Origin of the sequence: Streptomyces paromomycinus, assembly GCF_003865155.1 — a bacterium.
GTDB classification, from domain to species: domain Bacteria; phylum Actinomycetota; class Actinomycetes; order Streptomycetales; family Streptomycetaceae; genus Streptomyces; species Streptomyces chrestomyceticus.
In genome coordinates this window covers 6,762,838-6,819,221 of the sequence record NZ_BHZD01000001.1, presented here as the reverse complement: position 1 = coordinate 6,819,221, position 56,384 = coordinate 6,762,838, and the positions used below count along the sequence as shown (strand labels likewise).

51 protein-coding genes, 1 tRNA gene and 1 pseudogene (1 of these 53 running past the window's edge) are annotated in these 56,384 nt (G+C 71.6%); 31 read left to right on the top strand and 22 right to left on the bottom strand.

The genetic code is table 11. From position 1 onward, the window contains the following. The 4 genes from OEIGOIKO_RS29250 to OEIGOIKO_RS29235 all read left to right on the top strand — a co-directional run. Positions 1-726 carry the 3' portion of a DUF6879 family protein gene (locus OEIGOIKO_RS29250; RefSeq protein WP_125056544.1) on the top strand. The gene continues 12 nt to the left of window position 1, outside the view, so 726 of the gene's 738 nt are visible here — the last part of the coding sequence; its start codon lies beyond the left edge, outside the window; it ends in the stop codon at positions 724-726. After that, a complete protein-coding gene (locus tag OEIGOIKO_RS29245) occupies positions 723-1,565 on the top strand; it encodes a helix-turn-helix domain-containing protein (RefSeq protein WP_125056543.1) in 843 nt (280 codons plus the stop codon). Before OEIGOIKO_RS29250 ends, OEIGOIKO_RS29245 begins: the two co-directional genes overlap by 4 nt. Before the next feature lie 87 nt (positions 1,566-1,652). Then, the gene (locus OEIGOIKO_RS29240) at positions 1,653-2,105 is read left to right on the top strand and encodes a hypothetical protein (RefSeq protein WP_125056542.1); all 453 of its coding nucleotides are present in this window, start codon (positions 1,653-1,655) and stop codon (positions 2,103-2,105) included. Then, positions 2,102-2,491 carry a recombinase family protein gene (locus tag OEIGOIKO_RS29235; RefSeq protein WP_125056541.1) on the top strand — a complete coding sequence of 130 codons (390 nt, stop codon included), beginning with the start codon at positions 2,102-2,104 and terminating at the stop codon, positions 2,489-2,491. Before OEIGOIKO_RS29240 ends, OEIGOIKO_RS29235 begins: the two co-directional genes overlap by 4 nt. Positions 2,492-3,273: 782 nt before the next feature. On the opposite strand, the gene OEIGOIKO_RS29230 is transcribed toward OEIGOIKO_RS29235, so the two are convergent. Next, positions 3,274-3,345 (bottom strand) — tRNA-Val (locus tag OEIGOIKO_RS29230). Between the two features lie 177 nt (positions 3,346-3,522). Here OEIGOIKO_RS29230 and OEIGOIKO_RS29225 point away from each other — a divergent pair. From OEIGOIKO_RS29225 to OEIGOIKO_RS29200, 6 genes are all read left to right on the top strand, one after another. Continuing rightward, positions 3,523-4,917 carry a hypothetical protein gene (locus OEIGOIKO_RS29225; RefSeq protein WP_125056540.1) on the top strand — a complete coding sequence of 465 codons (1,395 nt, stop codon included), beginning with the start codon at positions 3,523-3,525 and terminating at the stop codon, positions 4,915-4,917. A 284-nt stretch (positions 4,918-5,201) separates the two neighbouring features. After that, positions 5,202-5,849 carry a DUF4383 domain-containing protein gene (locus tag OEIGOIKO_RS29220; protein ID WP_125056539.1) on the top strand — a complete coding sequence of 216 codons (648 nt, stop codon included), beginning with the start codon at positions 5,202-5,204 and terminating at the stop codon, positions 5,847-5,849. Positions 5,850-5,978: 129 nt separating this feature from the next. Next, entirely contained in the window at positions 5,979-7,124 is a 1,146-nt protein-coding gene (dgoD, locus tag OEIGOIKO_RS29215; RefSeq protein WP_125056538.1) for a galactonate dehydratase, read from the top strand. A gap of 121 nt (positions 7,125-7,245) precedes the next feature. Continuing rightward, positions 7,246-7,866 (top strand): bifunctional 4-hydroxy-2-oxoglutarate aldolase/2-dehydro-3-deoxy-phosphogluconate aldolase, encoded by a 621-nt coding sequence (locus OEIGOIKO_RS29210; protein WP_125056537.1) that lies wholly within the window; start codon positions 7,246-7,248, stop codon positions 7,864-7,866. Positions 7,867-7,967: 101 nt separating this feature from the next. After that, a complete protein-coding gene (locus OEIGOIKO_RS43120; protein ID WP_281288398.1) occupies positions 7,968-9,059 on the top strand; it encodes a sugar kinase in 1,092 nt (363 codons plus the stop codon). A gap of 62 nt (positions 9,060-9,121) precedes the next feature. Beyond that, positions 9,122-9,340, top strand: coding sequence for an FmdB family zinc ribbon protein (locus OEIGOIKO_RS29200; protein WP_031003538.1), 219 nt, complete (start codon positions 9,122-9,124; stop codon positions 9,338-9,340). Positions 9,341-9,438: 98 nt separating this feature from the next. Here OEIGOIKO_RS29200 and OEIGOIKO_RS29195 read toward each other — a convergent pair whose 3' ends face one another. From OEIGOIKO_RS29195 to OEIGOIKO_RS29185, 3 genes are read right to left on the bottom strand one after another with little or no spacing between them, the layout of a single operon-like run. Further along, positions 9,439-10,098, bottom strand: a complete 660-nt coding sequence (locus OEIGOIKO_RS29195; RefSeq protein ID WP_125056535.1) for an O-methyltransferase — start codon at positions 10,096-10,098, stop codon at positions 9,439-9,441. 9 nt (positions 10,099-10,107) lie between these two features. Further along, positions 10,108-10,764, bottom strand: coding sequence for a response regulator transcription factor (locus OEIGOIKO_RS29190; protein ID WP_030023151.1), 657 nt, complete (start codon positions 10,762-10,764; stop codon positions 10,108-10,110). Beyond that, entirely contained in the window at positions 10,755-11,891 is a 1,137-nt protein-coding gene (locus tag OEIGOIKO_RS29185; protein ID WP_246177581.1) for a sensor histidine kinase, read from the bottom strand. The genes OEIGOIKO_RS29190 and OEIGOIKO_RS29185 overlap by 10 nt, the downstream gene beginning before the upstream one ends. 108 nt (positions 11,892-11,999) lie before the next feature. On the opposite strand from OEIGOIKO_RS29185, the gene OEIGOIKO_RS29180 reads away from it, so the two are divergent. Beyond that, positions 12,000-12,629 (top strand): DedA family protein, encoded by a 630-nt coding sequence (locus OEIGOIKO_RS29180; protein ID WP_125056534.1) that lies wholly within the window; start codon positions 12,000-12,002, stop codon positions 12,627-12,629. Here the strand turns inward: OEIGOIKO_RS29180 and OEIGOIKO_RS29175 are convergent. From OEIGOIKO_RS29175 to OEIGOIKO_RS29165, 3 genes and pseudogenes are all read right to left on the bottom strand, one after another. Then, positions 12,592-13,413: an HAD family hydrolase gene (locus OEIGOIKO_RS29175; RefSeq protein ID WP_125056533.1), complete on the bottom strand. Its 822-nt coding sequence runs from the start codon at positions 13,411-13,413 to the stop codon at positions 12,592-12,594. The two genes, OEIGOIKO_RS29180 and OEIGOIKO_RS29175, sit on opposite strands and share 38 nt — an antisense overlap. Then, a pseudogene (locus OEIGOIKO_RS29170) lies at positions 13,410-16,043 on the bottom strand (phosphoribosyltransferase). The gene OEIGOIKO_RS29175 and the pseudogene OEIGOIKO_RS29170 overlap by 4 nt, the downstream one beginning before the upstream one ends. Before the next feature lie 69 nt (positions 16,044-16,112). After that, the gene (locus tag OEIGOIKO_RS29165; RefSeq protein ID WP_125056532.1) at positions 16,113-17,285 is read right to left on the bottom strand and encodes an HpcH/HpaI aldolase/citrate lyase family protein; all 1,173 of its coding nucleotides are present in this window, start codon (positions 17,283-17,285) and stop codon (positions 16,113-16,115) included. Between the two features lie 219 nt (positions 17,286-17,504). Between OEIGOIKO_RS29165 and OEIGOIKO_RS29160 the strand changes: the two genes are divergently transcribed. Beyond that, positions 17,505-18,788 (top strand): TerD family protein, encoded by a 1,284-nt coding sequence (locus OEIGOIKO_RS29160; protein WP_125056531.1) that lies wholly within the window; start codon positions 17,505-17,507, stop codon positions 18,786-18,788. A 668-nt stretch (positions 18,789-19,456) separates the two neighbouring features. On the opposite strand, the gene OEIGOIKO_RS29155 is transcribed toward OEIGOIKO_RS29160, so the two are convergent. The 6 genes from OEIGOIKO_RS29155 to OEIGOIKO_RS29130 all read right to left on the bottom strand — a co-directional run bounded on the left by OEIGOIKO_RS29155 (position 19,457) and on the right by OEIGOIKO_RS29130 (position 24,301). Further along, entirely contained in the window at positions 19,457-20,194 is a 738-nt protein-coding gene (locus tag OEIGOIKO_RS29155) for a TerD family protein (RefSeq protein WP_125056530.1), read from the bottom strand. Positions 20,195-20,388: 194 nt separating this feature from the next. Further along, positions 20,389-21,573 carry a DUF475 domain-containing protein gene (locus OEIGOIKO_RS29150; protein WP_125056529.1) on the bottom strand — a complete coding sequence of 395 codons (1,185 nt, stop codon included), beginning with the start codon at positions 21,571-21,573 and terminating at the stop codon, positions 20,389-20,391. 54 nt (positions 21,574-21,627) lie between these two features. After that, a complete protein-coding gene (locus tag OEIGOIKO_RS29145) occupies positions 21,628-22,203 on the bottom strand; it encodes a TerD family protein (protein WP_030023140.1) in 576 nt (191 codons plus the stop codon). Positions 22,204-22,463: 260 nt separating this feature from the next. Beyond that, the gene (locus OEIGOIKO_RS29140) at positions 22,464-23,039 is read right to left on the bottom strand and encodes a TerD family protein (RefSeq protein WP_125056528.1); all 576 of its coding nucleotides are present in this window, start codon (positions 23,037-23,039) and stop codon (positions 22,464-22,466) included. Positions 23,040-23,195: 156 nt separating this feature from the next. Further along, complete coding sequence (locus OEIGOIKO_RS29135; RefSeq protein ID WP_031003511.1) at positions 23,196-23,654, bottom strand: peroxiredoxin; 459 nt, start codon at positions 23,652-23,654, stop codon at positions 23,196-23,198. A gap of 206 nt (positions 23,655-23,860) precedes the next feature. Next, positions 23,861-24,301, bottom strand: coding sequence for a DUF3052 domain-containing protein (locus tag OEIGOIKO_RS29130; RefSeq protein WP_125056527.1), 441 nt, complete (start codon positions 24,299-24,301; stop codon positions 23,861-23,863). 470 nt (positions 24,302-24,771) lie between these two features. Here OEIGOIKO_RS29130 and aceE point away from each other — a divergent pair, with 470 nt between their 5' ends. Beyond that, positions 24,772-27,504: a pyruvate dehydrogenase (acetyl-transferring), homodimeric type gene (gene aceE / locus OEIGOIKO_RS29125; RefSeq protein ID WP_125056526.1), complete on the top strand. Its 2,733-nt coding sequence runs from the start codon at positions 24,772-24,774 to the stop codon at positions 27,502-27,504. A 146-nt stretch (positions 27,505-27,650) separates the two neighbouring features. On the opposite strand, the gene OEIGOIKO_RS29120 is transcribed toward aceE, so the two are convergent. From OEIGOIKO_RS29120 to OEIGOIKO_RS29110, 3 genes are all read right to left on the bottom strand, one after another. Then, positions 27,651-27,980 carry a small hydrophobic protein gene (locus tag OEIGOIKO_RS29120; RefSeq protein WP_125056525.1) on the bottom strand — a complete coding sequence of 110 codons (330 nt, stop codon included), beginning with the start codon at positions 27,978-27,980 and terminating at the stop codon, positions 27,651-27,653. Positions 27,981-28,049: 69 nt separating this feature from the next. Next, the gene (locus OEIGOIKO_RS29115) at positions 28,050-28,454 is read right to left on the bottom strand and encodes a peptidase inhibitor family I36 protein (protein WP_125056524.1); all 405 of its coding nucleotides are present in this window, start codon (positions 28,452-28,454) and stop codon (positions 28,050-28,052) included. Between the two features lie 361 nt (positions 28,455-28,815). Beyond that, positions 28,816-30,420, bottom strand: a complete 1,605-nt coding sequence (locus tag OEIGOIKO_RS29110) for an MFS transporter (RefSeq protein ID WP_125056523.1) — start codon at positions 30,418-30,420, stop codon at positions 28,816-28,818. Positions 30,421-30,534: 114 nt separating this feature from the next. Between OEIGOIKO_RS29110 and OEIGOIKO_RS29105 the strand changes: the two genes are divergently transcribed. The 7 genes from OEIGOIKO_RS29105 (at position 30,535) to OEIGOIKO_RS29075 (ending at position 38,618) form a co-directional block, all read left to right on the top strand. Further along, positions 30,535-31,236, top strand: a complete 702-nt coding sequence (locus OEIGOIKO_RS29105) for a TetR family transcriptional regulator (protein WP_125056522.1) — start codon at positions 30,535-30,537, stop codon at positions 31,234-31,236. A 220-nt stretch (positions 31,237-31,456) separates the two neighbouring features. Next, positions 31,457-32,680, top strand: coding sequence for an alpha/beta hydrolase (locus OEIGOIKO_RS29100; protein WP_246177580.1), 1,224 nt, complete (start codon positions 31,457-31,459; stop codon positions 32,678-32,680). A 176-nt stretch (positions 32,681-32,856) separates the two neighbouring features. Continuing rightward, positions 32,857-33,753 (top strand): DUF4429 domain-containing protein, encoded by an 897-nt coding sequence (locus OEIGOIKO_RS29095; RefSeq protein ID WP_125056521.1) that lies wholly within the window; start codon positions 32,857-32,859, stop codon positions 33,751-33,753. A 159-nt stretch (positions 33,754-33,912) separates the two neighbouring features. Continuing rightward, positions 33,913-35,253 (top strand): sensor histidine kinase, encoded by a 1,341-nt coding sequence (locus tag OEIGOIKO_RS29090; RefSeq protein ID WP_170251903.1) that lies wholly within the window; start codon positions 33,913-33,915, stop codon positions 35,251-35,253. Then, a complete protein-coding gene (locus tag OEIGOIKO_RS29085; protein WP_125056519.1) occupies positions 35,250-35,930 on the top strand; it encodes a response regulator in 681 nt (226 codons plus the stop codon). Before OEIGOIKO_RS29090 ends, OEIGOIKO_RS29085 begins: the two co-directional genes overlap by 4 nt. A gap of 233 nt (positions 35,931-36,163) precedes the next feature. Next, entirely contained in the window at positions 36,164-37,330 is a 1,167-nt protein-coding gene (locus OEIGOIKO_RS29080; RefSeq protein ID WP_125056518.1) for an alpha/beta hydrolase, read from the top strand. A gap of 61 nt (positions 37,331-37,391) precedes the next feature. Next, positions 37,392-38,618: an acyltransferase family protein gene (locus tag OEIGOIKO_RS29075; RefSeq protein WP_125056517.1), complete on the top strand. Its 1,227-nt coding sequence runs from the start codon at positions 37,392-37,394 to the stop codon at positions 38,616-38,618. Between the two features lie 75 nt (positions 38,619-38,693). Here OEIGOIKO_RS29075 and OEIGOIKO_RS29070 read toward each other — a convergent pair whose 3' ends face one another. Further along, entirely contained in the window at positions 38,694-39,722 is a 1,029-nt protein-coding gene (locus tag OEIGOIKO_RS29070; protein WP_125056516.1) for an aldo/keto reductase, read from the bottom strand. 7 nt (positions 39,723-39,729) lie between these two features. Then, entirely contained in the window at positions 39,730-40,197 is a 468-nt protein-coding gene (locus OEIGOIKO_RS29065; RefSeq protein ID WP_246177578.1) for a MerR family transcriptional regulator, read from the bottom strand. Positions 40,198-40,415: 218 nt separating this feature from the next. On the opposite strand from OEIGOIKO_RS29065, the gene OEIGOIKO_RS29060 reads away from it, so the two are divergent. After that, the gene (locus OEIGOIKO_RS29060; RefSeq protein WP_125047221.1) at positions 40,416-41,234 is read left to right on the top strand and encodes a serine hydrolase domain-containing protein; all 819 of its coding nucleotides are present in this window, start codon (positions 40,416-40,418) and stop codon (positions 41,232-41,234) included. A 53-nt stretch (positions 41,235-41,287) separates the two neighbouring features. Here OEIGOIKO_RS29060 and OEIGOIKO_RS29055 read toward each other — a convergent pair whose 3' ends face one another. Next, complete coding sequence (locus tag OEIGOIKO_RS29055; protein WP_461791927.1) at positions 41,288-41,962, bottom strand: pirin family protein; 675 nt, start codon at positions 41,960-41,962, stop codon at positions 41,288-41,290. Positions 41,963-42,035: 73 nt separating this feature from the next. On the opposite strand from OEIGOIKO_RS29055, the gene OEIGOIKO_RS29050 reads away from it, so the two are divergent. The 5 genes from OEIGOIKO_RS29050 to OEIGOIKO_RS29030 all read left to right on the top strand — a co-directional run bounded on the left by OEIGOIKO_RS29050 (position 42,036) and on the right by OEIGOIKO_RS29030 (position 47,033). Next, complete coding sequence (locus tag OEIGOIKO_RS29050) at positions 42,036-43,226, top strand: PucR family transcriptional regulator (RefSeq protein WP_125056515.1); 1,191 nt, start codon at positions 42,036-42,038, stop codon at positions 43,224-43,226. Between the two features lie 89 nt (positions 43,227-43,315). After that, a complete protein-coding gene (locus OEIGOIKO_RS29045) occupies positions 43,316-44,257 on the top strand; it encodes an ACP S-malonyltransferase (protein ID WP_174857232.1) in 942 nt (313 codons plus the stop codon). A 13-nt stretch (positions 44,258-44,270) separates the two neighbouring features. Then, positions 44,271-45,317 carry a ketoacyl-ACP synthase III gene (locus tag OEIGOIKO_RS29040; protein WP_125056513.1) on the top strand — a complete coding sequence of 349 codons (1,047 nt, stop codon included), beginning with the start codon at positions 44,271-44,273 and terminating at the stop codon, positions 45,315-45,317. A 120-nt stretch (positions 45,318-45,437) separates the two neighbouring features. Further along, a complete protein-coding gene (locus OEIGOIKO_RS29035) occupies positions 45,438-45,686 on the top strand; it encodes an acyl carrier protein (RefSeq protein WP_125056512.1) in 249 nt (82 codons plus the stop codon). 78 nt (positions 45,687-45,764) lie between these two features. Beyond that, the gene (locus tag OEIGOIKO_RS29030; protein ID WP_125056511.1) at positions 45,765-47,033 is read left to right on the top strand and encodes a beta-ketoacyl-[acyl-carrier-protein] synthase family protein; all 1,269 of its coding nucleotides are present in this window, start codon (positions 45,765-45,767) and stop codon (positions 47,031-47,033) included. A 124-nt stretch (positions 47,034-47,157) separates the two neighbouring features. Here OEIGOIKO_RS29030 and OEIGOIKO_RS29025 read toward each other — a convergent pair whose 3' ends face one another. Both OEIGOIKO_RS29025 and OEIGOIKO_RS29020 read right to left on the bottom strand, forming a co-directional pair. Next, complete coding sequence (locus OEIGOIKO_RS29025; protein WP_125056510.1) at positions 47,158-48,027, bottom strand: NAD(P)-dependent oxidoreductase; 870 nt, start codon at positions 48,025-48,027, stop codon at positions 47,158-47,160. 86 nt (positions 48,028-48,113) lie between these two features. Beyond that, on the bottom strand, positions 48,114-48,608 hold the full coding sequence (locus OEIGOIKO_RS29020) for a DUF3145 domain-containing protein (RefSeq protein ID WP_003979739.1): 495 nt from the start codon (positions 48,606-48,608) through the stop codon (positions 48,114-48,116). A gap of 326 nt (positions 48,609-48,934) precedes the next feature. Here OEIGOIKO_RS29020 and OEIGOIKO_RS29015 point away from each other — a divergent pair, with 326 nt between their 5' ends. Together OEIGOIKO_RS29015 and OEIGOIKO_RS29010 are read left to right on the top strand one after the other, a co-directional pair. Beyond that, the gene (locus tag OEIGOIKO_RS29015; protein WP_125056509.1) at positions 48,935-49,831 is read left to right on the top strand and encodes an SGNH/GDSL hydrolase family protein; all 897 of its coding nucleotides are present in this window, start codon (positions 48,935-48,937) and stop codon (positions 49,829-49,831) included. 182 nt (positions 49,832-50,013) lie between these two features. Further along, a complete protein-coding gene (locus OEIGOIKO_RS29010) occupies positions 50,014-50,745 on the top strand; it encodes a DUF4097 family beta strand repeat-containing protein (RefSeq protein ID WP_170251899.1) in 732 nt (243 codons plus the stop codon). Between the two features lie 43 nt (positions 50,746-50,788). Here the strand turns inward: OEIGOIKO_RS29010 and OEIGOIKO_RS29005 are convergent, their stop codons facing one another. Continuing rightward, entirely contained in the window at positions 50,789-53,395 is a 2,607-nt protein-coding gene (locus OEIGOIKO_RS29005; protein WP_125056507.1) for a beta-glucosidase family protein, read from the bottom strand. Between the two features lie 231 nt (positions 53,396-53,626). Here OEIGOIKO_RS29005 and OEIGOIKO_RS29000 point away from each other — a divergent pair, with 231 nt between their 5' ends. The 3 genes from OEIGOIKO_RS29000 (at position 53,627) to OEIGOIKO_RS28990 (ending at position 56,366) form a co-directional block, all read left to right on the top strand. Next, positions 53,627-54,187 carry a TetR/AcrR family transcriptional regulator gene (locus OEIGOIKO_RS29000; protein WP_246178147.1) on the top strand — a complete coding sequence of 187 codons (561 nt, stop codon included), beginning with the start codon at positions 53,627-53,629 and terminating at the stop codon, positions 54,185-54,187. Between the two features lie 74 nt (positions 54,188-54,261). Next, positions 54,262-55,590 carry a C15 family peptidase gene (locus OEIGOIKO_RS28995; RefSeq protein WP_125056506.1) on the top strand — a complete coding sequence of 443 codons (1,329 nt, stop codon included), beginning with the start codon at positions 54,262-54,264 and terminating at the stop codon, positions 55,588-55,590. Continuing rightward, the gene (locus OEIGOIKO_RS28990; protein WP_125056505.1) at positions 55,587-56,366 is read left to right on the top strand and encodes a carbon-nitrogen hydrolase family protein; all 780 of its coding nucleotides are present in this window, start codon (positions 55,587-55,589) and stop codon (positions 56,364-56,366) included. The genes OEIGOIKO_RS28995 and OEIGOIKO_RS28990 overlap by 4 nt, the downstream gene beginning before the upstream one ends. Positions 56,367-56,384 lie beyond the last annotated feature (18 nt).

Below are 56,384 nucleotides of genomic sequence, written 5' to 3'. Positions count from 1 at the left end.
TTCATCGGCACCACCAGCGACGACGGCGACTGCCCCACCCTGTACGAAATTGAGGGCACGGACGACATCCTCGTCCAGGGCGACCGCGTCACCGACCCCAGCCACCTCGCCGAGCTGCGGGACGTGAAGGAGTCGGAGACCTTCGTGACCGTCCCCCGCGACCTGCTCGTCCGCTTCGCCCCGCGGTCCGCGCCGCGCGACATGGTTCCCTTCGCTGAGGTGGCGCCCCTCTTCCGCACCTTCAAGCACACCGCGTGGCGATTGGAGACGCGCCGCGGCTACGCGTCCGACCGCGGCACCCCGAAGTGGGAGCGCTGGCAGCGCGGCGAGGACATCGCTGCGGAAGAGAATGAGTGGCGGGTGAACGTGCGCGAGCAGACGAAGCGCGGGAAGCGCTTCGAGCGCGTACGGCTGGTCGACGACCCGCCCACCGAGGGGCAGCGCTTCCTGCTGGCCAGCGGCCTCGGCAACGTCGCGGCCGGCGAGGACATCCGCAACCTGCCCCGGGCCGAGGCCGAACAGCTCGGCCTGCCCGACTGGGACTTCTGGCTCTTCGACTCCCGCGTCCTCGTCCGCTTCGTCTTCGACGAGCAGGACACCACCCTCGGCGTCATCGTTTCCGAAGACCCGGCCGAGGTGCTGGCCGCCTGCCAGGCACGCGATGCGGCATGGCACCACGCTGTCCCGACGGCTGAGTTCCATAAGCGGGTACGTTCCACCATGTGAGTTCCGACTACCTGACATCCCGTGCCACCCTCGGCGCCCGGCTCCGTGAGCTGCGCACTGAGGGCGGCATGAACGGTAAGGACTTCGCGGCCCGGCTCGGCTGGCAGGCGTCGAAGGTCTCGCGCCTGGAACTCGGGAAACAGACGCCGACCTCCGCGGATCTCCGTGCCTGGGCGGACGCCGTCGGACGGCCTGATGCGGTGGCGGAGCTGATCGGTCGCCTGAACGGGCTGGAGACGCACTACCGCTCGTGGCGCCGCCAACTCGCCGGCGGCCACCGGGCCCGGCAGGAACTGGCGATCGCCGAGACTGCAAAGACCCGCTCGATCCGGGGGCTGGAGGTGGCCCGCATCCCGGGTCTCTTCCAGACTGCCGAGTATGCGCGGCACCTCTTCACTGCACTTGCGGAGTTCCGGCAGTCGCCGCGGGACACCGAGGACGCGGTCCGCAAGCGGATGCAGCGGCAGGATGCGCTGTACGAGCCCGGCCGGCGGTTCCGGTTCCTCGTCTGGGAGGGCGTCCTCCACACCCTTGTGTGTCCGCGCGTGGTCATGGCCGCTCAGCTCGATCGGCTCATCTCCCTCATCGGGTTGGACACCGTGGATCTCGGGATCATCCCCTTCGCGGCGCAGTTGCGGCGCACGCCGGCCCACGGGTTCTGGATCTACGACACGCGGCTGGTGATCGTCGAGACGATCCACGCCGAGTTGTGGCTCGACGACACGGACAGCCTCGCCCTGTACGCGCGGGCGTGGGACTGGCTCGACGAGGCGGCGGTGTACGGCCACCAGGCACACCGCCTCATCGCCCGCGCGCGGGCGGCTCTCGACCTGTCCTGAGCAGCAATTCCCGCAACCCGACCCTCGGATTCGCAATCCCGCGCAATCGCCGAGCAGACGCGCAATCGGCCGCTCTACGGTCCTCCTATGACGACCAAGCCGACTGCGGCTGAGGCCGGTACGGCCTGGCTCGCACAGTGCAGTGACCAGCCTGCGGCCCTACGTAGGGTGTGGGCGGCCGACGGGCTGGCGGCCGTGCGGTCGGACGTATGGCGTGTCGTCGAAGCCGACCTCCTGCGCTCTGTCGACGCCATGCGCCCGCTCGGTCGCGCCGGTGTTCTGGGCCCTGTCCTCGTCTCCACTGAGGCCCGGCGCGCGTGGTGGCTCACTGAGGTGAGCGCCGAGGACCATCTCGACGACATACCCGCGCTCACCGTCCGCCCGGCCCGGTGGCCGCTGCTCTGCCCCGAGGTGGGGCACAGCCTGTACGGCCGTGGGTGGCTGGAGGCGCCGGACGGTACCGGCAAGCTCACCGACCCGATCGCGCTCGGCGTCGTGTTCGGCCCGACCAGCTCTCTCTCCGCGGAGGCATTCCGATGACCACCCCGCCGCCCCTCGCGTTCATCTATGACCGCAACCTCGCGACGAGCAGCCCCTACCTCGCCATGCGCTTGAACGGCTGCGACCACTACGCCCACCTGCGGCATGGCTGGCAGGTCGCAGGCGTGTGGATCGATCGCGGGCAGAACGCGCTGGACCCGGACCACCGCCCGGAGTTCTCCGCCCTGCTGCAGATCATGAAAACGCAGGCCGACCGGCGGACGGTGATCTGTCTGGTGCACACCTGGGATCGGCTTGCCCGTGACCCGGACCAGCGCATCGCTCTCCAGCAGCGTGTCGCGCAGGTCGGCGGGTACTGCGCGACGACGTTCGACGAGTCCGACGAGCGAGCACATGCCGTGCTCGTCGGCCGCGGCGATGCGTGATCGTCGGCTCGTGGTGGCGTACATCGTCGTGCTGACTGCTCTGACGGCGGCCCTCGCGGTCGGCATCAGCCTCGGGTGCGGTCGCACATAGGTCGACCCCCGCGCCGTGCGCACCACCACGTAGCGGCGCGGGAAGGCGGGCCGACTGGTCTGGGACCGTCCGCCCGCAGCGCCGCTGCGGTGCGGCGCAGGGCGGCTGCTCGGTCTCGTCCGCCGGGCAGCCGTTCTCCTGGCTCCCGCGCCGAGTGTGTCCACCCATGGAGCGGCGCGGGAAGGCGGGTCGGTCGCTGGTCGCGCGGCCGGCCCGCCGCACAAAAGATGGTTGCCGTTTGAAGTATTCCCGGTACACATATTCCGACCGCAGGCGCACGCCGCGGTTCACGAAACGGTGCGGCTGGCGTATGCGTGTCCGCCAGATCGCGCCGTTAGACGCACCGATGTAGTCGAGTGCGTCCCGGCCCGTCCCGCTCAGGGGCGGGCCGGTCTACGTTGGGATGCAGACGGCCCCGCCGATAGGTTCGGCGGGGCCGCGCCTGTGGGTCCGGCCTCCCCGCCAGAGCACCACAGGTGGTGAGAGGTGCGTGTCAGGCGCGGTGTGGGGAGGCACGCCCGCCCCTCTCGTACGTCGCACTGTACGCGGATCTTCCGCCCGAGCCACCCCCTGCTGAGGAAGATGCTCATGGGAATGTGGACTCTTAGTGGACTCCCAAGATCGAAAAGGCCCCCAACCGATCATGGTTGGGGGCCTCGATCTAGCCGCTCACCTGCGGACTAGCACCCTGTGGGCACAACAGGATTTGAACCTGTGACATCTGCTTTGTAAGAGCAGCGCTCTACCGCTGAGCTATGCGCCCTGGCTGAGCCGACAGACTACCTTGCTTCCCGGGCTGCTTCACAAACCAGGGGTGCCGGCTCCGGCGGCGGCCTGGGGAACCAGCCCCCGAGATCGCGAACCAACCGGGCCCTGTATTCGTTCCCACTGGGTGGGAGAATGGCAGCCGGGCCTGGGGCGATGCGATCGGGAGAGGGATGTGACGGCGACACACACGCAGCCGCACGAGCAGCGAGCACGCCGTGCAGTACGCCGTCGCCCCCGCGGGGGCGCGTTCCGGGACACGATGACTCTGCTCCTGCTGCCGCTGCCCTTGCTGGCGGCCGCGGCGCCGGCCGCGTTCGCGGGTGGCGGTACGCGGCGCTGGTTCGGGCGCGGAGAGAGCCAGCGGGCGGACGCGCAGGCCGCGAAGGACGCCGCGGCTGCGGCGTTCTACGAGTTGGACACAGCACAGCGCGATCTGCGGATCTCCATAGAGACGATCACGGCGGTCGACAGTTCGCCGGCCGCCGCACGCGCCGCGAAGGATTACGAGAACTTCGGGCGGCGCATCGACGAAGTCAGCCAGGGTTACATCAGCGCTGTCGACGCCCATGATCTCGACCGGGACGACCTCGACGCCGGTGCCGCCTCGCGGGCCCGCGCCGACCTGACCCGGGCCAAGGAGGAACTGGAGCGGGTCAAGGCCGACCTCGACCGGTTCGCGCAGGGGCTCGGCCCGCTCCTGCAGACCGCGGAAACGCAGCTGGCGCGGCTCGCACCAGCGGTGGAACGGGCACGGCAGGCCCTGCTCGCGGCGAGCAACGCGCTGGACGCCGTCCGGGCGCAGGACTTCAAGGCCGACGATCTGGCGGCCCGGCTGGCCGCCCTGTCGCCCGAGCTGACCAAGTTGAACCAGGGCGCCGGTCAGCACGGCGTGCAGGAGACGATCCGGCGCGCCGACGACGTACTGCGCCAGGCCGAGTCCGTACGGACCGAGGCCGAGCGGCTGCCCGAGAAGGCCGCGGAGATCGACAAGCGGCTGGTGTCGCTGCGTACCCGGGCGCAGGCCATCACGACGCGGGCGAGCAAGGTCGATCCCGTACTGAGCGAATTGCGGCGGCGGTACAGCGCTGCCTGCTGGCAGGACCTCCAGCACGTACCGGACCAGGCCGCCGACGCCGTCGCCCAGGCCGAGAGCAAGGTGCGGGAAGCCCAGCGGGCACGGGACGAGCAGCGCTGGGCCGACGCCACGAGCCTGCTGGCGACCGTGCGGGCCCTGCTGAACACCACCGACGAGGCGGTCTCGGCGGCCGGCGACCGGCTGCGGCGGCTGGACGAGGTGTCCTTCGATCGTGAGAAGGAGGTCGAGCGTACGCGCTTCGCCGTGCGGGACGCGCAGCGTCTGGCGATGGCCGGACGCAGTACGCCCGATCCGCGGCACGCACGGCCGCTGGACGATGCGGTGGCGCGCCTGGAGCGCGCGATCGCCGGTCTGGAGGGGCGGCATCCGGACTGGTGGCACTTCCTGACCGAGACGGAGGCGGTACGGCAGACCGCGACCCGCGTCGTCCAGGAGATCCGCGACGAACGGGGCGGCGGCGCAGCGGGCTGAGTCGGTTCCGGTCCCAGCCCTTCGTCCCCGGCACGCCATCACATCGGCACGCCACCTCGTTGGCACGTCGGCACGCCACCACGTCGGCACGTCGGCATGTCGGCACGCCAGTAAGCGATACGCCGATACACCGGCTCGCCAGCACCCCGCCCCGTCGCTCCGGCGGCTCCTCCTCCCCTCCCCGCCCAACCCCGTGACCAGGCGCTATGGCGTTACGCCCGGTACGGGCGGATGCTGGTGTCAGGCACGGCCCAGGCGGTTCATCGCGCTAAGGAGGCCGGAACATGGACGCTGGCCAGGCCCTGCACGGGCCCACCCGGACGCTGCGCGGCAAGGTGCGGCACACACGGCTCGACGAACATCTGCCCGTCGATCACCGGCTCAGCACGGTGTACCGGTTCGGCGCCGGGCTGATGGGGTTGGTGCTCGTCGCCTTCGGCATTCTCGGACTGATCAACAAGATCGGATTCTTCGACACGGGCGGCGACACGGTCGCGGGCCTGAACACCAACGGTGCGCTGAGCGTGCTGTCGATCATCGTGGGCCTGGTCCTCTTCGGCGGCATGGTGATCGGCGGAAACCTCGCCTCCACGCTCAACATCGTGCTCGGAGTGGCTTTCCTGCTGAGCGGCTTCATCAATCTCGCCATCCTGGAGACCGGCTTCAACTATTTGGCCTTCCGCATCCAGAATGTACTGTTCAGCTTCTTCGTCGGCCTGATGCTGCTGGTCTTCGGCATGTACGGACGGGTCTCCGGCGGCCTGCCGCACGACAACCCGTACTGGCGCGCCCGGCACCCGGAAGTGGCGCAGCGTCAGCCCCGGCGCCCTGTCCCGCCCCCGCCCCGTACCGGCGCTCATGTGTCACCACGGCACGAGACCGCCACCGGCGGCCGCCACCGCCGCCCGAAACACCGCAGGCATGCGGTGTGACACGGTCAGCACGGGTGACGTGATCGGCTCTTCCGCGCCCTCTCTCCTTCGCATCCACCCACCGATTGATAACCTCCGCCCCACGTGCCAGCCTCTGACCAGCCACGATCAGAGGAAGGGCGGCGGCCTGTGAAGATCAGCCGTGTCGAGACGTTCCTGGCTCCGCCACGCTGGATGTTCGTCCGCGTGGAGACCGACGACGGCCTCGTCGGCTGGGGCGAGCCGGTGGTCGAGGGCCGTGCGGAGCCGGTACGCGCCGCTGTCGAGGTCCTGTCCGAGTACCTCCTCGGCCAAGATCCGTCGCGCATCGAGGATCACTGGCAGGTCATGACGAAGGGCGGCTTCTATCGCGGCGGACCGGTGCTCTCCTCCGCGGTCGCCGGGCTGGACCAGGCCCTGTGGGACATCAAGGGCAAGCGGTACGGCGTACCCGTCCACCAACTCCTCGGCGGCCCCGTACGGGAACGGGTCCGCGCGTACGCCTGGGTCGGAGGCGACGAACCGGACGAGATCCGGGACGCGCTGACCGCCCAGGTCGAGGCGGGCTTCACCGCCGTCAAGATGAACGGCTGCGGGCGGATGTCGCCCGTCGCCACCCGCGCGGAGGTACGCGACTGCCTGCGCCGGGCCGAGACCGCCCGAGACGTACTGGGTGATGCGCGGGACTTCGGCCTGGACTTCCACGGCCGGGTCTCGCCCGCCAACGCGCGCCGCCTCCTCCCTCTCCTGGCCGAGCACGCACCGATGTTCGTCGAGGAGCCCGTGCTCTGCGACTACCCGCACGCACTTCCCGACCTGGTCAACGCCTCCAACATCCCGCTCGCCCTGGGCGAGCGTCTCTTCACCCGCCAGGAGTTCCTCGCTCCTCTCCAAGCAGGTGTCGCCATCGTCCAACCGGACATCTCGCACGCGGGCGGCATCTCCGAACTGCGCCGGATCGCCGCCCTCGCGGAGACGTACGGAGCCCAGCTCGCGCCGCACTGCCCCCTCGGCCCGGTCGCCCTCGCCGCCAGTCTTCAGGTCGCTTTCACCACCCCCAACTTCCTCATCCAGGAACAGTCCGTCGGCATCCACTACAACCAGGACGCCGAACTGCTCGACTATGTGGCCGACCCGGAACCCTTCCGTTTCCACGACGGTTTTCTCCTGCGCACCGACCGCCCAGGACTGGGCGTGACGGTCGATGAGCCGGCCGTACGGGCCGCCGACAGGCAGGGGCACGCCTGGCGCAACCCGGTCTGGCGTCACGCGGACGGTTCGTTCGCCGAGTGGTGACCGGCAACCGCGCCCCGACCAGCAGGCCGCACAAGGACACAGCGGCGATACCTCGGCGCACGCCACAGAACGCGCACCGAAACACGCATCCCCGCGCATCAGAGAGGCACGGATCCATCGCATGAACTTCGCCGACGCGCTACGGACCTCCCGTCTGGTCGCCATCATCCGTGGCACGGACGCCGACGCATCGTTCCGTACGGTCATGACACTCGCCGAAGCAGGCGTTTCCCTGATCGAGGTCTCCCTCACCGGGCGCGACGCACTTCACGTCATCCACCGGGCCCGCGCCGAGCTGGGCACTGACGCCTGGCTCGGCGCCGGAACCGTACTCACCGCCGACGACGCCCAACGCGCCGCCGAGGCCGGAGCGAACCTGACCGTCACGCCCGGTCTGGGCGCGGGCCTGGACACTTCCGTACGTCTCGGCCTGGCGGTTCTCGCCGGGGTACTCACCCCCTCCGAAGTGATCGCTGCCAATGTCGCGGGAGCGACAGCTCTGAAGCTCTTCCCGGCCTCGGTCGGCGGTCCCGACTACCTCAAGGCGCTCCGCGCGCCGTTCCCGGACGCGTCGTTCGTGCCGGTCGGCGGGGTGGACGCGGCAGCGGCCCGTGCTTACCTGGCCGCCGGAGCGGTGGCTGTGGGAGTCGGCTCGCCCTTGGTCGGAGACGCCGCGGACGGCGGCGATCTGGCCGCCCTCCGCACCCGCGCAGCCGACTTCCTCTCGGTGTGCGGCGGATGAGCGCGGGCACGGAACGCGCAGCACCCGAAACGTCCGACGGCGCCGGTCCCGGCCCGAGTGCTGGAGTCGACCCGAGTGGCGGCGTGGGCCCGCGTGGTGGCGTGGGCGCGTGCGATGGCGGCAGCGTCCTCACCTTCGGCGAAACCATGGTCGCGCTGCGCGGCAGCGGACCGCTGAAGCTGGGCGGCACGATGGACGTCTCCATCGCGGGGGCCGAGAGCAATGTCGCCATCGGTCTCGCCCGGCTCGGCCACACCGTGCGCTGGGTGGGTGCGGTCGGGGACGACGAGGCCGGGGAGCTCGTGCTCCGTACCCTGCGGGCGGAAGCGGTGGACGTCTCCGGAGCCTGGAAGGACGCCGGCGCTCCGACCGGCCTGATTCTCTTCGAGCCCCGACTGCCGGACCTGACACGGGTGCACTACTACCGCGCGGCCTCGGCCGGCTCTCGCCTGTCTCCGGACGTTCTCGACCGGGCCTTTGCCACCGCCGTACCTCGGATTCTCCATCTGACCGGCATCACCCCGGCGTTGAGCCCCACTGCCCGCGCGGCCTCGACGCATGCCCTTCGACTGGCCCGCGACCACGGCGCCATGGTGTGCCTCGATGTGAACCACCGCGCCCGGTTGTGGTCGGCCGACCAGGCATCGGCGGAGTTGCAGAACTGGATGCCGTACGTGGACCTCCTGATCGCCTCGGCCGACGAGCTGCCGCTGTGCCTCCCGCCCGGCTCCCCGACCGACACCGGTGCGCAAGCCCGAGCCTTGCTTTCTGCCGGCGTTCAGGAGGTCGCCGTCAAACTCGGCGCGGCCGGCGCCACCTCTTACGCACGCCCGTCCCGCCCTGGCGCTCCGGCCGGAAGCACAAGCAGCGCACGCTGCGCGGAGGCTCCGAGCGACGCGCAGGACGCCGGTGGCGACGCGCAGGACGCCGGTGGCGACGCGCAGGACGCCGGTGGCGGCTCGCTGCACCAGCCGGCCGTAGCCGTGCGGGCCGTGGACGCGGTCGGCGCCGGTGATGCCTTCGTGGCGGGGTACCTCTCCGCTCTGCTGGACGGCGAAGGGATCGCCGGACGCCTCGAACGGGGCGTGACGACCGGCGCCTTCGCGGTCGCCTCGCCCGGTGACTGGGAGGGCGCTCCCACCCGAGCCGAACTGGACCTTCTCGGCGCGCCTCCCGGCACGGTCGTACGTTGACCCGGACCGCTTCCTCTCCACGCCCCGCCCCCTCTCCCCCGCTCGCGGGCTAATCTGTCGCCATGCCTCGTTACGAATACCGCTGCCGTTCCTGCGGCTCGACCTTCGAGCTGAACCGCCCGATGGCCGAGTCCTCCGCCCCGGCCACCTGCCCGGACGGGCACGAGGACACGGTCAAGCTGCTCTCCACGGTCGCCGTCGGCGGCTCGGCCACCGCTCCTGCTCCGGCCCCCGGCGGCGGCTCAGGCGGTGGCTGCTGCGGAGGCGGATGCTGCGGGTAGCACCGGTCACCGGTAGTTCCGGTGGCACCGGGGCGCCGGTGGCACCGATGGTTTCGGCTTGCCAACGGTCGCTCCGGGGCCGCATCCGCACCCAGCCGTCACAGCTTGCGTGCCACCGTCAGTCCGTCTGCCACGGTGAGTATCACCGCCTCTACCCGCTGGTCCGCCATGACGTGGTCGTTGAACTCCCTGATCGCCGCGGCTGCGCCTGTCGCCTGCGGGTCGGTGACGGTGCCGCCGAAGAGGACGTTGTCCGCGACGATCAACCCACCCGGCCGCAGGCGCGGCACCAACTCGTCCCAGTAGGGGATGTAGTTGCCCTTGTCCGCGTCCAGGTAGGCGAAGTCGATGTGCGGCTCGGCGGGCAGCGTCCGCAGGGTGTCCAGTGCCGGTGCGATGCGCAGGTCGATCCGGTCAGCGACGCCGGCTGTCTCCCACGCTTCACGTCCGTATGCCGTCCATTCCTCGGACACGTCGCAGGCGATCAGCTTGCCGTCCGGGGGCAGGGTCTGGGCCATCGCCAGGGTGGAGAAGCCGGTGAAGGTGCCGACCTCCACGATGCGGCGCGCAGTGCACAGACGGGCCAGGAAGGCCAGCAGCGGGCCCTGCTCCTGGGCCGACTGCATCTGCGCCTCGTCGGGAAAACGCTGGTAGGTGGTCTCCACCAGCTTCCGCTGGACGGCGTCCAGCGGCGGGTTGTGCGCGAGGACGTAGTCGTACAGCTCCTCCGTGATCGCGGTGGATTTGCTCTTGGTCACCGGTGCTCCTCAGGTCCCCAGATAGCGCAGAACAGCCAGAACGCGGCGAGAGTAGCCCGAAGTGCCCGCCAGGCCGAGCTTGTCGAAGATCGCGTTGGTGTGCTTCTCCACCGCGCTCTGCGAAATGTGCAGCCTCCCGGCGATGGCGGCGTTGGTGTGGCCTTCGGCCATCTGGGCGAGCACTTCACGCTCACGTGCCGTGAGCGAGTTCAGCGGATCGGTGCGGCTGCTGCGGGAGAACAGGACGCGTACGACCTCCGAGTCGAAGGCCGCCTTGCCGGAGCCGACCCGTTCCAGTGCGTCCAAGAACTCGTCCACCTGTACGACTCTGTCCTTGAGCAGATAGCCGACCCCTTCACTGTCCTCCGTCAGCAGTTCGGTGGCGTACCGCCGCTCGACGTACTGCGAGAGGACGAGTACGCCGACATCCGGCCAGCGCTCACGGATCTGCACCGCCGCTCGCAGTCCCTCGTCCGTGTGGGTGGGAGGCATCCGTACGTCCACGACCACCACGTCGGGCCGCTGCTCCGCCGGTGCGCGCTCCAGCACGGTCATCAGTTCGGCGGCGTCCGCGACCGCGGCTGTCACCTCGTGGTCCTCTTCCGTCAGCAGGCGCACCAGGCCCTCCCTCAGCAGGGTCGAATCGTCGGCAAGCACTACGCGCACGGCAACTCCGCGGTGATCGTGGTGGGTCCGCCGACCGGGCTGTCCACCCGTAACCGGCCGTCCAGGGCGGCGACCCGGCGGGCCAGCCCGAACAGCCCGCTTCCCGAGGCATTCGCACCGCCCCAGCCGTCGTCCTGGATCCGGACGGACAGGATGTTCCCGTTCCGGTCGACGGTGACGGTTATCCCTTCAGCACAGGAGTGTTTCACCGCGTTGGTCACCGCCTCGGAGACGACGAAGTAGGCGACGGTCGCCACGGCGGCCTCGGGCTCCCGGGTGAGGCGCCAGGTCAGCCGGACCGGGACCGCTGAGCGCTCCGCGACGGTTTCCAGAGCGGCCTGCAAGCCTGCTTCGTCCAACACCGTCGGGTAGATACGCCAGGCGACCTCGCGCAGCTCGGTCAGGGCCTGGCGGCTTTCGGCGTGGGCCTGTCGGAGCAGTTCCACCGCATGGGCCTCGTCCTTGCTGCGCACCGCGCGACCGAGCAGCATGCCGAGGGCCACCAGCCTCTGTTGGACACCGTCGTGCAGGTCGCGCTCGATGCGGCGGCGTTCGTCATTGACCGCTGCGACGACTCCGGCTCGGCTGGAGGCCAGTTCCGCGACCCGGCGTTTCAGTTCTCTCTCGTGTGTGGGGCCGAGGAAGTGTCGCGCCAGCCGGGCTTCCAGGGCCGCCACCCCGAACACCGCTTGCAGACTGAGGAAGAGCAGGAACAGGGCGCCCACGCCGGTCTCCGCGACGTCGACCGGATGCTCGACATGCGTGAACGTCCATACCGTCGACGCCCAGAGGACTATGGTCGCCCCCGTGAGCGCGGCGAAGACCACACCCGCGCCGAGAAGCCCCAGGAGCCAGCGGACCGCGAGGTACTTGAGCGCACGCTCGTCGTCGTATCCGTAGGCGAAGTCGGCGCCGCCGAACTGCAGGCGGCGGCGCGCCGACTCGATGAGCCACCGGGCCACGGCCATCACCGGCTCCAGCACCTTGCGTCTCCCGCGCGGCCAGACGAAGACGCAGAGCAGCGCGATTCCCGAGAGCACGATGAACGGCAGCTCGACCGCCACCGTGCCCGCGCCGACCAACAATCCGACCGTGAGGCGCATCCCGCGCCGTGCCATCCCCCGCATGATCGAGACGCTAGTGGCTGCGCCGGCACCGTCGCACTGCGGAAAACCGCAGTGTTCCGTGCGGTTTTCCGCAATGTGCCGGCGTCCGCGAATTTCTAGCGTCGAAGCATGAACGAACAAGCTGAAACCAGCTGGATCACCGGACTCATGGACACGCTCGGCGCGCCGGGCGCCGGCTTGGCCATCGCCGCCGAGAACCTCTTCCCGCCCCTGCCCAGCGAGCTGATCCTGCCCCTGGCGGGCTTCGCGGCGGGCCAAGGCCGGATGACTCTGTTCTCCGCTCTGCTGTGGACGACGCTCGGGTCGGTCCTCGGGGCCCTTGCTCTTTACGGCGTGGGCGCGCTGCTCGGCCGGGACCGGATGCTCGCGATCGCGGCCAAGCTGCCGCTGGTCAAGGTCTCCGACGTCGAGAAGACGGAGCGCTGGTTCCAGCGGCACGGCAACAAGGCGGTCTTCTTCGGCCGGATGGTGCCGATCTTCCGCAGCCTGATATCCGTGCCGGCCGGTATCGAGCGGATGTCGATACCGGCCTTCCTCGTCCTGACCACTCTCGGCAGCCTGATCTGGAATGCGATCTTCGTTCTCGCCGGCTACGCGCTCGGCGAGAACTGGGAAGAGGTGACCGGCTATGTGGACGCGTACTCGAAGGTGGTGCTGGTGGCCGCCGTGCTGGCGGTCCTGGCCTTCCTCGTCGTACGGCTCAGCAAGAGCGGACGGGGGCAGCGACGCCGCGGGTGAATGCCCGCAGAATCTCCTCGCCCGCCACGGCCCCGCGCGCGTCCAGCGCGGTGACGTGGGGAGCGCTCCACCCGGAGTCCGCCAGCTCACCGTGGCCGGGACGCCATCCGCGGTCCGCTGCCAGCAGCAGGTCGGCGTCCAGCAGCGAGTCGCCGGCGGCGAGGATCTGCGAGGCGCCGGTCCGGCGGACGACTTCGGCGACGGCGGCGCTCTTGGTGAGCGGCTTCGGCACGGCGTAGACCTTCCGTCCCTGGAGCGAGACGGTCCAGCCCAGGGCATCCGCCCACTCGGCGAGTTCCTTGACCCAGGTCTGCGGCAGCAGCGAGCGCTCGACGACGAGGTAGGCGAAGAGGTCCTCGGCCACGCGTTCCTTGAGCAGCCAGGCCGGGTCGGCGGTCCGCAGCAGGTGCGCACGGACCTCGTCGAGCGTTGCGCACTCCGCGCTCAGCCGGGCGGCGACGGTGCGCTGCCAGTCCTGGTCGGACTCGCCGTCGACGAGCAGGTGCCCGCCGTTCGCGCAGATGGCGAACTGCGGTGCGGGGCCCGGGAGGTGGACGCGTCCGTACTGCTCGCGGGTGCGCGTGGTCGTGGGGACGAACGTGGTGGCGTCGGCGAGAGCGGCAAGCAGCTCCGCCGCCGTCTCCGTCATGTAGGAGAGCGGTCTGTGCTCGTAGACCTCGACGCAGAGGAGGCGGGGCGCCTCGGCGTCGGATACGGCCAGGTCCAGTGCGGCGGCCGAATAGATCAGGGTGCGGTCCAGGTCGCTGGCGACGATCGTGCTCACGGCGCGGTCACCGCCTTGCCGTCCGCACCCGTCGCGCCCCGCGTGAAGCGGGGGTGAATCAGACCGACACAGGTGTAGGGGAGCTCGTCGACCTCTTCGACAGGGACGCCCCGCTGTTCAGCCAGGAGACGCACATGATCCAGATCCGTTCCGGCGCCGCGCCGGGCAAGAATCTTCCAGGGGACGCGCCGGAGCAGTACCCGCGTGGTCTCGCCGACACCCGGCTTGACGAGGTTGACGTCGTGGATGCCGTACGCCTCGCTGATCCGCTCGACCGCGGCCCAGCCCGCCCAGGTGGGTGTCCGGTCGGCCGCGGCCAGTTCCTTCACGTCGATCTCGACCTGCTCGGCGACTTCGTCGAACCGCGCCGCGACGGTGTCGATGAGCACGCGCGACAGGTCGGACGGCGCGAGGTCCCGGTAGAACTTGGCGCCGTGGAAGTCGTCGGGTCCGACCAGATCGTCGCGGAGTACGGTACGCGAAATGAGGCCGGACACGGTCGAGTTGAGGCACGCCGAGGGGATGAGGAAGTCGTCGCGGGTGCCGTAGGTGTCCACACAACCGCCGGGGTCGGCGAGGACGGCGATCCGCGGGTCGAAGCCGGGGAAGTCGCGCAGCGCCTGGGCCAGTTCCCGGGTGATGGCGCCCTTGCCCGTCCATCCGTCGACGAAGACGACATCCGCCGGGTCGTGGTGGGCGGCGAGCCAGCGCAGTGCGGTGGTGTCGATACCGCGGCCGCGCACGATCGAGACCGCGTAGTGCGGCAGGTCGAGTCCGTGGGCGTGCAGGGCCCAGCGGCGCATCAGAACGCCCACCGGGGTGCCGGCGCGGGCCAGCGAGACCAGTACCGGACGGGCGGAGCGCTCGGCGATCACCATTTCGGTGACGGCACCGACTGCCCGCGCGATACGGTCGGCCGAAGTCTCCAGAGCGCTGTGGAACAGCGCCTGGTATCGCTCGCTCGGCTGGTATTCGACGGGCAGCGACTCGGCGTAGTGGGCGCCACCTGCCTGTATCGCTTCCTCGCGCTCCTCCGTCGGCGCTTCGAGGGTGATCGAGGACAGGTCCTGGAGCAGCCAGCCGACCTCGTCGGGGGCGTAGGAGGAGAAGGCGGGGCCGCGCAGCGGCTCGGGGAGGGGCATCGGTCAGACCTGTCGTCGCGTGGCGTGGAGCGTGGGCTTCGGGGCGGATTCCGGCGTCTGCGGCAGTGGGTCTGCCGGTGTGTAGGAAGGGATGACGGCGAGCAGCAGCCGGTCGGTGTGGGCGGCGAGCCGGCTCAGGAGGCCGTCGGCAGAGTGGAGTTCCGGGGTGTCGCCGTGCGAGTCGGTGACGGCGACGACCGCGTCGAAGCGCCGCTGCGGGTCCGCGCCGGCCGCGACGTTGTACGCGTACCGCTCCCCCGGACCGTCAGTCGGCCGGTCGTGGGCGGGGAAGGCCAGTCGGGTCCGTATGGCGTAGCCCGGGTCGTCCACGGCGAGGACCGGGGAGCGGGTGGTGGTCGAGAAGTACACCTCGGCCGATGTGCGGGCGTCGAGGGCTCCGGCGAGACGCAGCGGCGCGTACATCAGCTCTTCGTTGCCGAGGACCAGCACCCGGCGGGCGCCGGTGAGCCCGTCGGCGATCCGGGCCGCCATGCCGGGAAGCGCCGTCTCCAGCCGGGACCGGTGGGCCGCGGTGAAGCCGTGGCGACCGCCGTCCGGCACGCCCTCCGGCCAGCCGAGGTCGATCCGTACGGCCTGCACCGGGCCGCTCGGAGCCACGGGCGCGTCCGGGGTTGTGCCCCCGGTCCTGCGGCTGCTGCCGCTCCCGCCGCTGGCGCTGCCGCCCTCCCAGGCGTCGGCCGCCGCGGCCCCCGAAGCCCGGCTCACGGGCGTCGGCGCGGGCTCGGGCGCCGTGTCCTGATGGGCGGCCACGAGGGCTTGGCCACGTTCGAGGGCGTCGGGCGGGAGATGTACGCCGCCGGTGGCCAGGGCGATGAGGTCGACCCGTGCGCCGAGGTCCGCGGCGAACTTCCGCAGGTGACCGCGGTCCGCTTCCGAGCGCATGTCGACCAGGGCGACGACGACGTACCGCTCGCGGGGGAAGCGGGAGTGCAGCGCCTTGATGGTGTTCAAAACCGTGCGGCCGGTGGAGAACTCGTCGTCGACGAGGACCAGGGGGCCGTCGCCGGCCAGCAGCGCCGGGTCCTCCGGGAGCAGCAGGTGCGAGGTCGCGTGGCTGTGCTCCTCCTCGAAGCCGCCCGCCTGCTCGACCCCCGCGACCGGCCGTCGTGTGGAGTGCAGATAGGGCGCGAGGGCCAGCCCGTCGGCCACGCTGTGCCCGAGTCCGGTGGCGGTCTCGGCGTAACCCAGGACGACGGCGCGCGCCGCCTCGGTGTCGCCGAGCAGTTCACGGACCTGGCGTCCGAGCCCGAGGCCCGCGCCGTGGACCGTGTCCGGCCGCTGCGGTACGTGCTTGCCGAGCACGTTCGACACGAGCAGGTGAGCCCGCTTTGGATTGCGCCGCAGCGCCAGCCCGAGCAGCCTGGGCAGCTCCGCCCCGCCGCTCAGCGAGACACCGAGCCGCTGGGCGACCCACTCTCCCGTCCACACCACTGTGCCCGTCTCCTTCGTCTCTTCCGCCGTCGTCATCGTCCGTTGCTTCCCGGACGTCGTCGGCCCGGTGGGGCGGTGACCGCCAGGCTCGAACCGTTCGCCGTCTCAGGTGTGCGGAAGGCTGGCCGTCAGCAGTTCCACGAAGCCGACGCCCTCGCGGGCGACGCCGAACGCCTCGGCACGCAGCAGGGTCCGTTCGGCCCAGGCACGGTGCGGCTTGATCTCGTTCATCTTGTTCGTGTACGCCGAGCGCAGCACGCCGCCGGCGCCGCGCTCGGGCCGCAGGATGTCGACGGCGTCGCTGAACTCCTCATGGCTGACGACCGAGAGGGCGTGCACCGGTGCCACGTGCGAGGGGTGGATGCAGGTCTTGCCCTGCAGGCCGTTCGCACGGTCGAGTTCGATCTCGCGCAGCAGGCCGTCCATGTCGTGTTCGATCAGAGCCGTCCGGAGTTCCTCCGCCCGGCCGAGGAAGGGGCTCTGCCGCAGCTGGGGCTTGAACATCCGCTCGTGCAGCCGGAAGTACTCCCACACCGGGCCGGTGACCGTGAAACCGGTGCCGTCCGCCCGGCCGAGGACGTTCACCACGTCGGCGATCACGGAGGCGACGATCTGCACGTCGTACGCGGTCATGTCGGGGGCCCGGCGCAGGCCGTAGGCCGAGCAGAAGTCGGTGACGCCGAGACGCAGGGCCAGGATGCGGTCACGGTACTTGTCCACCGTGCGCGCGATGCCCCGCAGTGTCTCGCCGCGGCTCTCCAAGTGGAGCAGGTCGGGCGATTCGAGCACCGGCATGGCGAACAGCCGCCGTCCGCAATCTCCCTCCGCGCCGGTCAGCGCCTCCAAGAACGGGACGCCTCGCTCCTCGGTGAACTTGGGCAGTACGAATCCGGACAACAGACGCACGTCACGGCCCAGTCGGCGCACCAGGTCGGGTATCTGCGCGGCCGTACGCACCCGGATGAACAGCAGCGGGAGGGCCGTACCGTTTTCGGCCTCCGCGCCGAGGGCCGCGAACTGCCGTACGAGATTCTCCTCACCAGCGGTCACGTCCGCGTCGCTGATGGAGTCCTCCAGGCACAGCACCATGGAGACCACCCCACGTCCGGCCTGTTTGACGATGTCCTCGGCGAGCCGTGGACGGGTGGCCGGGCTGTAGAGCGTCGCGCCGAGGGCGACCGAAAGCATGCCGGGCGGAGAGTCGGCGGTGAACTCGGCCGGCTCCTGGTGGAACAAAGCGTTCCGGATATCGGGCGCAAGGTGCCCAAAGTGATGCATAGAACTCCCCGTGAGCAGGCGGGGCCGGGGCCACCCCGCGGCGACTCGCTGTCTGGATCCGGCCGGTAATCGTACGTGCGGCCGTGAGGGGAAAGTTCCCGCCCATGTGAAAAGCACGTAACCCGCACACGACGGCCAGGTGTCGCGGGCACCGGGCGGGCCACGCCGGAACGGCCCCCGCGTTGTCCCCCCGACCTCCGGGAAGGCAGGATTACGGACATGACGCACGCGATGCTGAAAGGGTCCAACGTACCCCTCGACACCACGGCGGTCCGGGCCGTACTGCGCTGGGCCCCCGGCGCGGGGGTGCCCGATGTCGATGCCTCGGCCCTGCTCCTCGGTGCCGACGGACGCGTGCGTTCCGATGCGGACTTCGTCTTCTACAACCAGCCACGGCACCCCAGCGGCCTGGTGCGGCACCTGCCGAAGATGCAGCTGGCCGACGCAGTGGCGGACACCATCGAGGCGGACCTGTCCGGACTCGATGCGTCGGTGGACCGTGTCATGCTCACCGCGTCGGCGGACGGCGGAACCTTCGCGCACGTACGGGATCTGCGCGTACTGCTGCATGACGCCTCCGCGTCGGACGACGAGCCGGTCGCGGTCTTCGACGTAGTGCCGGAGACGGGCAAGGAGACGGCCCTGATCTGCGGTGAGTTGTACCGGCGCGGAGACGGGTGGAAGTTCCGTGCGCTCGGGCAGGGCTACGAGAACGGGCTGATCGGCCTGGCCACCGAGTTCGGGATCTCGGTGGAGGAAGAGGACGAGTCCGCGGCGCAGGAAGCCGGTGCGTCAGCCGGCTCGGCGGCCGCCGCGTCGTCGGCCGCCACCGCACCGGCTGACGGATCTGGGTCCGGCACCGGGGCCGGGTCCGGCGAGGCGGAGGGACTGGCGGCGGCCGCCGCCGACCCTGAGGCCGCGACACAGCACCTTCCCGATCCGAGCCCGAGCCCTAGCCCTAGCCCGAGTCCGAGTCCGGGCCCTGGCCCGAACCAGGCGCCGGCACCGGCCCCACCCCCCGCCGCAGGCCAGGTCCCGGCCCCCGCACCTGCTCCAGGCTCCGGAGCCCAGTCAGAACCGGACTCGTTTCCGCTGTTGCCGCCCACCGCTCCGCCCGCGACCGCCCCGCACGCGGCTGCGGCCGCGCCGGCTGCGGAGTTCCCGCCTCCGCCGCAGCCCACCGGCGGGGGGTACGGCTATCCGCAGCACGCTCCGAACATCCCGCCGCCTCCGACGCAGCCCCCGGCCCAGCCCGCGTACGGGTACCCCGGTCCGATGCCGCAGCAGCCGCAGCCCTCGTACGGCTATCCGCAGCCTCCGCAGCAACACCAGCATCAGCCTCAGCACCAGCCGTATCCGACGGGCCCCCTGGCTCCGGCCGTCCCGGCGCCTCCGGCCTACGGTTACCCGCAGCAGTCGCCTGGCCCCGGCCCGGCGCCCGGACCCGGGCTGGACCCGAACTTCGTCCTCCCGCCGCAGGGGCCGCAGTTCCAGCACCGCTGACGGGCGGGCGGCGGCAGCGGGTCACCGCTCGCCATCATCCGCTCACCCGTCACCGCGCAAGGGGGTGTGGCGCCCGGCGATGGCTTTGTTCGGGCCAGCCGGGGCGGCGGTGTGCCCTCCCGGGCTCGCTCGGCGGGGTGTGGAGAGTGGAGCGGCCGCTCAGGCGCCGGCCCGCAAGCAAGCGCCTGCCCCACACGGTCGGCCCACGGCCGGTCAACAGCCGGTGCACGGCCGGTGCACGGCCGGTGCACGGCCGATCGGCTAGCGGGCTGGGTCGTCGAGCCGCTGGACTGCCGAGCCGCCGAGCCACCGAGCCGCCGACCCGCCGAACCATCGAGGCAACACAGGGCCAGCCGGGCACAATCACAATCGCGAGCCCTGGCCCCCGCCAGCCCCCCGCACCAGCCGTAACGTTTCCGCTCACCCGGCCCACCCGCCCCCGTACTCCCCAGCACGCCCTCAGCGCCGACTCACGCCTCCGCTCACGGCCCTCAGCCCTCGGACTCTTGACCCGCAGCCCACGGACTCTCAGCCCACAGCCTCTCAGCCCTCAGCCCACGAACTCTCGCCCCACAGTCTCACGCCCCTCAGCCCAAGGCCCACGGACTCTCGACCCGCAGCCCGCAGACCACGGCCCGCAGACCTCAGCCCACACCCCAACCCCCACCTCACACCTTCGTCTTGTACCCCCGCCCCCACTGCAGCCCCCAGCCGTACAGGCGGTCCAGTTCGGACTGGAAGCCGTAGACGTACTTCACCTCGCGGCGGACGGTGAGTTCGCCCTTGTTGTTCTCCAGCATGAAGATGGCGCAGGAGCGGGCCTGTGGCGCGCGTTCGTCGAGGCCGATCTCCACGCGGGGGCCGCTGCTCGGGTAGAGCGTCACGACGGCGTGAGTGCGGTCGAAGGCCGGTGTGCCGTCATAGATGTAGACGAAGATCAGCAGGCGCTTGATCTCGTCGCGGTGGTCGAGGTTGATGTAGAGCGTTTCGCCGGAGGGCGAGCCGAACCGGTCGTCGCCGCTGAGCTTCACGTACGGCGCGGCGTTGATGTCGCCCAGGAAGTTGCCGAGCGGCTGCACCACGCCCTTGGTGCCGTCCTTGAGCTCGTACAGGCAGGCCAGGTCCAGGTCGATCTTGACGACCGCCGGCCCCTGCGCCTGCACCACCTCCGGTTTGAACATCTTGCCCGGATTGCGCAGCAGGCTGCCACCGCGCTGCGAGCTGCGCATCCCGATGTCGGTCGTGCGCATCTGCCAGGACAGGTTGACCCGCAGGTGCCCGGAGGCCGCGCCCTGCTTCGTCAGCGAGACGACCGGATTGCGTTTGGTCAGCTCGACCACGTACGACGCGCCACCGGCTTCGAACTTCGGCGCCCCGCCCCGACGCCAGTTGTCCAAGAACGACACCTTGCCCCACCCCATCGATCCGACCCGGAGGCCGCCCGCCCGGATGGCTCGGCGACCCGACTGCTGCGTGCCGCGGCTGTACCGGTTCTCCCGGGATGTCCCGGCCGCCCCGCGGCCCGGTACGGCCGCGGGGCGGCCATGGAGTGAGCACTCCATGGCCGCCCCGCTGAGAGCGTTCCTCAATCAGACCCGCGTCACACTCCGGAGGCGACTTCCGGCTTTGCCGCGGAATCTTCCCCTGACTTGCCGTCCTGCCGGTTCTTGCGCACGGACGACCAGAAGGACAGCGCGATCAGGACGATTCCGACCAGACCGGTGATGACCTCGTTGATCTCGTACTTGATCGTGGCGAGCAGGATGACGGCCAGCGCGCCGATGGCGTAGTGCGCGCCGTGCTCCAGGTAGACGTAGTCGTCCAGGGTTCCCTTGCGGACCAGGAAGACCGTCAGCGAACGGATGTACATCGCGCCGATGCCCAGACCCAGCGCCATCTCGAAGATGTCGTTGGTGATCGCGAAGGCGCCGATGACGCCGTCGAAGGAGAACGACGCGTCGATGACCTCCAGGTAGAGGAACAGGAAGAACGCGGCCTTGCCCGCGAGTCCCACGCCCGAGACGGAGCCGCGCTTGGACGCGGCGCCGTTCTGGCCGGCTTCCTGGGCCGCCGCCGCAGGCTTCGCCGCGGAGCCGTTCCCGGCGTCCTCGGCCTCCTGTGCTTCCTCGGCCTCCTCCAGTTTGTCCTCGAAGTAGCCGGAGACACCGCCCACGACCAGGTACGTGAGCAGGCCGGCGACTCCGGACAGGAGGACCGTCGCGCTCTTGTCACCCCCGCCGTGCGCGACGTCGGTGGCCACCGTCATGGCGACGACGAGCAGCACGACCAGCGCGACGATGACGGACAGCATGTCCAGCTTGCCCATTTTGGCCAGCGGGCGTTCGAGCCAGCCCAGCCACTTGTGCTCGCGCTCCTCGAAGATGAAGTCGAGGAAGATCATGAGGAGGAACATGCCACCGAAGGCCGCGATGGCCGGGTGGGCCCCCGTGACCAGGTGCTCGTACTGCGCCTTGTCGTTGATCGCCAGATTGACGGCCTCGATCGGTCCGATCTTCGCGGTGACCGCGACGATGACGACCGGGAAGACCAGACGCATGCCGAAGACGGCGATGAGAATGCCGACGGTCAGAAAGATTTTCTGCCAGAAGGCGTTCATCTTGCGCAGGATTCCGGCGTTGATGACCGCATTGTCGAACGAGACCGAAATCTCCAGGATCGACAGGATGCCGACGATCGCTAGCCCCTGCCACCCCCAGAGGACGCCGGCCAAGGCCAGGCCGGCCGCCGTGACGGCGAACGACCAGCCAAAGGTTCTCAGGAGCACTGCCTAACCCAATCCCTCGCTGTATGGGGTCCCCCGCGCGCAGTGCGCGGCGCTTTACGAAACGTTGACCCCGAAGTCTAGAGCGATGCCTCGCAGCCCCGACGCGTACCCCTGGCCCACCGCGCGGAACTTCCATTCACCGCTGTACCGGTAGACCTCACCGAAGATCATCGCGGTTTCGCTGGAGGCGTCCTCGCTGAGGTCGTAGCGCGCCAGCTCGCTGCCGTCCGCCTGGTTGACCACCCGGATGAATGCATTGCTGACCTGGCCGAAGCTCTGGCCGCGGACATCCGCCTCATGGATCGAGACGGGAAAAACGATCTTGTCGACCTCTTCGGGGACCGTGCTGAGGTCCACGAGGATCGACTCGTCGTCCCCTTCACCCTCACCGGTGAGATTGTCGCCCGTGTGCTCGACCGAGCCGTCCGGACTCTTGAGGTTGTTGTAAAAGACGAAGTACTCGTCGCCGAGCACCCGCCCCGACCTGCACAGCAGTGCGCTGGCATCCAGGTCGAACGGCGCTCCCGTGGTCGAGCGCGCGTCCCAGCCGAGGCCGACCATGACCTGCGTGAGATTCGGAGCGGCCTTGGAGAGGGAGACGTTGCCTCCCTTTGCGAGCGTGACGCCCATGGTGTTCGCATCCTCCCCGGTGACGGTAGTGCCGCGGTTGCCCACGGCTTTCATACGGGTTCGTACAGGGCCCGTACGGCACGGACACGGCCCCGGATACGCCATCTTTACGGCGCTCACCTGGACTCCGGCGGTGCGCGTCCGCCGCGCGCCCGGGAGCCGGGTACCGCACGGTCTGCGTACGGGCGTCAAGCGCGCCCGGCGCCGTACTCCCCGGGCAAGGGGGTACGACGCCGGGTGCGCAAGGGTGATGGCTCGGGTCAGACGTTGACGCCGAAGTCCTGCGCGATGCCGCGCAGACCCGAGGCGTAGCCCTGGCCGATGGCCCGGAACTTCCACTCCGCGCCGTTGCGGTACAGCTCGCCGAAGACCATGGCGGTCTCGGTCGAGGCGTCCTCGCTCAGGTCGTAGCGCGCGAGCTCGTTGCCGTCGGCCTGGTTCACGACGCGGATGTAGGCGTTGCGGACCTGGCCGAAGCTCTGCTGGCGGTTCTCGGCGTCGTAGATGGACACCGGGAACACGATCTTGGCGACGTCGGCGGGCACGCCGGCGAGGTTCACCTTGATGGCCTCGTCGTCGCCCTCGCCCTCACCGGTGGTGTTGTCACCGGTGTGCTCGACCGAGCCGTCCGGGCTCTTCAGGTTGTTGAAGAACACGAAGTTCTGGTCGCTCGCGACCTTGCCCTGGTCGTTGGTCAGCAGCGCGCTGGCGTCCAGGTCGAAGTCCGTACCGGTGGTGGTACGGGCGTCCCAGCCGAGACCGACGAGCACGGCGGTCAGATTGGGGGCTTCCTTCGTCAGCGAGACGTTTCCGCCCTTGCTGAGGCTGACTCCCACGAGTCCTCCCTGGGTTCGAGGGGTACGAATTGCTTTGCGCCCCCATCGTGCATGGCATCAGATCAACGATTTGATCCTAGTGACCGGTTCCCACCGATTACAGGTAGCGGTACGGACACCGCGCCGATGTCGCGGCGGGAGCCGGTCACGGCGGGATCAGAGAGTGCCGAGCGCCTTGAGGTAGTCGTTGAGGTCACGGGCGTCGGGCAGGCCGTTGACGACCGTCCAGCGCACCACGCCCTCCTTGTCGATGATGAAGGTCCCGCGCACCGCGCAGCCCTTCTCCTCGTCGAAGACGCCGTACGCCCGCGAGGCCTCGCCGTGCGGCCAGAAGTCCGACAGCAGCGGGTACTCCAGGCCCTCCTGCTCGGCGAAGACGCGCAGCGCGAAGGGCGAGTCGTTGGAGACGGCCAGCAGCTGCACGTCGTCGTTGACGAACTTCGGCAGCTCGTCGCGCAGGGCGCACAGCTCGCCGGTGCACACGCCGGTGAAGGCGAAGGGGTAGAAGAGGAGGACGACGGCCTTCTCGCCGCGGAAGTCGGAGAGCTTGATCAGCTCTCCGTGCTGGTTCTTCAGCTCGAACTCCGGAGCCTTCGAGCCGACCTCGATCGCCATGGGGACCGTTCCCTTCGCAGACACCGTGCGCGGACGCCTTTGCCGTGCCCGCGCCGTCACCGGCGTGCGGCGCGGGGCACCGCCGGCAGCGGCCGCTCCGGCGGATTCCAACAGGTTGCGGCCAACCCTACGCGCCGGGGCGCACACGCCGAGCCCCCCACCGGATCATCCGGCAGAGGGCTCGGTACGGAACGTGGGGGCGCAGCTCAGCGCTTGCCCGACTTGGCACTCTTGGGGGTGACCAGGCGGCTGCCGCTCCAGTCCTTGCCCGCGTTGATGCTCCTGGTCTGGGACAGGCCCGCGGTCTGCGCGGCTTCGTTGATGTCGCTCGGCTCGACGTACCCGTCGCGGCCGGTCTTGGGCGTCATCAGCCAGATCTCGCCGCCCTCGTCGATCAGACCGATGGCGTCCACCAGCGCGTCCGTGAGGTCGCCGTCGTCATCGCGGAACCACAGCACGACGACGTCGGCGACGTCGTCGTAGTCCTCGTCAACGATCTCCTGGCCGATCACGGCCTCAATGGCTTCGCGGAGCTCCTGCTCGACGTCGTCGTCGTAGCCGATCTCCTGGACCACCTGTCCGGGCTCGAACCCCAGCTTGATGGCCGGGTTGGTCCGCTCCTCCGCGTGGTCCGCGGTCGCGCTCACGGATTGCCTCCTGTCATGTTTCGGTAAATGGCTTGCACCCACGCGTGCGCGGGGCATTGGGCGTAGTCCACACGGGCCGGGCGGATCGCGCAAGTACCCGGCGTCCGAGACCGTCGAAACGGTGACGTTTACCGCCGTCTCGCCGCAACTGCGACCCCGCACACCGGGCGGGAAGTGATTCACCCCACACCTCTTTATCACCTTTATTACGTTTTGGTAGGGGACTGGGCTCTTTGGGGGTCGCCACTCGGCGTCCGCACCTCTTCTCGGGGTTCGCACGACCGTACGGCGACCGGTTCCGGCGTGGGCGTATGGTTGCGATTTGGCCGACCTCAAAAACCGGCCTGCGAGCGCCCGTCTCTTAGGGGGTGGTTACCCACCGGTAGAGATGACGTATCCCGGTGAGCCGGTACACGATGGAAGACGGCGCGACACCAAAGCAGAGCAAGACCGAACAGCGAAGGAACAGCGTGGCTTCCGGATCCGATCGCAACCCGATCATCATTGGCGGCCTTCCCAGCCAGGTCCCGGACTTCGATCCCGAAGAGACCCAGGAATGGCTCGACTCGCTCGACGCAGCCGTCGATGAGCGAGGCCGGGAACGTGCCCGCTACCTCATGCTCCGCCTGATCGAGCGGGCCCGCGAGAAGCGCGTGGCCGTGCCCGAGATGCGCAGCACGGATTACGTCAACACCATCGCGACCAAGGACGAGCCGTTCTTCCCCGGAAACGAGGAGATCGAGCGCAAGATCCTGAACGCGACCCGGTGGAACGCCGCGGTCATGGTGTCGCGGGCCCAGCGCCCCGGTATCGGCGTCGGCGGCCACATCGCCACCTTCGCGTCCTCCGCCTCCCTGTACGACGTGGGCTTCAACCACTTCTTCCGGGGCAAGGACGACGGCAAGGGCGGCGACCAGATCTTCTTCCAGGGCCACGCCTCGCCCGGCGTGTACGCCCGTGCGTACCTCCTGGACCGGCTCACCGAGAAGCAGCTCGACGCCTTCCGCCAGGAGAAGTCGAAGTTCCCCGACGGCCTGTCCAGCTACCCGCACCCGCGGCTGATGCCGGACTTCTGGGAGTTCCCGACCGTCTCGATGGGCCTCGGCCCGCTCGGCGCGATCTACCAGGCCCGGATGAACCGCTACATGGAGGCGCGCGGCATCGCCGACACCTCCGACTCGCACGTGTGGGCCTACCTCGGCGACGGCGAGATGGACGAGCCGGAGTCGCTCGGCCAGCTGTCCCTCGCGGCGCGTGAGGGCCTGGACAACCTGACCTTCGTGGTCAACTGCAACCTGCAGCGCCTGGACGGCCCGGTCCGCGGCAACGGCAAGATCATGCAGGAGCTGGAGTCGCAGTTCCGCGGCGCCGGCTGGAACGTGATCAAGCTGGTGTGGGACCGGAGCTGGGACCCGCTGCTGGCCCAGGACCGCGACGGCATCCTGGTCAACAAGCTGAACACGACCCCGGACGGCCAGTTCCAGACGTACGCGACCGAGACCGGTGCGTACATCCGCGAGCACTTCTTCGGTGACGACCACCGCCTGCGCGCGATGGTCGAGAACATGACCGACCAGCAGATCCAGCACCTGGGCCGCGGCGGTCACGACCACAAGAAGATCTACGCGGCGTACGCGGCGGCCAAGGCCCACAAGGGCCAGCCGACGGTGATCCTCGCGCAGACCGTCAAGGGCTGGACCCTCGGTCCGAACTTCGAGGGCCGCAACGCGACCCACCAGATGAAGAAGCTGACGGCCGAGGACCTCAAGCGCTTCCGTGACCGGCTGCACCTGCCGATCTCGGACAAGGAGCTGGAGGACGGCAACCCGCCGTACTACCACCCGGGCCGCGACTCCGAAGAGATCCAGTACATGCACGACCGCCGCAAGGCGAACGGCGGGTACGTCCCGACGCGTATCGTGCGCGCGAAGCCGCTGCCGCTGCCGGACGAGAAGGCCTACGCGGGGGCGAAGAAGGGCTCCGGCCAGCAGAAGATCGCCACGACCATGGCGTTCGTGCGGGTCCTGAAGGACCTCATGCGGGACAAGGAGATCGGCAAGCGTTTCGTGCCGATCGCGCCGGACGAGTACCGCACCTTCGGTATGGACGCGTTCTTCCCGTCCGCGAAGATCTACAACCCGCTGGGCCAGATCTACGAGTCGGTCGACCGCGAACTGCTGCTCGCCTACAAGGAGTCGCCGACCGGCCAGATGCTGCACGACGGCATCTCCGAGGCCGGCTGCACCGCCTCGCTGATCGCGGCGGGCTCCGCCTACGCCACGCACGGCGAGCCGCTGATCCCGATCTACGTCTTCTACTCGATGTTCGGGTTCCAGCGCACCGGTGACCAGTTCTGGCAGATGGCCGACCAGCTCGCGCGCGGCTTCGTGCTAGGTGCGACCGCCGGCCGTACGACCCTGACCGGTGAGGGCCTGCAGCACGCGGACGGCCACTCCCAGCTGCTCGCCTCGACCAACCCGGCGTGTGTCGCCTACGACCCGGCGTACGGGTACGAGATCGCGCACATCGTCAAGGACGGTCTGCGCCGGATGTACGGCGAGAACAGTGAGGACATCTTCTACTACCTCACCGTCTACAACGAGCCGATCCAGCACCCGGCCGAGCCGGCGGACGTGGACGTGGAGGGCATCCTCAAGGGCCTGTACCGCGTCAACCAGGGCGACAAGGGCGAGCACGCGGCCCAGATCCTCGCCTCCGGCGTGGCCGTGCCGTGGGCCATCGAGGCCCAGCGGATCCTGGCCGACGAGTGGAACGTCAAGGCGGACGTCTGGTCGGCGACCTCCTGGAACGAGCTGCGCCGCGACGCGGTGGAGGCCGAGGAGCACAACCTGCTCCACCCGGAGGAGGAGCAGCGCGTCCCGTTCGTGACGCGGAAGCTCGCCGACGCCGAGGGTCCGAAGGTGGCCGTCTCCGACTGGATGCGTGCCGTTCCCGACCAGATCGCGCGCTGGGTGCCCGGCACCTACCAGTCGCTGGGCGCCGACGGCTTCGGCTTCGCGGACACGCGTGGCGCGGCCCGCCGCTTCTTCCACATCGACGCGCAGTCGATCGTCCTCGGCGTGCTCACCGAGCTGGCCAAGGAGGGCAAGGTCGACCGTTCGCTGCTGAAGCAGGCGATCGACCGTTACCAGCTGCTGGACGTCGCGGCCGCGGAGGCCGGCGAGGCGGGCGGCGACGCGTAGTCGCCCGCTGGACAGCTGACACAGCGAGGCGCCCCCGGCCGGATCTCTCCGGCCGGGGGCGCCTCGTGCCGCTGTCACCGGTGGCCCGGCCCGTCGGTGGCTCCGGGGGCGGGCACATGATCACGTACGGCTGCCGCCAGGTCCGCTCAGAACGGCGCTCCGACGGCCGTGGTGGTGATCCTGATGATCGCGAATATCGTGTCGATCACACCGAGGACGACAGCCACCAGCGCCGGGAGCGCAGGGCTCCCGCTGTTCCACCGGCGGCCCATCGCGAGCCAGCCGAGGAGCACGGACACCGGCCCGAGCACGATGCTCAGGATGAAGAATCCGGCGACCGCGCAGATCAGTCCGATCACGCCCAGCGTCGCGCGGTCCGGCCCGGTCCGAGGCCCCGTCCGGCCTCGTGAGCGGGGGTTGCTCCGCAGGTGGGTCCGCCATCGGGTGCGGCTGTGCTGTCCGAGGCCCGCCATCATCCCTCCCGAGGGTCGCGTGGTTCGGGCTCGGGCTCCGGGTACCCCGCGTCGCGCTGCCCACTCCCCCGGTCAGCTCTCCCAGATTTTGAACGCCCTGACCTGGTAAGGGGATTCGGGCACCCAGCTGCCGCCGCCCGGGTAGGTGTCGTACTCCCCGGTCTCCGCGCACTCGGCGCTCTGGTACGTGGTGACGGGCCGGCCGGTGCGGTTGGCGAACGAGACGCCGCGGGTTCCGGCGGGCAGCGTGACACAGCTTTCGATGTCGGTGCCGGACAGTTCGTAGGTCTGCCGCTCGCCGCCGAAGCCGCGGCCCGGCCAGACGCAGAACTGGCCGGTGGCGCAGTCGCCCGCGGCCGGTCCCGGGTGTGCCCGGGACCGTTGCTGCGGCACTCCGTGCGCGGTCGGGACGCCGAGGTGGGCGGCGGCCAGCGCGGCTGCTCCGGTCAGCAGGGCGACAGCGTGGATCGTACGCATGTGCATCACTCCCCCGTGGAGTACGAAGTGGTCTGCCGCGGCGGGCGGTGGTCCGCCGCGGGCCGGTGATCCGAGCTTGGCCGGGTGTGGGTGCCGGAGCCAAGCCCGCGCCGGGCGTCCCACCCTGATAGGCGATGCGCCGCTGCCGGGGCCTTCAACGGGCGCCCGGCGGCGCGCCGTTGACGCTGCTTCACCGCCGTACGGCCGGACGGCGTACACCGGAGTGCGGTAAGCCGCAGGCCCGTACGGGGGACGGCACGCCTGTGGAGAAACGAAACGCGCGGCCGGCCGGAGCGGGAAGCTCCGGCCGGCCGCGCGTCAACGCGATCCGGCATTCCGGCGGACGGCCGGACGCCGGACGTCAGATGTGTCCGACGCCCGCGCCCGCCTCCGCGTTGGCGCCGCGCTTGGTGAACAGCGCGACGACGGCCGCGACGACCGCCACGGCACAGGCGACGGTGAAGGCCAGGCCCATGCCCGACACGAAGGTGTCGTGCACGGCGGTGCTGATCCGGTCGACGATCTGCGGCGTCATGCCCGGGGCCTGGGCCACCTGCGGCGGCACCGCGCCGACCTCGGCGGCGGCCTTGAGCGCCGGGTCCGGGGCGCCCGGCAGGCCCGCCTCGGTCCAGTTGCCCGCGAAGTCCGAGCTGACCTTGCTGGACATCACCGCGCCGAGCACCGCCGTACCGAGGCTGCCGCCGACCTGCATGGCGGCCTGCTGGAGGCCGCCCGCCACACCGGACAGCTCCAGCGGCGCGTTGCCGACGATGACCTCGGTGGCGCCGACCATGACCGGCGCGAGGCCCAGGCCCAGCAGCGCGAACCACAGGGACATCGTCAGCGTGCCCGTGCTGGTGGACAGGGTGGTCATGCCGAACATGGCGACGGCGGTGAAGACCATGCCGCCGACGAGCGGGACGCGGGGGCCGAACTTGGTGATCAGCGCGCCCGCGGCCGGCGAGCCGACGATCATCATCGCGGTCAGCGGCAGCAGGTGCAGACCGCTGTCGACGGGGCTCAGGCCGTGCACGTTCTGCAGGTAGAAGGTGACGAAGAAGAGGCCGCCCATGAAGGCGAAGGCCATCAGCACCATCAGGATCGTGCCGGCCGTCAGCGGTACGGAACGGAACATCCGCAGCGGGATCAGCGGCTCGCGGACCTTGGTCTCCAGGACCGCGAAGGCGGCGAAGACGACGACCGCGGCGGCCAGGAAGCCCAGCGTCTTCGCGTCGCCCCAGCCCCACTCACCGGCCTTGATCAGGGCCCAGATGAGGCAGAACATGGCACCGGAGAGCAGCACGATGCCGGGGATGTCGAAGGAGCGCGGGGCGTTCACGGCGCGGTGGTCCTTGAGGATCACCAGGCCCAGCACCAGGGCGAGGACGCCGACCGGCACATTGATGAAGAACACCGACTGCCAGTTCACGTGCTCGACGAGCAGACCGCCGACGATCGGGCCGCCGGCGGTGGAGGCGCCGATGACCATGCCCCAGATGCCGATGGCCATGTTGAGCTTCTCGGCCGGGAAGGACGCGCGCAGCAGTCCGAGGGCGGCGGGCATCAGCAGCGCGCCGAAGATGCCCTGCAGCACGCGGAAGGTGATGACCAGCGAGACCTCGCCGGACAGACCGATGGCTCCGGAGGCGAGCGCGAAGCCCACCACGCCTATGAGGAACGTCTGCCGGTGGCCGAAGCGGTCACCGAGCTTGCCGGCCGTGATCAGCGAGACCGCGAGGGCCAGCAGATAGCCGTTGGTGATCCACTGGACGTCGGCGAGCGACGCCTTCAGGTCCGCCTGGATGGCCGGGTTGGCGATGGCGACGATGGTGCCGTCGAGGGCCACCATCATCACGCCGATCGCGACGGAGAACAGGGTCAGCCACGGATGGCCCCGGAGTCCCTTGCGAGGCTCCGGTACGGAAAGGTCCGGCGCGGCTTGGGCAACCGGGGTCTTAGAGCTCATTCCCCGAGGCTAATGTCAGCCACTGACAGTTGACAAAGTAATTCATCAGTCGGTAACTGTCATTTAGCTCACAGGTATTCTGAGCAGCGGCAACAACGAGAAAGGCGGCGCAGGATGACCGGCTCCACGCCGCAGGTGACCCGACCTGAAACCGCCCGTCCCCCCGGAGGCGAACCCTCCGGCAGCACCGGGACCGGCGGCCTGCGCGAGCGCAAGAAGCAGCGCACCCGTGACGCGCTGATCCGCTCCGCCCTGGAACTGTTCACGGCGCACGGCTACGACGCGACGACGATCGACGAGATCGCCGAGGCCGTGGACGTCTCGCAGCGCACGTTCTTCCGCTATTTCGCGAGCAAGGAGGAGGTCGTCTTCGCCGTCCACGAGATGGTGGAGGCGCGCTTCGCCGAGGAGCTGGCACGGCGGCCGGCGGCCGAGGCCCCTCTGGAGGCGCTGCGCAGCGCCGTGATGACCTCGTGGGACGACATCGGCGGCGCGATCCAGTCGGTGATTCCGCTCGAACTGCACATGCGGACGTACCAGATGATCGAGTCCACGCCCGCCCTCATGGCCGCCCACTGGCGCCGCTACTCGGAGCTGGAGGAGCAGATAGCGCGGCTCATCGCGCGGCGCGAGGGCGTGGACGTGACGGCCGACCCGCGGCCGCGGGTGGTGGTCGCGGCGTTCAGCGGGGTGATGCGGGTCGCCGGGAAGGTGTGGGGCGAGGGCGAGGACGTCAGCGTGGAGTCGATCCGCGAGATCACCGAGGAGTACCTGGCGCAGATCGGCCCGGCCGTGTGCGGCCACTGGCGCGACTGAGCGGAGGCCGGTGGCGGCCCCGTAGGCAGCATCCCGGAGGCAACGCCCCCGGGACCGGCCCCCGTCGGCCGCCCGAGTGCCTCCGTGAGTACGTTCCCGCACGTCTGAGCGACGACCGTTACCGCACCGTGTCCGAAGTGGCCCCATATGACCAGCGTGAAACGTGATATCGCTCACCCCCTCGGCGGGCACCCCGTCATGTCTCCTAGGGTGGCCCGCGGTGACTTCTTCCTTTCCGGGCCTCGGTGCCCCCTCCTTCGGCTTCCTGCAGTCCACCGCCTGGCGTGCCGCGCTCGCCCTGCTGGTGGTGTTCGTGATGCTCGCGATGACCGGCTGGACGGCCGTCAGAGGCAGCAAGGACGACGCGAACCCGCTGGCCACCGCGCGGTCCGCCTGGGAGCACGCCTCCTTCCGCGGCCACCGGCTGCCGGCCACCGACTCCGCGCCCGGCACGCTCGCCGCCTTCTTCCGGAAGCTGAGCCGTGCCGACCGGGCCACGCTCGCCGACCGCTACCCGCTGGTGGTCGGCAACATGGGCGGCGCCCCCGTCGACCTGCGCTACCAGGCCAACGAGCGGGCGCTGCGGCAGGCCGGCGAGCTGGAGCGGAAGCGGATGCACGACCGGCGGCTGACGCCGGTGGGCCGCCAGGAGGCGAGCCGGCTGATGCACCGCTTCGCGTCGATGCGCGGTCCCGGCCGGCAGATCCTCGCGTTCGACCCGGCCGGCGGCGGCCGGGCCGCGGAGGTCTTCGGCGACCTGCGGCAGGCCCGGCACGTCTCGGTGGTGGTGCCCGGTGTGGACACCAACCTCGCGACCTTCGAGCGCACCGCACGGGCGACGAGCGCGCCCGCCGGGATGGCCAAGTCGCTCTACGACGCCGAGCGGTCGGTGCGCGACAGCGACTCCCGTACGGCCGTGATCGCCTGGGCCGACTACACCGCGCCCGCCGGGCTCGGTGTCGGCGCGGCCACCGGGCGGCTCGCCGAGGCGGGCGCGGTACGGCTGAACGCGCTGGTGCGGGCGCTGCCGAAGGCGGCTTCCGTGGCGCTGATGTGCCACAGCTACGGCTCCGTGGTGTGCGGCGTCGCGGCCCACCGGCTGCCGTCCAGCGTCACCGACATCGCGGTGGCGGGCAGCCCCGGGATGCGGGCGGAGACCGCCGCGGGGCTGCGTGCCGGCGCCCGGGTGTGGGCGATGCGCAACCCCGACGACTGGATCCAGGACGTGCCGTACATGGAGGTCGGCGGGCTCGGCCACGGTGCCGACCCGGTCACCGCGGCCTTCGGTTCCCGGGTGCTGTCGGCCGCCGGCGCCGAGGGCCACGCCGGGTACTTCGTGCCCGGCACGGAGAGCCTGCGCAACTTCGCGAAGATCGGGGTGGGCGCGGTCTCCTCGGTCCACTGCGCCGCGCAGGACCGGGAGTGCTCGGCCGACCTGGCCTGAGCCGACGGCGAGCGACGCCGCGCCCGGGTCCGCACCTGTGCCCGGCTCCGGGTCCGCAAGGCGTGAACCGGACGGGCCGGGCGCAGGGGTGACATGGGGCAAAAGCGGCTTGACGCGCGTAGCGCATGATGTCCGGAAGGGGGACGGGCGGGCGACCGCCGCTTACGATGAGCCGCATGGGTGATGTGCTGGCCGGTTCTCACGCCGTCTGGGAGTTCGACACGGACTCCGTGCTCATCCGCTTCGAACGGGGGATCCGCAGGCCGAAGCTGTTCCAGGCGCTCGGCGAACGGCGCGTCCCCTACGAGGCGCTGAGGTCCGTCGAGCTGTCGCCGGGCAGACGCGGCACCGTGGTGCTGCGCGCGGTGCCCCGGCCGGGCGCCGACCCGCTGATGGAAGCCGCCGACGGCCAGCTCAAGGACGATCTCGACCCGTACCGCCTGGCGCTGCCCGCCGACCGGGAGACCCTCGCCGAGTACTACCGCGACGAGCTGCGCGGCGTGCTCGGGCCCGCCGCCGCGCTCCCCGCCGAGGAGCATCTGGTGGCCGCGCCGGAGCCGCCGCTGACCTTCAAGGCGTACGACGGCAAGGCGTCCTTCGACGGCAGTTCGGTGGCGTTCCGCTGGTTCTGGACGGGCGCGTCGTCGGCCAAGTGGAAGTGCGGCGACCAGCACTTCCCGGTCGGCGGGCTGACCGGGGTGGAGTGGCGCTCGCCGGAAGGCGGCGCCGGGGTGCTGTCGGGCAACGGGTACCTGCGGCTGGTGGAGCGCGGCGCGGAGGACCGGCGGCCCGGCGAGGCGGACCAGGACCCGGCCTCGGTGGTCTTCGGGCTGGGGTACGGGCCGGTGCACGAGTCGCTGCCGTTCGCCGCCTCGGTGCTCCAGGCGGTACGGGCGGCCACGCCCGGCGCCGACGCGGGCCCCCGTCAGCCGGTGCGGACCCGTACCGACGACCGCCGCGACCCGGCCGACATCGCCGACCGCATCCGGCAGCTGGGCGAGCTGCACACGGCGGGCCTGCTGACGGACGCCGAGTTCACGACGAAGAAGGCCGAGCTGCTGGCGGAGCTGTAGCGGGCGCGGGGACGACGGGCCGGCCGGAGCACCCGCCCGCCCGGCCCGGGCACACCACCCGGGCTCCCGGCCGGCCCGTCCCCGTACCGGGGTATGACGGCAGAGGCCACCCTTGGTATGACGTCCCGGCCCCCGGCCGCCGCTTACGCTGATCAGGCCATGCAGACCACATCCCGCCCCACCGGCGACCACCCTTCCACCCGCACCCGCGTCCTGCGGGCCGGGCAGCACGCGCTGCGCACCCTCGCCGAGGACCTCGGGAGGCCGACCGGTCCCGGCGCCGCGCTCTTCGGCCAGGTGCAGAACCGCTGGCTGCGCCTGCTGCCGTACGTGGTCGCCTTCGCCTTCATGGCCTCCCTGCTGCCCTCGACGGTGCACGTGCTCACGCACGACTACGGGCTCAGCGGCGGCCCGGCGGGCGCGCTGGCCACCGCCCAGACCGTGCCGCTGCTGCTCGCGGTGACCCGGCCGCTCCAGGCGTGGTGGGTGATCTTCGCGGCGGACGTCCTCGGCGGCATAGCGCTGGCCTTCGTGCCGGTGGGAGAGGGCCGCGCCTGGCCCTGGCCGGCCACGGTCATGATCGGCTATCTCGTGCTGATGCTGGCGCTCTCGCTGCGCGAGCGGCGCCGCACGCTGATCGCCGTCTGGGGCGCGACCGGCGCCGTGAGCGTCCTGTTCGAGCTGGTCCGGCCGGACCGCAGCGACGGCACCTGGGTGCTGATGTTCGTCCTGTCCGGGCTCTTCCTGCTGGTCGGCGGCGCGCTCCGGGAGCGCGGGGCGGCCCAGCGCAAGCTGATCGAGCAGGAGAACATCAGTGAGGCGGAGCGGGCCATGCGCACCCTGCTGGAGGAGCGCACCCGGATCGCCCGTGAGCTGCACGACGTCGTCGCCCACCACATGTCGGTGATCACGGTCCAGGCCGACAGCGCGCCGTACCGGATCAGCGGCATACCGGAAGCCGCCCAGGAGGAGTTCAGCACGATCGCCGCCACGGCGCGCGAGTCGCTGGCCGAGATGCGGCGGCTGCTGGGCGTGCTGCGCAGCGAGGAGACGGAGCGGCACGGTGGCCCGGAGAAGGCACCGCAGCCCGGACTGGAGCAGGTGCCGAAACTGGTCGAGGGAACGGTGCGGGCGGGGGTGCCGGTCGAGTTGGCGCTGCCCGACGGACCGGTGGCCCTGGCGCCCGCGGTGGGCCTGTCGGCGTACCGCATCGTGCAGGAGGCGCTGGCCAACGTCGTACGGCACGCGCCGGGCGCGCACACCCGCGTCTCGGTCACGGCCGACGAGGCCCGCGGCCGGCTGACCGTCCTGGTCGTCAACAACGCCCCGCCGCGCGTCGCCGCGCCGCTGGAGACCTCCGGTACGGGACACGGTCTGGTCGGCATGCGCGAGCGCGTACGGCTGCTGGACGGCACCCTGGACACCGGGCCCCTGCCCGACGGCGGCTTCCGGGTCGCCGCCCAACTCCCCATAACAGCAAAGGACCACCACCCCGCATGACCACTCGGGTGATCATCGTCGACGACCAGGCCATGGTGCGCGCCGGCTTCGCCGCGCTGCTCGCCGCGCAGAGCGACATCGACGTCGTCGGTGACGCGCCGGACGGCGTGCAGGGCGTCGAACTGAGCCGCCGTACGCACCCGGACGTGGTGCTGATGGACGTGCGGATGCCGGAGATGGACGGACTGGAGGCGGCCCGGCGGCTGCTGGACCCGCCGCCCGGTGTCGTGCACCGGCCGAAGGTGCTGATGCTCACCACGTTCGACGTGGACGACTACGTGTACGAGGCGCTGCGGGCGGGGGCGTCGGGGTTCCTGCTGAAGGACGCGCCGCCGGCCGACCTGATCTCGGCGGTACGGGTGGTCGCGGCGGGCGAGGCGCTGCTCGCGCCGTCCGTGACGCGGCGGCTGATCGCCGACTTCGCCCGGCAGCGGCCCGCACCGCGCAAGGACCGGACCGCGCTGCGCCTCAACGGGCTGACCCCGCGCGAGACCGAGGTACTGGAACTGATCGCCCGCGGGCTGTCGAACCAGGAGATCGCGGAGGCGCTGGTGCTCGCCGAGCAGACCGTGAAGACCCACATCGGCCGGGTGCTGGCCAAGCTGGAGCTGCGCGACCGCGCGCAGGCCGTGATCTTCGCGTACGAGTCGGGCCTGGTGTCCCCCGGCGTGAACTGAGCGGGCTCCCCCACGCCCCCAGGCCGCGCCCGCCGCAGCACCGGCCGATGGGGGCGGGGTGGGGGTAACCCCCCAGGGTGCCCGGGGGATGGCCGGTCGTGCTGAAGGACGAGCAGGTCAGGCACCCCCTACCCCGGTATCAGCGGACAGTTGGCTCCGCGGTGTGACGCCGTGTCACCCACCCGCTTCCTACGTTTCCCTCCGTCACGCCAACGGAAGAGGGAGACCCCACCATGTCCTTGCTGCGCCGGTTCACCCCACGCGGTAGGCGCACGCTCGTCGCGCTCACGCTGGCGGCGGTGGTCGTCGGCGGCACCGGCGGCTGGGCGGCGGGGTCCACCCAGGAGGCCGTCACCGGCCCCGCGCCGGGCGCGGCCGCCTGGCGCGCCGACCACTCGCTGGGCAAGCGGCTGCCGGACCCGGCGACCGCCTCCCCGGCGCAGATCGCCCGCTTCTTCGCCGCGCTGAGCGAGGCGCAGCGGCAGGATCTGGCGGCCCGTCACCCGTTGACCGTGGGCAACCTGGACGGCGCGCCGGTAGCCCTGCGCTACCGCGCCAACGCCCTCGCGCTGGCGGCGGAACGCGACCGTCAGACAGCCCGTGCCACCGATCCGGCCGGCACCCTCCAGGACCACCGGAAAGCCCGCCGGCTGGCCGCCCGGTACGCCGAACTCCTGCGCCCCGGCCGCCAGATACTCGCCTTCGACCCGCGCGGCCGCGGCCAGGTGGCCGAGGTGTTCGGAGACCTGGTGGCGGCGCAGCGCACGTCCGTGTTCGTGCCGGGCTCGGACATCGACCTGTCCTCGTCCGACCGCGCACGCGACCCGTACGGCACGCCGTCCGGCATGGCGAAGTCGCTGCGGGCCCGGATGGCCGCCGAAGCGCCAGGTGTCCGTACGGCCGCGATCGCCTGGACCGGCTACACCACGCCGGTCGGCCTCGGCCCGGACGCCGTGACCGGCCGGCTGGCGGAGGCCGGCGCCCCGCGCCTGGCCCGCTTCCTGGACGGGCTGGCCGCCGCCGGCGTCCGGGCTCCCGCCCTGCTGTGCCACAGCTACGGCACGGTCGTGTGCGCTCAGGCCGTACCGCTGCTGGAGCCGGGGCGGATCGCGGACCTCATCGTCTTCGGCTCCCCCGGGATGCGCACGGACAGTGTGGCGGCGCTGCACACCACCGCCCGGGTGTGGGCCGCCCGGGACGCCTCCGACTGGATCGGCAACGTGCCGAACGTCGAGTTCCTGGGCCTGGGGCACGGTACGGACCCGACGGACCCGGAGTTCGGCGCGCGCCGGGTGCCCGCCAGGACGGCCGAGGGGCACACCGGCTACCTCGCGCCCGGTACCGACTCGCTGCGCAACTTCGCCGACATCGCGCTCGGCCGCTACGACCGGGTGCGCTGACGACTGCGCCGCAGCCCGCTCTTCCTCCTCCCCGCCCGAACCTCCTCCGAAGGAGGCCCTCATGGCCGCCCCACTCCTGGCTCCCGTCCGCAAGACCATCCGCACCATCGAGGGCCGCACCCCCGCCCACCGCGACCGTGCCGTCGACGGCCTGCGCGCGCTCGCGCTGCTCGCCGTGCCGACCGGGCACTGGCTGCTCGGCGGTTTCACCCTCGACCCCGGCGGCGCGCTGCACAACGCGAGCCCGCTGTCCTCCTTCGCCGCCCTGGCGCCCGCGAGCTGGGTGCTCCAGATGCTCGGCATCTTCTTCCTGGTCGGCGGGTACGCCTCGGTGCTGTCCTTCCACCGGGCCGCCGCGCGCGGGGAGTCGACCGGCCACTGGCTGCGGGCCCGGCTGGCGCGGCTGGGCCGTCCCGTCCTCGGGGTGACCGCTGTCTGGGCGGCGCTGATTCCCGTACTGTCCACGCTCGGCGTGCCCGAGGCGACGCTCCGTACGGGCGCGACGCTGGTCATCCAGCCCCTGTGGTTCGTCGGCGTCTACGCGGGCATCACGGCGCTCACGCCGTACTGCGTCCGCGCGGCGCGCCGCCTGGGTGCCTGGGCCGCGGCGCCGCTGCTGGGCGCCGTCGCCGTCGTGGACTTCCTGCGGTACGGGCCGTACGCCGACGCGATGCCGTCGTGGCTGAGTCTGCTCAACCTGCTGCCGGGCTGGTTGTTCGCGTACCAACTGGGCGTGTCCTGGGGGGAGAAGCGGCTCGGCAGGCGTGCTGCCTGGGTGCTGCTGCTCGGTGGTACCGCCCTGTTCGCCGCGCTGCTGCTGTTCTTCCACTACCCGGCGAGCATGGTCGGTGTCCCGGGCCAGGACCGTACGAACTCCCACCCGCCGTCGCTGCTGGTCCTCGCGCTGGCGGCCGCCCAGTCCGGCGCCGCGATCCTGCTGCGCGACCGTATCGCCCGGCTGCTGCGCCGTCCTGCTCTCTGGGCGCCCGTGGTCGTCGTCAACCTCTGTGCGATGACGGTGCTGTGCTGGCACCAGACGGCGATGTTCTCGACGGCCGTCCCCGCGTCCTTCCTCGGTGCCGTGCCCGGTCTCACCACCGCGCCGGACACCGCCGGCTGGGTCCTGGCCCGCCTCGCCTGGCTGCCGGTCTTCGCGGTGTTGCTGCTGCTCATCGGCCGTCTGACCCGCCGTTTCGAGGCGCCGTGGACCGGTGTCACGACGGCCCGGCGGGCCGTGGCGGGGACCCTGGCGGCGGCCTTCACGGTGTTCGCGCTGGGGCTCGCCTGAGCCCGGCGCGGGCGCGAAAGACACGGCGGGTGGAGCCGGTCGGGGGACGGCTCCACCCGCCGCGCGAGCGGGGTGTTACTCCCGGCCCGCCGATGTGAACGACATGTCCGCGTACCGTTCACCCGCGACCTTGCCCGCGACGGGCGCCAGCAGCGCCAGCTCCGCCTCGCTGAGCACGAGGTGCGTGGCGGCCGCGTTCTCCTCGATCCGGCTGCGCTTGCGCGTTCCCGGGATCGGTACCACGGCCAGGCCGTGCACCTGCGCCTGCTGCTGCACCCAGGCCAGCGCGACCTGCCCGAGCGAGGCCCCGTGGGCCGCGGCGACCTCACGGACCGGCTCCAGCAGGGCCGCGTTGGTCTTCGCGTTGTCGCCGGTGAAGCGGGGCTGCTGACGGCGGAAGTCGTCGTCGGTCAGCTCCTTGTCGGCGCTGACGAACGAGCCGGTCAAAAAGCCGCGGCCGAGCGGCGAGTACGGCACGAAGCCGACGCCGAGTTCGCGTGCGGCCGGCACCACACTGTTCTCCACGTCCCGGCTGAACAGTGACCACTCCGACTGCACGGCCGCGATCGGGTGCACGCCCTGCGCCGCGCGCAGTTCGCCGCCGGTGACCTCGCTCAGGCCCAGGTGCTTGACCTTGCCCTCGGCCACCAGCTCGGCCATCGCGCCGACCGTGTCCTCGATGGGGACGGCCGGGTCACGGCGGTGCATGTAGTACAGGTCGATCTCGTCGACGCCCAGGCGGCGCAGGCTCGCCTCGACGGCCTCGCGGATGTAGGGGCGGTCGTTACGGATGGCCCGCTTGGCCGGGTTCAGCGGGTCGGCCGGGTCCGCGGCGATCGCGAACTTCGTCGCCACCACGACCTCGTCGCGGTGCGCCTGGATGAACGGGGCGATGAACTCCTCGTTGTGGCCCATGCCGTACATGTCGGCGGTGTCGTAGAGCGTGACGCCCAGTTCGAGCGCCCGCTCCAGCGTGGCCCTCGCCTCGCCCTCGTCCTCCGTCGGGCCGTACGCGAAGCTCATGCCCATGCAGCCGAGGCCCTGGACACCGACCAGCGGTCCGGAGGCGCCCAGCTGAACGGTGCCGATGTGCTCTGTGGTCATGCCGTCCTCAGACTCTCTCCGACGCCCGGCGGGCGTCGGCGTAAACGTCGATCTTGTAGTCGAGGACCTGGAGCGTGCTCTGCAGTTCGGCGATCCGCTGCCGTACGTCCTCGCGGTGCGCGGTCAGCAGCCGTTCCCGCTCGGGGAAGGTGTGCGCGCCCTCGCGTACCAGTTCGGCGTAGCGGACCATGTCCGCGACCGGCATGCCGGTCAGGCGGAGCTTGGTCACCAGGTCCAGCCAGTCCAGGTCGCGGTTGCTGAAGCGGCGCTGGCCCGTGTGCGTACGGTCCACGTGCGGCATCAGCCCGATCCGTTCGTACCAGCGCAGGGTGTGCGCGCTCAGGCCGGTGACCTCGGCGACCTCGCTGATCGCGTACTGGTCGCGGCCGGTGGGCCGCGGGTGCAGGACCGGCCCTTTGCAGGCCGTCAGCCGTGCTGGTTCCCGCACCGTCCGGTCCGTCGCCGTCACCGTCATGCCGCGCCTCCCGTAGTCGCCGGATGTTCCGTCGCCGGAACGTTTTCTCCGGATCTCTCACGACGGCTTCAACGCTAGAGACTTGGAGTGCACTCCAAGCAAGCGAAGTCTTGACCCGGTCTTGAGGCGATCCGGAGATCCGCTGCCCGCGCGGCCCGGACGCGCCTTCTCCCCCGGCCCGTCCCGGCCCCGCGACCCGGAGCGTTAGGCTCGTGGCCATGCCCTTGCAGAGCCTTCGGATGATCGAGAACTGGCCGGTGCCGACCGCGGCCGTCGCTGTCGTACGGACCGACGGGACGGTGGCCGGATCGTACGGTCCCCAGGAGCACCGCTTCCCGCTGGCCTCGGTCACCAAGCCGCTCGCCGCGTACGCCGCGCTGCTCGCCGTCGAGGAAGGGGCGGTGGAGCTGGACGAACCGGCCGGGCCGCCCGGCTCGACCGTCCGCCACCTGCTCGCGCACACCGGCGGGCTGGCCTTCGACGAGGACCGGGTGCAGGCCGCGCCGGGCGAGCGCCGGCTGTACTCGAACGCGGGCTTCGAGGCGCTCGGCGACCACATCGCCAAGGCCACCGACATCCCCTTCCCGCAGTATCTGCGCGAGGCGGTCCTCGAACCGCTCGGCATGACCGCCACCGACCTGCCGGGCTCACCCGCCAAGGACGGCGTCTCGACCGCCGCCGACATGGCCCGCTTCGGCGCCGAGCTCCTCGCGCCGCGGCTGCTGGCGCCGCAGACGCTCGCCGAGGCGACCTCGGTGGTCTTCCCCGGCGTACGCGGTGTGCTGCCCGGCTACGGGATGCAGAACCCCAACGACTGGGGCCTGGGCTTCGAGATCCGGGACGGCAAGTCGCCGCACTGGACGGGCGCTTCGTCCTCGCCGCGGACATTCGGTCACTTCGGCCAGTCGGGCACGTTCCTGTGGGTGGACCCGGACGCGGGCGCGGCCTGCGTCGCGCTGGCCGACCGGGCCTTCGGCCCCTGGGCGATCGAGGCGTGGCCGCCGCTCACGGACGCGATCCTCGCCGAGCTGCGCTGAACACGCGCCGCGGTGCCGCGGGGCCCCGGGCCGTACGGCGGCCCGCCACCCCCTCAGCCGTACGACGGTTCGCCCGGCATCTCCCACAGCAGGCACTCGGCGGCGCCCTCGGCGGCCAGCTCCAGGTCCGCCGCGTCCGTGACCCGCGCCGCGTCCCCGGCCGCCAGGCGCTCGCCGGCCAGCAGGACCGCGCCGCGTACGACGTGCACGTACATCCGCTGCGCGTCCGGCACGGCGGACCGTTCGCCGTCGGCCAGCCGTCGTACGTGCAGCATCGAGGCCGCCCCGGGCAGCGCGTACGGCGTGCCGTCGGCGATGCCGCGCACCACCTCGTACTCCGGCTCGCCGCCGGGCCCGGTGGGCGTGAGCCACATCTGCACGAACCGCAGCGGCCCGGCGCCGTCGTTGCGCTCCTCGTGCCGCACGCCGTCCGCCGAGCTGAGCCGCTGCACGTCGCCGGGCCGCACCACCGTCTCGTGGCCGGTGGTGGAGTCGCGGTGGGTCAGCTCGCCCTCGACGACCCAGGTGACGATCTCGGTGTCGCGGTGCGGGTGCTCGTCGAAACCGGCGCCGGGCGCCAGCCGTTCCTCGTTGCAGGCGACGAGCGGGCCGAAGCGCAGATTGTCCGGGTCGTAGTGCGGGCCGAAGGAGAAGGCGTGCCGGGTCTCGATGCCGGCCGCCGCGTCACCGCCCGGATAGCGTTCGTCGCCTCTGTGTACCTGGATCACCCGACCACCGTAGCCCCCGCCCCCGAGAGCCCACCGCGCCATCACACCGCCCCGATAAGGCAGGCTTGTCCCCGTGTCTGAACCCGCATCGCGCGACCCGCACCCGCATCCGCACACCGCGACCCTCCGCCGCCTGGAGAAGTCGTCGGGAAAGCTGGCTGCCAACGCCATCGCCCGCATGGACGCGCAGCTGCCGTGGTACCGCGCCATGCCGCCGGAGAACCGCTCCTGGATCGGGCTGGTCGCCCAGGCGGGCATCGCGGCCTTCACCGAGTGGTTCCGGCATCCCGAGACGCCGCAGGCGATCAGCACCGACGTGTTCGGCACGGCGCCGCGCGAGCTGACCCGGGCGATCACTTTGCGCCAGACCGTCGAGATGGTCCGTACGACCATCGAGGTCATGGAGGCGGCGATCGACGACGTGGCGGCCCCCGGGGACGAGGGCGTGCTGCGCGAGGCGCTGCTCGTCTACGCGCGGGAGATCGCGTTCGCCACCGCCCAGGTGTACGCGCAGGCCGCCGAGGCGCGGGGCGCGTGGGACGCGCGGCTGGAGTCGCTGGTGGTCAACGCGGTGCTGTCCGGGGAGGCGGACGAGGGGGCGATCTCGCGGGCCGCCGCGCTCGGCTGGAATTCTCCCGAACATGTGTGCGTTGTACTGGGCACGGCCCCCGACGGGGACAGCGAGCTGACGGTGGAAGCCATCCGCCGCGCCTCGCGGCACGCCAAGCTCCAGGTGCTCACGGGCGTCCTGGGCAGCCGCCTGGTGGTCATCGCGGGCGGCTCGGACGATCCGCTCAAGGCGGCGAAGGCCCTGATCGGACCGTTCGCGGCGGGCCCGGTGGTGGCCGGTCCGGTGGTGGCCGACCTGCTGGCCGCGACGCGGTCCGCGCAGGCCGCCGCGGCGGGACTGAAGGCCTGTGCCGCGTGGCCGGATGCCCCCCGTCCCGTACTGTCCGACGATCTCCTGCCGGAGCGGGCGATGGCGTCCGACCCGGCGGCGCGTGACCAGCTGGTGGAGGAGATCTACAGACCGCTGGAGGAAGCAGGCTCGGCGCTCCTGGAGACGCTGAGCGTGTATCTGGAACAAGCCAGCAGCCTGGAGGGCGCGGCACGGATGCTCTTCGTGCACCCCAATACCGTGCGCTACCGGCTGCGACGTGTGACCGACGTCACCGGGTGGTCACCTTCGGACGTACGCTCCGCCTTCACGCTGCGCATCGCGCTGATCCTGGGGCGTCTGGCCGACGGGGACAGCCAACTTTAGTCTTTTGTAGAACACCGACAATTCCCCTGATGGTTCTTCGTCCCTGTCCCCACGGGCGGGCGGGACCTCCCACAAGAGAGAGTGTGAGGGTGCTCGTACTCGTCGCTCCCGGCCAAGGCGCTCAGACGCCCGGCTTCCTGACCCCCTGGCTCGACCTCCCCGGTGTCGAAGACCGGCTCCGTGCGTGGTCGGCCGCCATCGACCTGGACCTGGTCCACTACGGCACGAACGCGGACGCGGACGAGATCCGCGACACCGCGGTGGCACAGCCGCTGCTGGTGGCGGCCTCCCTGGTGTCCGCCCGGCAGCTCTTCGCGACCCCGGAGGACGTCTCCCGGCAGGTCGGCGCCGCCGCCGGACACAGCGTCGGCGAGCTGGCCGCCGCGGCCCTGACCGGTGTGCTCTCCGAGAACGACGCGCTGACGCTGGTACGCAAGCGCGGCCTGGCCATGGCCGAGGCCGCCGCCGTCACCGAGACGGGCATGGCCGCCCTCCTCGGCGGCGAGCAGGACGTCGTCCTGCCGCACCTGGACAAGCTGGGCCTGACCCCCGCGAATGTCAACGGCGCGGGCCAGATCGTGGCCGCCGGTACGGCCGAGCAGCTGGCCGCCCTGGCCGCCGACAAGCCCGAGGGCACCCGCCGGGTCGTACCGCTGAAGGTGGCCGGCGCCTTCCACACCGAGCACATGGCCCCGGCCGTGACGGTCCTGGAGGAAGCGGTCGGGCAGGTCACGGCCGCCGACCCGCACACCCGGTACGTCTCGAACCGGGACGGCCGTGTCGTCACCGACGGGCAGGACGTCGTGCGCCGCCTGGTGGGCCAGGTGGCCAACCCGGTGCGCTGGGACCTGTGCATGGAGACGTTCAAGGAGCTCGGCGTCACCGGCATCATCGAGGTGAGCCCCGGCGGCACCCTCGTCGGCATCGCCAAGCGCGCGCTGCCCGGTGTGCAGACCCTCGCGCTGAAGACCCCGGACGACCTCGACGCGGCCCGCACGCTGATCGCCGAGCACTCTGCCCAGGCCGAATAGGAGCCCCGAGAGCATGACCTCGAAGATCAAGCCCGCCAAGGGCGCCGCGTACGCGCGCATCATGGGTGTCGGCGGCTACCGCCCGACCCGGGTGGTGCCGAACGAGGAGATCCTCAAGCACATCGACTCCTCCGACGAGTGGATCCGCTCGCGCTCCGGCATCGCCACCCGCCACTGGGCCGGTCCGGACGAGACCGTGGCGGCCATGTCGGTGGAGGCGGCCGGCAAGGCCATCGCGGACGCCGGGATCACGCCCGAGCAGATCGGCGCGGTGGTCGTCTCGACCGTCTCGCACTTCAAGCAGACCCCGGCCATCGCCACCGAGATCGCCCACAAGGTCGGCGCGGGCAAGCCCGCCGCGTTCGACATCTCCGCAGGTTGCGCCGGATTCGGTTACGGTCTGACCCTCGCCAAGGGCATGATCACCGACGGCAGCGCCGAGTATGTGCTGGTCATCGGCGTCGAGCGGCTCTCGGACCTGACCGACCTGGAGGACCGGGCCACCGCGTTCCTCTTCGGCGACGGCGCCGGCGCCGTGGTCGTCGGCCCCGGCAAGGAGCCCGCGATCGGCCCGACCGTCTGGGGCTCGGAGGGCGACAAGGCCGAAACGATCAAGCAGACGTTCGGCTGGGATGTCTACCGCCGCACCCCGGTGCCCGGCGGCGACGGCCCGGACGCCCGGGTGGCGCTCGACGAGATCCGCTACCCCGCCATCACCCAGGAGGGCCAGGCGGTCTTCCGCTGGGCCGTGTTCGAGATGGCGAAGGTCGCCCAGCAGGCGCTGGACGCGGCCGGAGTCAGCCCGGACGACCTGGACGTCTTCATCCCGCACCAGGCCAACATGCGGATCATCGACTCGATGGTGAAGACTCTGAAGCTGCCGGAGAGCGTCACGGTCGCCCGCGACGTGGAGACCACCGGCAACACCTCGGCCGCCTCGATTCCGCTCGCCATGGAGCGGCTGCTGGCGACCGGGCAGGCCAAGAGCGGGGACACCGCGCTCGTCATCGGCTTCGGGGCGGGTCTCGTCTACGCCGCGACGGTCGTTACCCTCCCCTAGGCGAGATTCGCGCAACGCGTCCGGTGACCTCGCGTCCCGGTGCCTGCGCGGAGCTCTCCACATCCCCGGAACTGCAGACTTTCTACCGTTCCCCCGACCCATTACCGAAGGAGCGCCATCATGGCCGCCACCCAGGAAGAGATCGTCAAGGGTCTCGCCGAGATCGTGAACGAGATCGCCGGGATCCCCGTCGAGGACGTCCAGCTGGACAAGTCCTTCACCGACGACCTGGACGTCGACTCGCTGTCCATGGTCGAGGTCGTCGTCGCCGCCGAGGAGCGCTTCGACGTGAAGATCCCCGACGACGACGTCAAGAACCTCAAGACGGTCGGCGACGCGACCGATTACATCCTCAAGCACCAGGGCTGATCCAGTCCCGGCGCATGTCGCCACCCCGCGGTGGCGCCGTCGATTCTCAACCCCTCAACCTGTGGAGTAGGAATTTCCGTGAACGCGACCAATCGCACCGTGGTCGTCACCGGTATCGGCGCAACCACACCGCTGGGTGGCGACAGTGCCTCGACCTGGGAAGGGATGCTCGCCGGACGTTCCGGCGTGACCGCCCTCGACCAGGACTGGGCCGCCGACCTCCCGGTCCGCATCGCCGCCGCGGCGGCCGTCGACCCGGGTGAGATCATCCCCCGGGCGCAGGCCCGCAAGCTGGACCGCTCGGCGCAGCTCGCGCTGATCGCGGCCCGTGAGGCGTGGGCGGACGCCGGTTTCGAGGCCCGGGCCGGCGAGGACGCCTCGGTGGACCCGGACCGGCTCGGCGCGGTCATCGCCTCCGGCATCGGTGGCGTGACGACCCTGCTGAACCAGTACGACATCCTGCGGGAGAAGGGTTCGCGCCGCGTCTCCCCGCACACCGTGCCGATGCTGATGCCCAACAGCCCGTCGGCCAACGTCGGCCTGGAGGTCAACGCGCGGGCCGGTGTGCACACCCCGGTCAGCGCCTGTGCCTCCGGCGCCGAGGCCATCGGCTACGGCATCGAGATGATCCGTACGGGCCGTGCCGACGTCGTCGTCGCGGGCGGTACGGAGGCGGCCATCCACCCGCTGCCGATCGCCGCGTTCGGCAACATGATGGCGATGTCCAAGAACAACGACGACCCGCAGGGCGCGTCCCGTCCCTACGACGCGGACCGCAACGGCTTCGTGCTCGGCGAGGGCTCCGGCGTGATCGTCCTGGAGTCGGCCGACCACGCCGCCAAGCGCGGCGCGAAGGTCTACGCCGAGGCCGTCGGCCAGGGCATCTCCGCCGACAGCCACGACATCGTGCAGCCCGAGCCGTCCGGCAACGGCATCGCGCACGCCCTGCAGAACCTGCTCGCGGGCACCGACCTCAAGCCCGCCGAGATCGCGCACGTCAACGCGCACGCGACCTCGACGCCGCTGGGCGACCTGGCCGAGATCAAGGCGCTGCGCAAGGTCTTCGGCACCGACGTCGACCACATGGCGGTCTCCGCCACCAAGTCGATGACCGGCCACCTGCTGGGCGGCGCGGGCGGCGTGGAGACCGTCGCCTCGGTGCTGGCGATCCACCACCGGGTGGCGCCGCCGACCATCAACATCGAGAACCTCGACCCCGAGGCGGCGGACGCGGACATCGTCCGGGACGAGAAGCGCGCGCTGCCCGCCGAGGGCACGATCGCGGTGCTGAACGACTCGTTCGGCTTCGGCGGTCACAACGTGGTGCTGGCCTTCCGGACCGTGTGACCGGGGCCGGACCCGCTGGTCCGTGATGCGGGGGAAGGGGCCGTGCCGTGTGGCACGGCCCCTTCCTCGTGTCCGGGGCCGAGCGTGCGGCCTCCTGGTCCGCGTACTCGGGGCCGCGTACGCCTCAGAAACTGGCGTAGTACGCCGCCGCGCCGTCCTCGTCGCCGTGCCCCTGCGCCTCCGCCCGGCGCAGGCGTTCCGCCGCGGCAGCCGTCAGGTCCATGTGCACCCCGCCCGCCGCGGCGGCCTCCTCGATCAGCCGGGCATCCTTGCGCGCGGCGGACACCGTGAAGCTCGCCGGATACGCGCCGGACAGGATCAGCTCCGACTTCATCCGGAGGTAGGGCAGGTCGAGCGGTCCGCCCTCGACCGCTTCGAGGAAGGAGCGGGGGTCCACGCCGAGCCCCTGGGCGAGGGCCAGCGCCTCGCCGGTGCCGTTGATGACGGTGAGCACCCAGCTGTTGACGACGAGCTTGAGCCGGCTGGCCGCGCCCGAGGAGGCGTCCTCGTCGACCCACAGGGTGCGCTGTCCGACGATGTCCAGGATGCGCGCCGCCCGCTCCCTCACGTCCTGCGGCCCGGCCGCGAGAACGGTCAGCAGGCCCTTCTCCGCGGGTTCCTTCGTGCCGACCACGGGCGCGTCCACGAGGTCCAAATGGTGTTCGCGGGCGAGGGCGGCGAGCGGGGCGGTTCCGTCGGCGCCCACGGTGCTCATCTGGAGCCAGAGGGTCCGCGCGCGCAGGGCGGGGGCGCTCGCCCGTACGGCGTCCAGTACGGCCGGTCCGTCCAGCAGGACGGTCAGCACGGCGTCCGCGCCGTCCACCGCCTCGGCCGGGGTTTCCACGACCCGTACGCCGTCGGCGGCCAGGGGTTCGGCCTTGGCGCGGGTACGGTTCCAGGCGCGGACGTCCAGACCGGCGCCGGCGAGGTTGCGGGCCATCGCCGAGCCCATGATTCCGGTGCCGAGCACCGCCACTGAGGTCTTGTCAGGCATGTCCGCACGCTACGGCCTGGAGCGGGCTCCAGGGCAAGGGCGGCACCGGCGCGCCGCGGCGGCCGCCCGCGGGCCGGTGCGACAGGTCAGACGACCTGGTGCAGCCAGCGGACCGGGGCGCCCTCGCCCGCGTACCGGAAGGGCTCCAGCTCGTCGTCCCAGGGCTTGCCGAGCAGCTTGGCGACCTCGGCCGCCAGCTCGGTCTCGCCGCCCGCCGAACGGGCGAGCGCGGCGCGCAGCCGGTCCTCGGGGATCAGGATGTCGCCGTGGATGCCGGTGACGGCGTGGAAGATGCCCAGCTCGGGCGTGGCGCTGTAGCGCTCGCCCTCGGCGGTGGCGCAGGGTTCGGCGGTCACCTCGAAGCGCAGCAGGTGCCAGCCGCGCAGCGCGGAGGCGAGTTTGGAGGCCGTGCCGGACTCGCCCTGCCAGGAGAACTCGGCTCTCCAGGTGCCGGGGGACGCCGGCTGGCGGATCCAGTCGAGGTTGACGCGCACACCGAGGACGCCCGCGACGGCCCATTCGACGTGCGGGCACAGCGCGCGCGGTGCGGAGTGGACGTACAGAACTCCACGTGTCGTCACCGGGACCTCCGATACGGTTCGAGGTTCGCCTTCCCCAGCGGCCTCGTGCCCGTTCCGGTCGCGGCCGGGACAGCTGCAAGCATTCTGCCCCAGTGATCACGTCGGCACCAGCATCCGAGGTTACCTACAGTAAACACCATGAGCCCCAATTTGCCGCAAAAGGGACAGTTAATGACGTGATGTACTACACGCGTGCCGACTGTGCCGGTGCCGTCGGGCGAGGACCCTACGGGTCACGGCACAAGCTACCGCGCGGCAGGCGTCGGGGGGTGACGTACCGTCGGTACCGGAACAGATATCACTCGCACGCCGGAGGGGGACAGGGGATGACCGAGGTCGATCAACCCTTTCGGCCAACCCGGGCCCGTACCGCCGCGGCCGCCGTCCTCACGGCGGCCGCGCTCGCCGTCTCCCTGACGGCCTGCGCCGGCGACCCCGACGACGGCGGCCGCCCGGCCCCGCACCCCTCCCCCAAGCCCTCTCCCGCCTGGCGCACCGACCCCGCCTCGGTGGCCGCGGTCGGCGACTCCATCACCGTCGGGTTCGACGCCTGCTCGGTGCTGTCCGACTGCCCCGCCGTCTCCTGGGCCACCGGCACGGACCCGGACGTGAACAGCGTCGCCCGGCGACTGGTGAAGGACCCCGCCACACACAGCTGGAACTTCGCGAAGACCGGCGCGCTGATGCGCGACCTGCCCGCCCAGGTAGAGCAGGCCGTACGGAAGCGGCCCGAGCTGGTCACCGTCCTGGTGGGCGCCAACGACGCCTGCCGTACCGACGTGGGCGCGATGACCACGGAGACCGCCTTCCGCGCCGACTTCGAGGCGTCCCTGCGCGCGCTGCGGCGCGCCCTGCCCAAGACGCAGGTGTACGTCGCGGCCGTACCGGACCTGATGCGGCTGTGGTCGCAAGGGCGGCAGAACCCGCTGGGCAAGGAAGTGTGGAAGCTCGGGATCTGCGGCTCGATGCTGCGCGACCCCGACGACCTGTCGAAGGCCGCGGACACCCGCCGGCAGAGCGTGCGGGACCGGGTGATGGCCTACAACAAGGCCCTGGAGTCGGTCTGCGAACGCGACAAGCTGTGCCGCTTCGACCGGTCCGTCTTCGACTTCCGTTTCACCGGCGCGGAGTTGAGCGCCTGGGACTGGTTCCACCCCGGCCGGGAGGGGCAGCGGGAGCTGGCCCGGATGGCGTTCCAGGAGATCACCCGTAAGGGGACGTAGCGGCCCTGACGGGGCGGCACGGGCACCCTTAGGGGGAAGGGCGGGCAGATCGTTCCTGCTGGGGATGGGGACGGAACGCGGGGCGCGCGAGGATGGCAGTCGGCCCGAACCGCCGTGTGCGGCGGGCCCGTACACCGCTCAGCGCGCTCGCGCACCGCTTTCCGCACCCGGGGGGACCCGCCATGACCGCACGCCGTACGACCAGACCGGGGCACCGCACCACCCGTACCGCCCTCGCCGCGGCCGCCCTCGTCACCGTGACCGTCGCGGTCACCGGCTGCGAGCTGACCGAAAAGGCCACCGACAGCGAGCAGACCTACACGGTGGCGGGGAAGACGGCGAAGCTGGACGTGACGACGCCGGGCGGCAACATCACGGTCGTCGCGGACGACACGGCCGGCGACCGGGTCAAGGTGACGGAACGGCTCGTGTACGGCAAGCGGAAGCCCGCCACCCGGCACTCCCTCGTCGGCGGCAACCTACAGCTCACCGCCGACGACTGCGGGGACGTCCGGGGCAAGTGCAGCGTCGCCTACGAGGTCAGGGTCGCACCGTCGGTCGCCGTGAAGCTGCACACCGACGGCGGCGACATCGACGTCAAGGGGGCCGCGGGGGCCGTCGACGTGAAGACCAGCGGCGGCGACATCGACCTGCGGGACTGCACGGCGAAGCAGGCGACGGCGGACACCGACGGCGGCGAGATCGACGCCCGCTTCACCGGTGTGCCGGACCGGGTGGACGTCCGGAGCAGCGGCGGCGCGGTCTCGGTACGGGTCCCGCAGGGCCGTTACGCGGTGGACGCCACCACGGACGGCGGCAACCGCAAGGTCTCCGGCACCGTGGACAACAGCTCGCCGCACAAGATCAAGGTGCACAGCGACGGGGGCGACGTGGAGGTGCTGGCCGGAGGCTGAGGCACCCGGCCGCCGCGCCTGCGGGCCGCCGTGACGTGCGCGGTCAGGCCACCGTGACCTGCGCGGCCAGCCGCCGGTCGGTGACGCTGCGGGCCGCCTCGATCGCGTACGTCCCGTCCACGAAACGGCGGGCACCGGCCGCCTCGTCCCAGATCTCGAAGGCGCGGCGCGGCAGCACGATCTCGGCCTCGGCCGTCTCGCCCGGGGCGGCCTCCACCGTCGCGAACCCGGCCAGCCAGCGGTCCGGACGGTCCACCGGTGCCGGGCCCGCGACCCGGTCCAGGGGCGCGAGGTAGACCTGTACGACCTCGCGGCCGTGGCGCGTACCGGTGTTGCGCACCCGGACGCGGGCGCGTGCCGGGGTCGCCTCCAGGGACTCGTAGCTCCAGTCGGTGTAGCCCAGGCCGTGCCCGAAGGGGTACGCCGGTGCCGGGCCCGCCTCCTCACGGGCCCGCCGCTGCCAGGCCCGGTAGCCGATGAAGACACCCTCCTCGTACGTGATGCGGCCGCCGGCCGGGGTCACCTGGGTGACCGGGGCGTCCGCCAGGCGGGCGGGCCAGGTGGTCGGCAGGCGGCCGCCCGGTTCGTGCGTCCCCAGCAGGACGTCGGCCAGCGCGGCCCCCGCCTCCTGGCCGGGGAACCAGCCGAGCAGGACGGCGGGCACCTCCTCGCGCCACGGCATCTCCACCGGGGAGCCCGCGTTGACGACCACGACGGTGTACGGGTTGGCGGCGGCCACCCGCGAGACCAGCTCGTCCTGGCGCCCCGGCAGGGCCAGGCCCGTACGGTCGAAGCCCTCCGACTCGGTCTCCTCGGTGGTCGCCACGACCACGACCACGGCGTCCGCTTCGGCGGCGGCCCGTACCGCCTCCTCGATCTCGGCGTCCGGGTCGAGCCGCGGCTCCGCGTGGCCGAGCGCGAAGGTCAGTACGGGCAGATCGGCGCCGAGGCCGGTGCCGCGCGGGACGAACCGCAGCGCCACGTCCAGGGTCTGCCCGGCCGTCAGCTCCGCCGCCACGCGGTGCTCCGCCGGGTTCATGAACGCCTCGAACGGGTCGTCCGTGTCCGGGGCGCTGGGGGCGTCGAACAGCATCCGGCCGCCGACGGTCAGCCGCAGTTCGCCGGTGCCGGAGACGGCGAAGGTGTGCGCGCCGCCGGTCTGCGGGGTGAATGTGCCCGCCAGTTCCACGGTGTGCAGGTCGCGCTGCGTGACACCGTCCGGGAACCGGCCCATGGCCTGCACCTTGCCGTCGAACTGCGGCTGTTCGGCGAGCAGCGCGCCGTCCGCGCCGTAGTAACGGGCGCACAGCTCGAAGCCCGCGCGGGCGTGCGGGACCTTCGTGCGCGGGTCGGCGCCGACCGAGAAGGTGACCTCGGTGTCCGGCAGCGCGGCGCGCAGACCCTCCAGCGGGGAGACGATCCGCTCGGGGAAGACGGTGGCGGAGCCGCCGCCGAGCACCCGGGCGTCCTTGGCCGCGGCACCGATGACGGCGAGCTTGCGGAGGGGGTGGGGGGTGAGGGGGAAGGGGGTGAGGGGGAGGGCGCGGCGTGGGGTGGGAGCCGGTGCGGTTTCCGGGGTCGGCTCGTTCCGTACGACCGGCTCATCCTGTACAGCCGGTTCATTCCGTGCGACCGGCTCATCCCGTACGACCGGCTCGTTGCGTACGAGGACGAAGGCGCGGCGGGCGATCTCGCGGGCCAGCGCGCGGCCGTCGATGTCCTGCGGCACGTCCTCGGGGGCGACGGCTGCCGGAACGCCCTCCAGGCAGCCCGTGCGCGCGGCGAGCAGCAGCACGCGGCGCACCGCGTCGTCCACCTCCTCCTCCGTCACCCGCCCGTCGCGGACGGCCGCCGCGAGCGGAGCGCCGAAGACCGTGCGCGGCCCCGGCATCGCGATGTCCAGGCCGCCGCGCAGCGCCCGTACCGTGTCGCGGGCCGCCGTCCAGTCGGAGACGTTGGCCCCGTCGAAGCCCCACCCGCCCCGCAGGACGCCGGCGACCAGCTCGCGGTGTTCGGTCATCGTCACGCCGTTGACCTGGTTGTAGGCCGTCATGACGGCCCAGGGCCGGGCGGTTTCGACGATGTGCTCGAAGGGCGCCAGGTACAGCTCGCGCAGCGGCCGGGGGGCGATCCGGTTGTCGACGGTGAAGCGCTCGGTCTCGGCGTCGTTGCCCACGAAGTGCTTGACGGTCGTCCCCACCCCGCCGTCCTGGACCCCGGCGACGTACCCCGCGCCGATCACGCCGGTCAGGTACGGGTCCTCGGAGAAGCACTCGAAGTGGCGGCCGCCGAGCGGGGAGCGGTGCAGGTTGACGGTGGGGGCCAGCAGGACGTGCACGCCCTTGCGGCGCGCCTCCTGGGCGAGCAGCCGGCCCGCGCGGCGTGCCAGCTCCCGGTCCCAGGTGGCGGCCAGCGCGGTGGGGCTGGGCAGGGCGACGGACGGGTCCTCCGCGCCCCATCCCTGGCCGCGCACGCCGACCGGTCCGTCCGACATGACCAGGGACCGCAGCCCGATCTCCGGGACGGCGGGCAGCGTCCAGACGTCCTGCCCGGACAGCAGCCCGGCCTTGGTGTCGAGGTCCAGCTTGCCGAGGGCCTCCTCGACGGCCACGGCGGCCGCCGTGGTGTGGGCGCTTCGGTGGTCGGTCATACGGCTCTCCCTGGCGTGGACGTACGGCTCCGGGCCCCCGGGCCTGATTGTGACCGGCTCGCCTGGCGAACGGTAGGCGTCGTTATCTTCTGGTTACCTTATGACCAGGGTGGGCGGGGTTACGCTCGCCCGGTGACTGCACCGGACCAGGTACGGACGGACGGCCGCCGGAGCGGCGGCGGACGCGAGGCGCGGCGCGCGGAGCGGCGCGAGGCGATCCTCCAGGCCGCCATGGAGCTGATCGCCGAGCGCGGCTACCGCGGTACGTCGCTCGCCGCCGTCGCCGAGCGCGCCGGACTGACCCAGCAGGGCCTGCTGCACCACTTCCCGAGCAAGGAACTGCTGCTGGTCGGTGTCCTGGAGGCGCGCGACCGCTGGGACACGGCCGCGGCGGCGGCCACCGGCGCCTGGCGCACGGACACCCTCGCCGGGCTGGTCGAGTACAACGCCGGGCGGCCCGGGGTCGTCCAGACGTACACGGTCCTGGCCGGGGACAGCGTCACCGAGGACCACCCGGCCCGTGACTTCTTCGAGCGGCGGTTCCGGCGGGTGCGCGAGGGGCTGGCCGGGGTGCTGCGGACGGAGTACGGCGACCGGCTGCCGGGCGGGCTGACACCGGAGCGGGCCGCGCCGCTGCTGGCCGCCGTGATGGACGGGCTCCAGTTGCAGTGGCTGCTGGACCCGGCGGAGGTGGACATGGCGGCGGCGTTCGGGGACTTCCTGGCGCTGCTCGGGGCGGCCGAGGGGGAGGAGGACGCGTCGGCGGCCGACGGGGGCAGGGACGAGGGCTGAGGGCGGCCGGTCCGCGCGGGAAGGAAAGGGATCAACCCCTTCCGCCCACGGCACGGCGCCGGTTTACTCGCCCCATGAGACGCATACGTACCTCGGTGGGCGTGTTCGGCGCCGCGCTGCTGACCGCGGCCCCGCTCGCCCTCACCGCCCCTTCCGCCACGGCGGCCTCCCCCGCCGCCGTCGCCGCCCGGCCGACGACGGCCGCGCCGACCGTCGAGGAGCAGCGGCTGTCGCAGCGCGCGCCGCAGGAGATCCTGCGGCGCAGCGGGTTCGCGGACGTGGCCGGGACGTTCGGCGACGGGCTCGCGCGGGTGCACTCGTACGGGGCGGCGAAACGGTACGTCACGGAGGCGGGACGCGGCCTGTGGCGGCGCGCGGTGGACCGCGTCCAGGGGCGCGGGCCGCAGGGCGGCGACCTGAGCCGGGACGACGACCGGCCGCTGTACTGGGCGCGGCTGGGCATGACCAAGGCGCTGCGCGAGTGGAAGCCGCAGTTCCGGCTGACCGCGGGCCAACGGGACATCCTGGCCGGGGCGCTGGAGCGCGGGTCGCGCGGGCAGGACTCGATCGGCCTGCCCGGCGGCGGGCACGGCGGCAAGCGGACCCTGCGCGTCGTCGTGACCGGCTTCGACCCCTTCCAGCTGGACGCGGACGCCCGTCGCAGCAACCCGTCGGGAGCCGCGGCGCTCGCGCTGGACGGTACGACGGTCCGTACGTCCTCCGGACGGCTCGCCCGTGTCGAGACCGCCGTCTTCCCCGTACGATGGGCGGACTTCGCGGCGGGCACGGTGGAGCGGACGCTGCTGCCGCACTTCCGGCGCGGGCCGCGGCAGGTGGACCTGTTCACCACCATCAGCCAGGGGCGGCCGGGGCGGTTCGACCTGGAGCGGACGAACGGCGCCTGGCGGGGCGGTTATCCGGACAACGCGCGCGAATCCCGTACCGAGACGGTGCCCGTCCCGAAGGGCGTGCCGACCGTACGGCCGCAGCCGCAGTGGACCACCACGACCCTGCCGTACGCGCGGCTCACCACCACCCCCACCGGACCGTTCCCGGTACGGGACAACACGGAGGTGACCGAGATCCCGGCGGGCGGCGGGGCGCCCGTCGAGCGGCCGGACGGGCCGACGCCGGGCTCCACGGCCCGCGCGGGCGGCGGCGGTGACTACTTGTCCAACGAGATCGGCTACCGGGCGACGCTGCTGCGGGACGCGCTGAGGCTGAAGGTGCCGGGCGGCCATCTGCACACGCCGGTCCTCCAGTTCGGCGCCGGGAACACCGATCCGGCGACCGGCGCGGTCACCGATCCCGACTTCGTACGGAACCGGACGGCCATCACCGGGCAGGTGCGGAGCATCCTGACGGCCGCGTTGTCAGTGGCACCGGGCATCATGGAGAAATGATCGTCGCAACAGCACAATTCCCGCCCGCGCCACTGGACATCGCGGCCAACGCGGCACGGATGGCCACGCTCCTCGCCGAGGCCGCCGGCCGCGGCGCCGAGCTGGTCGTCTTCGCCGAACTCACCCTGACCAACTACGAGCTGGACGCGATAGCGGCCGCCCCGGAGGAGTACACCCTCGCGCCGGACGACGCGCGGCTGGCCCCCGTCCGGGACGCGTGCCGGACGGCGGGCGTCGCCGCGGTGGTCAACTGCCCGGGCGTCGGCCCGGCGGGCACGGCGGACGGCATGACGATCTCGTCGTTCGTGTACGGGCCGGACGGCGCGCTGCTGACCCGCTACGACAAGCACCACCTGCACGGCCGGGAGAACGGCCTGTTCACGGCGGGGCCCGAGGCGGGCGGCCGGTTCACCTTCCGCGGCCTGAAGTTCGCCCTCGCCACCTGCTACGACAACGCCTTCCCCGAGGTGGCCGAGCGGGCCGCCGCCGACGGCTGCCAGGTGTATCTGGCCAGCTCGTTCCACGACGAGGTGGAGCGCACGGAGCAGTACGCCGCCAAGGCGCGGGACCACGGGATCGACGTGCTGCTCGCCAACGGCGTCGGCCCGGGGAGCGACGGCGTGGCCTGCGGGTACAGCGGCATATGGGCGGCGGACGGGACCTGCCTGGCGCGCCTGGCCGACGGGGCCGGGGCGGCCGTGGCCGAGGTGGGCCGGGCCGCCGGGCGCGCGGCGGCGGGTCCGGAAGGCGTACGGGAGCCGGTGGGCAACCGGTGATCCGGGACCTGTACGCCG

Coding starts and splice junctions, on each gene's coding strand:
- OEIGOIKO_RS29240 (WP_125056542.1), top strand. CDS start 1,653: ATGACGACCAAGCCGACTGCGGCTGAGGCCGGTACGGCCTGGCTCGCA.
- OEIGOIKO_RS29235 (WP_125056541.1), top strand. CDS start 2,102: ATGACCACCCCGCCGCCCCTCGCGTTCATCTATGACCGCAACCTCGCG.
- OEIGOIKO_RS29220 (WP_125056539.1), top strand. CDS start 5,202: ATGGACGCTGGCCAGGCCCTGCACGGGCCCACCCGGACGCTGCGCGGC.
- OEIGOIKO_RS29210 (WP_125056537.1), top strand. CDS start 7,246: ATGAACTTCGCCGACGCGCTACGGACCTCCCGTCTGGTCGCCATCATC.
- OEIGOIKO_RS29200 (WP_031003538.1), top strand. CDS start 9,122: ATGCCTCGTTACGAATACCGCTGCCGTTCCTGCGGCTCGACCTTCGAG.
- OEIGOIKO_RS29185 (WP_246177581.1), bottom strand. CDS start 11,891: ATGCGGGGGATGGCACGGCGCGGGATGCGCCTCACGGTCGGATTGTTG.
- OEIGOIKO_RS29180 (WP_125056534.1), top strand. CDS start 12,000: ATGAACGAACAAGCTGAAACCAGCTGGATCACCGGACTCATGGACACG.
- OEIGOIKO_RS29165 (WP_125056532.1), bottom strand. CDS start 17,285: ATGCATCACTTTGGGCACCTTGCGCCCGATATCCGGAACGCTTTGTTC.
- OEIGOIKO_RS29160 (WP_125056531.1), top strand. CDS start 17,505: ATGACGCACGCGATGCTGAAAGGGTCCAACGTACCCCTCGACACCACG.
- OEIGOIKO_RS29145 (WP_030023140.1), bottom strand. CDS start 22,203: ATGGGCGTCACGCTCGCAAAGGGAGGCAACGTCTCCCTCTCCAAGGCC.
- OEIGOIKO_RS29135 (WP_031003511.1), bottom strand. CDS start 23,654: ATGGCGATCGAGGTCGGCTCGAAGGCTCCGGAGTTCGAGCTGAAGAAC.
- OEIGOIKO_RS29120 (WP_125056525.1), bottom strand. CDS start 27,980: ATGATGGCGGGCCTCGGACAGCACAGCCGCACCCGATGGCGGACCCAC.
- OEIGOIKO_RS29115 (WP_125056524.1), bottom strand. CDS start 28,454: ATGCGTACGATCCACGCTGTCGCCCTGCTGACCGGAGCAGCCGCGCTG.
- OEIGOIKO_RS29110 (WP_125056523.1), bottom strand. CDS start 30,420: ATGAGCTCTAAGACCCCGGTTGCCCAAGCCGCGCCGGACCTTTCCGTA.
- OEIGOIKO_RS29105 (WP_125056522.1), top strand. CDS start 30,535: ATGACCGGCTCCACGCCGCAGGTGACCCGACCTGAAACCGCCCGTCCC.
- OEIGOIKO_RS29095 (WP_125056521.1), top strand. CDS start 32,857: ATGGGTGATGTGCTGGCCGGTTCTCACGCCGTCTGGGAGTTCGACACG.
- OEIGOIKO_RS29090 (WP_170251903.1), top strand. CDS start 33,913: ATGCAGACCACATCCCGCCCCACCGGCGACCACCCTTCCACCCGCACC.
- OEIGOIKO_RS29085 (WP_125056519.1), top strand. CDS start 35,250: ATGACCACTCGGGTGATCATCGTCGACGACCAGGCCATGGTGCGCGCC.
- OEIGOIKO_RS29080 (WP_125056518.1), top strand. CDS start 36,164: ATGTCCTTGCTGCGCCGGTTCACCCCACGCGGTAGGCGCACGCTCGTC.
- OEIGOIKO_RS29075 (WP_125056517.1), top strand. CDS start 37,392: ATGGCCGCCCCACTCCTGGCTCCCGTCCGCAAGACCATCCGCACCATC.
- OEIGOIKO_RS29070 (WP_125056516.1), bottom strand. CDS start 39,722: ATGACCACAGAGCACATCGGCACCGTTCAGCTGGGCGCCTCCGGACCG.
- OEIGOIKO_RS29065 (WP_246177578.1), bottom strand. CDS start 40,197: ATGACGGTGACGGCGACGGACCGGACGGTGCGGGAACCAGCACGGCTG.
- OEIGOIKO_RS29060 (WP_125047221.1), top strand. CDS start 40,416: ATGCCCTTGCAGAGCCTTCGGATGATCGAGAACTGGCCGGTGCCGACC.
- OEIGOIKO_RS29040 (WP_125056513.1), top strand. CDS start 44,271: ATGACCTCGAAGATCAAGCCCGCCAAGGGCGCCGCGTACGCGCGCATC.
- OEIGOIKO_RS29035 (WP_125056512.1), top strand. CDS start 45,438: ATGGCCGCCACCCAGGAAGAGATCGTCAAGGGTCTCGCCGAGATCGTG.
- OEIGOIKO_RS29025 (WP_125056510.1), bottom strand. CDS start 48,027: ATGCCTGACAAGACCTCAGTGGCGGTGCTCGGCACCGGAATCATGGGC.
- OEIGOIKO_RS29015 (WP_125056509.1), top strand. CDS start 48,935: ATGACCGAGGTCGATCAACCCTTTCGGCCAACCCGGGCCCGTACCGCC.
- OEIGOIKO_RS29010 (WP_170251899.1), top strand. CDS start 50,014: ATGACCGCACGCCGTACGACCAGACCGGGGCACCGCACCACCCGTACC.
- OEIGOIKO_RS29005 (WP_125056507.1), bottom strand. CDS start 53,395: ATGACCGACCACCGAAGCGCCCACACCACGGCGGCCGCCGTGGCCGTC.
- OEIGOIKO_RS29000 (WP_246178147.1), top strand. CDS start 53,627: ATGGAGCTGATCGCCGAGCGCGGCTACCGCGGTACGTCGCTCGCCGCC.
- OEIGOIKO_RS28995 (WP_125056506.1), top strand. CDS start 54,262: ATGAGACGCATACGTACCTCGGTGGGCGTGTTCGGCGCCGCGCTGCTG.
- OEIGOIKO_RS28990 (WP_125056505.1), top strand. CDS start 55,587: ATGATCGTCGCAACAGCACAATTCCCGCCCGCGCCACTGGACATCGCG.